58 protein-coding genes (1 of these 58 only partly in view) are annotated in these 55,197 nt (G+C 72.8%); 36 read left to right on the top strand and 22 right to left on the bottom strand.

Annotation, left to right across the window (positions count from 1 at the left end; translation table 11 throughout):
• The 3 genes from ABZS80_RS29875 to tkt all read right to left on the bottom strand — a co-directional run.
• A protein-coding gene (locus tag ABZS80_RS29875; RefSeq protein WP_355061048.1) for a glucose-6-phosphate isomerase crosses the window boundary here: on the bottom strand, nt 1–1,514 show its 5' portion. Its footprint begins 127 nt before the window's first position; only the first 1,514 of its 1,641 coding nucleotides appear in the window; its start codon is at nt 1,512–1,514; its stop codon lies off the left edge, out of view.
• A gap of 75 nt (nt 1,515–1,589) precedes the next feature.
• On the bottom strand, nt 1,590–2,768 hold the full coding sequence (tal, locus tag ABZS80_RS29870) for a transaldolase (protein ID WP_355061046.1): 1,179 nt from the start codon (nt 2,766–2,768) through the stop codon (nt 1,590–1,592).
• A gap of 16 nt (nt 2,769–2,784) precedes the next feature.
• Nucleotides 2,785–4,923 carry a transketolase gene (gene tkt / locus ABZS80_RS29865; protein ID WP_355061044.1) on the bottom strand — a complete coding sequence of 713 codons (2,139 nt, stop codon included), beginning with the start codon at nt 4,921–4,923 and terminating at the stop codon, nt 2,785–2,787.
• A 265-nt stretch (nt 4,924–5,188) separates the two neighbouring features.
• On the opposite strand from tkt, the gene ABZS80_RS29860 reads away from it, so the two are divergent.
• From ABZS80_RS29860 to ABZS80_RS29850, 3 genes are all read left to right on the top strand, one after another.
• Nucleotides 5,189–6,148 (top strand): heme o synthase, encoded by a 960-nt coding sequence (locus tag ABZS80_RS29860; protein WP_355061042.1) that lies wholly within the window; start codon nt 5,189–5,191, stop codon nt 6,146–6,148.
• Nucleotides 6,149–6,399: 251 nt separating this feature from the next.
• Nucleotides 6,400–6,732: a hypothetical protein gene (locus ABZS80_RS29855; RefSeq protein ID WP_355061040.1), complete on the top strand. Its 333-nt coding sequence runs from the start codon at nt 6,400–6,402 to the stop codon at nt 6,730–6,732.
• A 6-nt stretch (nt 6,733–6,738) separates the two neighbouring features.
• Nucleotides 6,739–7,659 (top strand): hypothetical protein, encoded by a 921-nt coding sequence (locus ABZS80_RS29850; RefSeq protein ID WP_355061038.1) that lies wholly within the window; start codon nt 6,739–6,741, stop codon nt 7,657–7,659.
• Nucleotides 7,660–7,699: 40 nt separating this feature from the next.
• Here the strand turns inward: ABZS80_RS29850 and ABZS80_RS29845 are convergent, their stop codons facing one another.
• Nucleotides 7,700–9,367, bottom strand: coding sequence for a right-handed parallel beta-helix repeat-containing protein (locus tag ABZS80_RS29845; protein ID WP_355061036.1), 1,668 nt, complete (start codon nt 9,365–9,367; stop codon nt 7,700–7,702).
• Nucleotides 9,368–9,461: 94 nt separating this feature from the next.
• Complete coding sequence (locus tag ABZS80_RS29840) at nt 9,462–10,427, bottom strand: COX15/CtaA family protein (RefSeq protein ID WP_355061034.1); 966 nt, start codon at nt 10,425–10,427, stop codon at nt 9,462–9,464.
• A 200-nt stretch (nt 10,428–10,627) separates the two neighbouring features.
• Here ABZS80_RS29840 and ABZS80_RS29835 point away from each other — a divergent pair, with 200 nt between their 5' ends.
• Genes ABZS80_RS29835 through ABZS80_RS29800 form a run of 8 tightly spaced genes read left to right on the top strand, consistent with a single transcriptional unit; the run spans nt 10,628 to nt 17,220 of the window.
• Nucleotides 10,628–11,278 (top strand): transcriptional regulator, encoded by a 651-nt coding sequence (locus tag ABZS80_RS29835; protein ID WP_355061074.1) that lies wholly within the window; start codon nt 10,628–10,630, stop codon nt 11,276–11,278.
• Nucleotides 11,275–12,705 carry a Fe-S cluster assembly protein SufB gene (gene sufB / locus ABZS80_RS29830; RefSeq protein ID WP_355061032.1) on the top strand — a complete coding sequence of 477 codons (1,431 nt, stop codon included), beginning with the start codon at nt 11,275–11,277 and terminating at the stop codon, nt 12,703–12,705. The genes ABZS80_RS29835 and sufB overlap by 4 nt, the downstream gene beginning before the upstream one ends.
• Nucleotides 12,706–12,760: 55 nt before the next feature.
• The gene (gene sufD / locus ABZS80_RS29825; protein WP_355061030.1) at nt 12,761–13,906 is read left to right on the top strand and encodes a Fe-S cluster assembly protein SufD; all 1,146 of its coding nucleotides are present in this window, start codon (nt 12,761–12,763) and stop codon (nt 13,904–13,906) included.
• Nucleotides 13,906–14,250, top strand: coding sequence for a non-heme iron oxygenase ferredoxin subunit (locus ABZS80_RS29820; protein ID WP_355061028.1), 345 nt, complete (start codon nt 13,906–13,908; stop codon nt 14,248–14,250). Before sufD ends, ABZS80_RS29820 begins: the two co-directional genes overlap by 1 nt.
• Nucleotides 14,250–15,023: a Fe-S cluster assembly ATPase SufC gene (gene sufC, locus ABZS80_RS29815; RefSeq protein WP_151461956.1), complete on the top strand. Its 774-nt coding sequence runs from the start codon at nt 14,250–14,252 to the stop codon at nt 15,021–15,023. The genes ABZS80_RS29820 and sufC overlap by 1 nt, the downstream gene beginning before the upstream one ends.
• 6 nt (nt 15,024–15,029) lie before the next feature.
• Nucleotides 15,030–16,334, top strand: coding sequence for a cysteine desulfurase (locus tag ABZS80_RS29810; protein ID WP_355061025.1), 1,305 nt, complete (start codon nt 15,030–15,032; stop codon nt 16,332–16,334).
• On the top strand, nt 16,334–16,807 hold the full coding sequence (gene sufU / locus ABZS80_RS29805) for a Fe-S cluster assembly sulfur transfer protein SufU (RefSeq protein ID WP_355061023.1): 474 nt from the start codon (nt 16,334–16,336) through the stop codon (nt 16,805–16,807). Before ABZS80_RS29810 ends, sufU begins: the two co-directional genes overlap by 1 nt.
• Complete coding sequence (locus tag ABZS80_RS29800; RefSeq protein ID WP_151461953.1) at nt 16,804–17,220, top strand: metal-sulfur cluster assembly factor; 417 nt, start codon at nt 16,804–16,806, stop codon at nt 17,218–17,220. Before sufU ends, ABZS80_RS29800 begins: the two co-directional genes overlap by 4 nt.
• A gap of 64 nt (nt 17,221–17,284) precedes the next feature.
• On the opposite strand, the gene ABZS80_RS29795 is transcribed toward ABZS80_RS29800, so the two are convergent.
• Complete coding sequence (locus tag ABZS80_RS29795) at nt 17,285–17,614, bottom strand: nucleoside triphosphate pyrophosphohydrolase family protein (protein WP_355061021.1); 330 nt, start codon at nt 17,612–17,614, stop codon at nt 17,285–17,287.
• A 178-nt stretch (nt 17,615–17,792) separates the two neighbouring features.
• Here ABZS80_RS29795 and ABZS80_RS29790 point away from each other — a divergent pair, with 178 nt between their 5' ends.
• Nucleotides 17,793–18,425, top strand: a complete 633-nt coding sequence (locus ABZS80_RS29790; protein ID WP_355061019.1) for a LysE family transporter — start codon at nt 17,793–17,795, stop codon at nt 18,423–18,425.
• Nucleotides 18,426–18,450: 25 nt separating this feature from the next.
• Complete coding sequence (locus ABZS80_RS29785; protein ID WP_355061017.1) at nt 18,451–19,113, top strand: acVLRF1 family peptidyl-tRNA hydrolase; 663 nt, start codon at nt 18,451–18,453, stop codon at nt 19,111–19,113.
• A gap of 88 nt (nt 19,114–19,201) precedes the next feature.
• Here the strand turns inward: ABZS80_RS29785 and ABZS80_RS29780 are convergent, their stop codons facing one another.
• Nucleotides 19,202–20,116 (bottom strand): neutral zinc metallopeptidase, encoded by a 915-nt coding sequence (locus ABZS80_RS29780; RefSeq protein ID WP_355061072.1) that lies wholly within the window; start codon nt 20,114–20,116, stop codon nt 19,202–19,204.
• Between the two features lie 249 nt (nt 20,117–20,365).
• Between ABZS80_RS29780 and ABZS80_RS29775 the strand changes: the two genes are divergently transcribed.
• Nucleotides 20,366–21,973: an ABC-F family ATP-binding cassette domain-containing protein gene (locus ABZS80_RS29775; RefSeq protein WP_355061015.1), complete on the top strand. Its 1,608-nt coding sequence runs from the start codon at nt 20,366–20,368 to the stop codon at nt 21,971–21,973.
• A gap of 6 nt (nt 21,974–21,979) precedes the next feature.
• Here the strand turns inward: ABZS80_RS29775 and ABZS80_RS29770 are convergent, their stop codons facing one another.
• A complete protein-coding gene (locus ABZS80_RS29770) occupies nt 21,980–22,573 on the bottom strand; it encodes a cadmium resistance transporter (protein WP_355061013.1) in 594 nt (197 codons plus the stop codon).
• 213 nt (nt 22,574–22,786) lie between these two features.
• On the opposite strand from ABZS80_RS29770, the gene ABZS80_RS29765 reads away from it, so the two are divergent.
• From ABZS80_RS29765 to ABZS80_RS29740, 6 genes are all read left to right on the top strand, one after another.
• Entirely contained in the window at nt 22,787–23,014 is a 228-nt protein-coding gene (locus ABZS80_RS29765; protein WP_007462679.1) for a helix-turn-helix domain-containing protein, read from the top strand.
• Nucleotides 23,015–23,060: 46 nt separating this feature from the next.
• Nucleotides 23,061–23,828, top strand: coding sequence for an enoyl-CoA hydratase/isomerase family protein (locus ABZS80_RS29760; protein WP_355061011.1), 768 nt, complete (start codon nt 23,061–23,063; stop codon nt 23,826–23,828).
• Between the two features lie 114 nt (nt 23,829–23,942).
• Nucleotides 23,943–25,925 (top strand): ABC transporter ATP-binding protein, encoded by a 1,983-nt coding sequence (locus ABZS80_RS29755; RefSeq protein ID WP_355061070.1) that lies wholly within the window; start codon nt 23,943–23,945, stop codon nt 25,923–25,925.
• An 80-nt stretch (nt 25,926–26,005) separates the two neighbouring features.
• Entirely contained in the window at nt 26,006–26,803 is a 798-nt protein-coding gene (locus tag ABZS80_RS29750) for an ATP-binding cassette domain-containing protein (RefSeq protein WP_355061009.1), read from the top strand.
• Nucleotides 26,800–27,561: an ABC transporter permease gene (locus ABZS80_RS29745; RefSeq protein ID WP_355061007.1), complete on the top strand. Its 762-nt coding sequence runs from the start codon at nt 26,800–26,802 to the stop codon at nt 27,559–27,561. Before ABZS80_RS29750 ends, ABZS80_RS29745 begins: the two co-directional genes overlap by 4 nt.
• Nucleotides 27,562–27,595: 34 nt before the next feature.
• A complete protein-coding gene (locus tag ABZS80_RS29740) occupies nt 27,596–28,378 on the top strand; it encodes a MerR family transcriptional regulator (protein ID WP_355061005.1) in 783 nt (260 codons plus the stop codon).
• A gap of 7 nt (nt 28,379–28,385) precedes the next feature.
• Here the strand turns inward: ABZS80_RS29740 and mug are convergent, their stop codons facing one another.
• From mug to ABZS80_RS29700, 8 genes are all read right to left on the bottom strand, one after another.
• Nucleotides 28,386–28,886, bottom strand: coding sequence for a G/U mismatch-specific DNA glycosylase (gene mug / locus ABZS80_RS29735; RefSeq protein ID WP_355061068.1), 501 nt, complete (start codon nt 28,884–28,886; stop codon nt 28,386–28,388).
• Between the two features lie 194 nt (nt 28,887–29,080).
• The gene (locus ABZS80_RS29730; protein WP_355061003.1) at nt 29,081–29,842 is read right to left on the bottom strand and encodes an SDR family oxidoreductase; all 762 of its coding nucleotides are present in this window, start codon (nt 29,840–29,842) and stop codon (nt 29,081–29,083) included.
• Between the two features lie 43 nt (nt 29,843–29,885).
• Nucleotides 29,886–30,335 carry a hypothetical protein gene (locus ABZS80_RS29725; protein WP_355061001.1) on the bottom strand — a complete coding sequence of 150 codons (450 nt, stop codon included), beginning with the start codon at nt 30,333–30,335 and terminating at the stop codon, nt 29,886–29,888.
• Nucleotides 30,332–31,153, bottom strand: a complete 822-nt coding sequence (locus ABZS80_RS29720; RefSeq protein ID WP_355060999.1) for a DUF692 domain-containing protein — start codon at nt 31,151–31,153, stop codon at nt 30,332–30,334. Before ABZS80_RS29720 ends, ABZS80_RS29725 begins: the two co-directional genes overlap by 4 nt.
• Nucleotides 31,150–32,052: a TIGR04222 domain-containing membrane protein gene (locus ABZS80_RS29715; RefSeq protein ID WP_355060997.1), complete on the bottom strand. Its 903-nt coding sequence runs from the start codon at nt 32,050–32,052 to the stop codon at nt 31,150–31,152. The genes ABZS80_RS29720 and ABZS80_RS29715 overlap by 4 nt, the downstream gene beginning before the upstream one ends.
• A gap of 13 nt (nt 32,053–32,065) precedes the next feature.
• The gene (locus ABZS80_RS29710; protein WP_355060995.1) at nt 32,066–33,484 is read right to left on the bottom strand and encodes a transposase; all 1,419 of its coding nucleotides are present in this window, start codon (nt 33,482–33,484) and stop codon (nt 32,066–32,068) included.
• Complete coding sequence (locus ABZS80_RS29705; protein ID WP_355060993.1) at nt 33,481–34,098, bottom strand: IS607 family transposase; 618 nt, start codon at nt 34,096–34,098, stop codon at nt 33,481–33,483. Before ABZS80_RS29705 ends, ABZS80_RS29710 begins: the two co-directional genes overlap by 4 nt.
• A gap of 145 nt (nt 34,099–34,243) precedes the next feature.
• On the bottom strand, nt 34,244–34,816 hold the full coding sequence (locus ABZS80_RS29700) for a TetR/AcrR family transcriptional regulator (protein ID WP_262286245.1): 573 nt from the start codon (nt 34,814–34,816) through the stop codon (nt 34,244–34,246).
• A 105-nt stretch (nt 34,817–34,921) separates the two neighbouring features.
• On the opposite strand from ABZS80_RS29700, the gene ABZS80_RS29695 reads away from it, so the two are divergent.
• The 3 genes from ABZS80_RS29695 to ABZS80_RS29685 all read left to right on the top strand — a co-directional run bounded on the left by ABZS80_RS29695 (nt 34,922) and on the right by ABZS80_RS29685 (nt 37,570).
• On the top strand, nt 34,922–35,776 hold the full coding sequence (locus tag ABZS80_RS29695) for a carbon-nitrogen hydrolase family protein (RefSeq protein ID WP_355060990.1): 855 nt from the start codon (nt 34,922–34,924) through the stop codon (nt 35,774–35,776).
• Between the two features lie 59 nt (nt 35,777–35,835).
• Nucleotides 35,836–36,480, top strand: a complete 645-nt coding sequence (locus tag ABZS80_RS29690) for an HAD-IA family hydrolase (protein ID WP_355060988.1) — start codon at nt 35,836–35,838, stop codon at nt 36,478–36,480.
• Between the two features lie 160 nt (nt 36,481–36,640).
• Nucleotides 36,641–37,570, top strand: coding sequence for an RIO1 family regulatory kinase/ATPase (locus ABZS80_RS29685; RefSeq protein ID WP_355060986.1), 930 nt, complete (start codon nt 36,641–36,643; stop codon nt 37,568–37,570).
• 70 nt (nt 37,571–37,640) lie between these two features.
• Here ABZS80_RS29685 and ABZS80_RS29680 read toward each other — a convergent pair whose 3' ends face one another.
• Nucleotides 37,641–37,889 (bottom strand): DUF2630 family protein, encoded by a 249-nt coding sequence (locus tag ABZS80_RS29680; protein ID WP_151463982.1) that lies wholly within the window; start codon nt 37,887–37,889, stop codon nt 37,641–37,643.
• A 434-nt stretch (nt 37,890–38,323) separates the two neighbouring features.
• Between ABZS80_RS29680 and ABZS80_RS29675 the strand changes: the two genes are divergently transcribed.
• The 8 genes from ABZS80_RS29675 to ABZS80_RS29640 all read left to right on the top strand — a co-directional run bounded on the left by ABZS80_RS29675 (nt 38,324) and on the right by ABZS80_RS29640 (nt 46,553).
• Nucleotides 38,324–39,637, top strand: a complete 1,314-nt coding sequence (locus tag ABZS80_RS29675) for a cytochrome P450 (protein WP_192579906.1) — start codon at nt 38,324–38,326, stop codon at nt 39,635–39,637.
• Nucleotides 39,634–40,509 carry a terpene synthase family protein gene (locus ABZS80_RS29670; RefSeq protein WP_355060984.1) on the top strand — a complete coding sequence of 292 codons (876 nt, stop codon included), beginning with the start codon at nt 39,634–39,636 and terminating at the stop codon, nt 40,507–40,509. Before ABZS80_RS29675 ends, ABZS80_RS29670 begins: the two co-directional genes overlap by 4 nt.
• Nucleotides 40,506–42,053 (top strand): prenyltransferase/squalene oxidase repeat-containing protein, encoded by a 1,548-nt coding sequence (locus ABZS80_RS29665; protein ID WP_355060982.1) that lies wholly within the window; start codon nt 40,506–40,508, stop codon nt 42,051–42,053. Before ABZS80_RS29670 ends, ABZS80_RS29665 begins: the two co-directional genes overlap by 4 nt.
• A 94-nt stretch (nt 42,054–42,147) precedes the next feature.
• On the top strand, nt 42,148–44,652 hold the full coding sequence (locus ABZS80_RS29660; protein ID WP_355060981.1) for a nitrate- and nitrite sensing domain-containing protein: 2,505 nt from the start codon (nt 42,148–42,150) through the stop codon (nt 44,650–44,652).
• Between the two features lie 64 nt (nt 44,653–44,716).
• Entirely contained in the window at nt 44,717–45,142 is a 426-nt protein-coding gene (locus ABZS80_RS29655; protein WP_091320827.1) for a roadblock/LC7 domain-containing protein, read from the top strand.
• Nucleotides 45,139–45,528 carry a DUF742 domain-containing protein gene (locus ABZS80_RS29650; RefSeq protein ID WP_355060979.1) on the top strand — a complete coding sequence of 130 codons (390 nt, stop codon included), beginning with the start codon at nt 45,139–45,141 and terminating at the stop codon, nt 45,526–45,528. Before ABZS80_RS29655 ends, ABZS80_RS29650 begins: the two co-directional genes overlap by 4 nt.
• On the top strand, nt 45,509–46,117 hold the full coding sequence (locus tag ABZS80_RS29645; RefSeq protein WP_355060977.1) for an ATP/GTP-binding protein: 609 nt from the start codon (nt 45,509–45,511) through the stop codon (nt 46,115–46,117). The genes ABZS80_RS29650 and ABZS80_RS29645 overlap by 20 nt, the downstream gene beginning before the upstream one ends.
• Before the next feature lie 31 nt (nt 46,118–46,148).
• A complete protein-coding gene (locus ABZS80_RS29640; protein ID WP_355060975.1) occupies nt 46,149–46,553 on the top strand; it encodes an SRPBCC family protein in 405 nt (134 codons plus the stop codon).
• 4 nt (nt 46,554–46,557) lie between these two features.
• Here the strand turns inward: ABZS80_RS29640 and ABZS80_RS29635 are convergent, their stop codons facing one another.
• Nucleotides 46,558–47,301 (bottom strand): class I SAM-dependent methyltransferase, encoded by a 744-nt coding sequence (locus tag ABZS80_RS29635; protein ID WP_355060973.1) that lies wholly within the window; start codon nt 47,299–47,301, stop codon nt 46,558–46,560.
• 80 nt (nt 47,302–47,381) lie between these two features.
• Here ABZS80_RS29635 and ABZS80_RS29630 point away from each other — a divergent pair, with 80 nt between their 5' ends.
• On the top strand, nt 47,382–48,074 hold the full coding sequence (locus tag ABZS80_RS29630) for a fructosamine kinase family protein (RefSeq protein WP_355060971.1): 693 nt from the start codon (nt 47,382–47,384) through the stop codon (nt 48,072–48,074).
• Nucleotides 48,075–48,084: 10 nt separating this feature from the next.
• On the opposite strand, the gene ABZS80_RS29625 is transcribed toward ABZS80_RS29630, so the two are convergent.
• The 3 genes from ABZS80_RS29625 to ABZS80_RS29615 form a co-directional block, all read right to left on the bottom strand.
• On the bottom strand, nt 48,085–49,176 hold the full coding sequence (locus ABZS80_RS29625) for a winged helix DNA-binding domain-containing protein (protein ID WP_355060969.1): 1,092 nt from the start codon (nt 49,174–49,176) through the stop codon (nt 48,085–48,087).
• A 75-nt stretch (nt 49,177–49,251) separates the two neighbouring features.
• On the bottom strand, nt 49,252–49,440 hold the full coding sequence (locus tag ABZS80_RS29620; protein ID WP_355060968.1) for a DUF397 domain-containing protein: 189 nt from the start codon (nt 49,438–49,440) through the stop codon (nt 49,252–49,254).
• Nucleotides 49,431–50,198, bottom strand: a complete 768-nt coding sequence (locus tag ABZS80_RS29615; protein ID WP_355060966.1) for a DUF5753 domain-containing protein — start codon at nt 50,196–50,198, stop codon at nt 49,431–49,433. Before ABZS80_RS29615 ends, ABZS80_RS29620 begins: the two co-directional genes overlap by 10 nt.
• A 217-nt stretch (nt 50,199–50,415) precedes the next feature.
• On the opposite strand from ABZS80_RS29615, the gene ABZS80_RS29610 reads away from it, so the two are divergent.
• Both ABZS80_RS29610 and ABZS80_RS29605 read left to right on the top strand, forming a co-directional pair.
• On the top strand, nt 50,416–50,730 hold the full coding sequence (locus ABZS80_RS29610) for a hypothetical protein (RefSeq protein WP_355060965.1): 315 nt from the start codon (nt 50,416–50,418) through the stop codon (nt 50,728–50,730).
• Nucleotides 50,731–50,735: 5 nt separating this feature from the next.
• Complete coding sequence (locus ABZS80_RS29605) at nt 50,736–51,083, top strand: hypothetical protein (protein WP_355060963.1); 348 nt, start codon at nt 50,736–50,738, stop codon at nt 51,081–51,083.
• On the opposite strand, the gene ABZS80_RS29600 is transcribed toward ABZS80_RS29605, so the two are convergent.
• A complete protein-coding gene (locus ABZS80_RS29600; RefSeq protein ID WP_355060961.1) occupies nt 51,029–53,884 on the bottom strand; it encodes an aconitate hydratase in 2,856 nt (951 codons plus the stop codon). The two genes, ABZS80_RS29605 and ABZS80_RS29600, sit on opposite strands and share 55 nt — an antisense overlap.
• Before the next feature lie 156 nt (nt 53,885–54,040).
• Here ABZS80_RS29600 and ABZS80_RS29595 point away from each other — a divergent pair, with 156 nt between their 5' ends.
• Together ABZS80_RS29595 and ABZS80_RS29590 are read left to right on the top strand one after the other, a co-directional pair.
• The gene (locus ABZS80_RS29595) at nt 54,041–54,397 is read left to right on the top strand and encodes a VOC family protein (RefSeq protein ID WP_151463993.1); all 357 of its coding nucleotides are present in this window, start codon (nt 54,041–54,043) and stop codon (nt 54,395–54,397) included.
• A 23-nt stretch (nt 54,398–54,420) separates the two neighbouring features.
• Nucleotides 54,421–55,077 carry a DedA family protein gene (locus ABZS80_RS29590; RefSeq protein WP_355060959.1) on the top strand — a complete coding sequence of 219 codons (657 nt, stop codon included), beginning with the start codon at nt 54,421–54,423 and terminating at the stop codon, nt 55,075–55,077.
• Nucleotides 55,078–55,197 lie beyond the last annotated feature (120 nt).

Below are 55,197 nucleotides of genomic sequence, written 5' to 3'. Positions count from 1 at the left end.
GCCTGAAGGTCTCCGAAGGTGTACGGGCGGCCGGGCACCGGCAGGTCGCCGGTGACCGCGCCGGTCAGCTGGAGGTGGCTGCCGGCCCGTGGGCCGCCCTTGTGGTACTGCCCCGTCGAGTGGAGACACCGCGGCCCCCACCCGAAGGTGACGGGGCGCGCCGTGGCCCGCGCCAGCAGCGGGCGCAGGCCCGTCACCGCCGCGTCGCCCCACCGGTCGAGGTAGGCGGTCACCGCCAGGTAGCCGTCGTCGCCCAGCCCGGCGAGCAGCCAGCGCAGCGCGCCGGCCAGGTCGGCGGGGGCGCCGGCCGGGGCGTACACCTCGATGGCGCCCTCGGTGGCCGACGGCGACTCCGCCGGCGGACCGTCGGCGAGCAGCCGCGCGGTGTGCTCCTTGCTCTCGGCGACGTCCGGCTGGCCGAACGGGTCGACGTCGAGCACGGCGGCGGCGAGCGCGGTGGCGTACTCCCAGGTGAGGAACTGGGCGCCCAGTGGACCGTTGACCGCCACGTCGGCCGGGCCGGGCGCGGCGCCCGGGCCGAGGGCGCCGCCGTAGCCCACGGTCAGCACGTCCGGGCCGGTGGCGCCGGGGGCGTCCGGGGCCTCCACCACGACCGGGAGGATGCCCCGGCCGGCCTTGCCGGTGGACCCGGCGAGCAGTTGCTCGGCCCAGTCGCCCAGCCCGTCGAGCCCCGTGCCGTCGGACACCAGCGCGACGGTGTCCCGGCCGGTGGTGGCCGCCGCGGCGAGCGCCGCCCCGAGGGCCAGGCCCGGGTTGTCCCGGTGTCGGTCGAGCGCGCCGGCGAGGGCCTCGGCGTCGTCCAGCAGGTCGGCGACCGGCGCCCCGGCCAGCGCCGCGGGGACCAGCCCGAACGCGGTGAGCGCGGAGTGCCGGGCGCCCACCTCCGGGTCGGACTGGATGACCACCACGCCCAGCTCGTCGGCGAGCCCTTCCAGCGGGGAACCGGGGTCGGTGACGACCACGAAGTGCCGGGCGGTCTCGGCCTCGGTCAGGCCGGCGTCGAGGAACGCCTGCCAGTACGCCCGCCGGATGCTGTCGGTCTCCACCGTGGCGCCGGACTCGCCGGCGACCACCACCACGGTGCGGTCCAGCCGGTCGGCCAGGGCCGCGCGGACCTCGCCGGGATCGGTGCCGTCGAGCACGGTCAGCGGCCGGCCGAGGGTCCGGGCGATCACCTCCGGGGCGAGCGAGGAGCCGCCCGTCCCGGCCAGCACCACGTGGTCCAGGTCGGCCAGCTCCTCGGTCAGCTCGGCGAGCTGGGGGAGCAGCTCCCGGGCGCGGGCGTGGGTGTCCAGCCAGCCCAGCCGCGTCCGGGCCGTCGCCTCGGCGGCCGGCCCCCAGAGGGTCGGGTCCTTGGCGGCGAGCCGGGCGGGGAGGTCCGCGGCGACCAGCGCGGCCCGCACGGACGCGGGCGCGGACCCGTCGACCGCGTCCGCGCCGTGCACGGCCAGCCCGGCGGCGATGTCCGCCCGGCCGGCCAGCAGGTCGCTCACCTCACCACCCCGTCCTCGTGGCGTCGCGCGTCCCGGGGCGCGTTACCGGTCCCGGGACGCGACCGGCGCCGTCCGTCACGCGTTGCCCCCGGCCTTCTGGGCCGCCTTCGCGTTGCCCTTGGCGGCCCGGTTCGGCTGGCCGATGCCCTTGGCCGCCTCGGCGAGGGACTTCTTGACCCCGTCGAGCAGCTCCAGCCAGCTCGTCTCGAACTTCTCCACGCCCTCCCGCTCCAGGGTGGCGATCACGTCGGCCATGTCCACGCCGACCGCCTCGAGGTCGGTGAAGACCTTGCGGGCCGCGTCGTACGAGCCGGTGATGGTGTCGGCGCGGGTCTCCCCGTGGTCGGCGTAGGCGTGGATGACCGCCTCCGGCATGGTGTTGACCGTGCCGGGGGCGATCAGCTCCTCGACGTAGATGACGTCCCGGTAGTCGGGGTTCTTGGTCGAGGTGGAGGCCCACAGCGGGCGCTGCGGGTGGGCGCCCGCGTCGGCGAGCTTCTTCCACCGGTCGGAGCCGAAGACCTCGGCGTAGCGCTCGTACGCCAGCTGGGCGTTGGCGATGGCGGCCTTGCCGCGCAGCGCCTTGGCCTCGTCGGAACCGATCTTCTCCAGCCGCTTGTCCACCTCGGTGTCGACCCGGGAGACGAAGAACGAGGCGACCGACCCGATCTTCGACAGGTCGTGGCCGTTCGCCTTCGCCTGCTCCAGACCGGCCAGGAACGCCTCCATGACCTGCGAGTACCGGTCCAGGCCGAAGATCAGCGTGACGTTCACGCTGATCCCCTCGGCCAGGGTCGCGGTGATCGCCGGCAGGCCCGCCTCGGTGGCCGGGATCTTGATGAAGAGGTTCGGCCGGTCGACCAGCCACCAGAGCGCCTTGGCCTCGGCGACGGTCCGGTCGGACTCGTGGGCCAGCCGCGGGTCGACCTCGATCGACACCCGGCCGTCCACCCCGGCGCTCTTGTCATAGGAGGGGCGCATCACGTCGCAGGCCCACCGCACGTCGTACGTGGTGAGCATGCGGACCGCCTCCTCGACCTCGATGCCGCGGATGGCGAGGTCGCGCAGCTGCCAGTTGTACTCGTCGGCGTCGCTGAGTGCCTTCGCGAAGATCGTCGGGTTGGTGGTCACCCCGGCCACGTGCTGCTCCCGGCGGAGCTTGTCCAGCCCACCGGAGCTCAGTCGTACCCGGGAAAGATCGTCGAGCCAGATCGCCACACCGGCGGCCTGGAGCTCGCTCAGCCTGTCCGTCATGCTGCCCACGCTCCCCTCAGTTGCCGGTCGTGAAACCGGTGATGTCGCCCACCCGGGTCAGCGCCGCGTGCGCGGCGGCCACGATCCGGTCGGGGGTGAACCCGAACTGCTCGAAGAGCACGGTGTGCGGCGCGCTCGCCCCGTAGTGCTCCAGGCTCACGCACTCGCCGCTGTCCCCGACGATCGCCCGCCAGGACATCGCGATGCCCGCCTCCACGCTCACCCGTGCCTTTACCCCGCGCGGGAGCACCGACTCCCGGTAGGCCTCGTCCTGCGCGAAGAACCACTCCTGGCAGGGCATCGAGACGACCCGGGTGGGGGTGCCGTCGGCCTCCAGCCGCTCCCGGGCGGTGAGGCAGAGCTGCACCTCGGAGCCGGTGCCCACGATGATCACCTGCGGCTGCCCGTTGGACGCCTCGGCCAGCACGTAGCCGCCCTTCGCGGTGCCCTCGGCGCCGGCCAGCTCGGTGCGGTCGACGGTCGGCAGCGCCTGCCGGCTGAGCGCCAGCGCGGTGGGCCGGTCGGTGTGCTCCAGGGCCTGCCGCCACGCCCAGGCGGTCTCGTTGGCGTCGGCCGGGCGGACCACGTCGAGGCCCGGGATGGCCCGCAGCGCGGTCAGGTGCTCCACCGGCTGGTGGGTCGGGCCGTCCTCACCGAGGCCGATCGAGTCGTGCGTCCAGACGTAGGTCACCGGCAGCTTCATGAGCGCGGCGAGCCGCACCGAGGGGCGCATGTAGTCGCTGAACACCAGGAACGTGCCGCCGTACGGGCGGGTGCCGCCGTGTAGGGCGATGCCGTTGAGGATCGCGCCCATGGCGTGCTCGCGGATGCCGAAGTGCAGGGTGCGGCCGTACTCGTCGCCGGGGAAGTCCTTGGTGGCGTGCTCGGCCGGGACGAAGGACGGCTCGCCCTTCATGGTGGTGTTGTTGCTCTCCGCCAGGTCGGCGGAGCCGCCCCACAGCTCGGGCAGCACCGGGGCGAGGGCCTCCAGGACCTTGCCGGAGGCGGCCCGGGTGGCCACGCCCTTGGCATCGGCCGGGAAGGTCGGCAGCGCGTCGGCCCAGCCCTGCGGGAGCGTACGGGTGGACATCCGCTCCCAGAGCGCCTTGCGCTCCGGGTTGGCCTGCGACCAGGCGTCGAACGCGGTGGTCCACGCCGCCTGCGCCTCGGCGCCCCGGTCCAGCACCTGGCGGGCGTGCTTGAGCACCTCCTCGTCGATCTCGAAGGTGCGCTCCGGGTCGAAGCCGAGGATCCGCTTGGTGGCCTTCACCTCGTCGGCGCCCAGCGCCGAGCCGTGGATCTTGCCGGTGTTCTGCTTGTTGGGCGCGGGCCAGCCGATGATGGTGCGCAGCGCGATGAAGGACGGCCGGCCGGTCTCCGCCTTCGCGGCCAGCAGCGCCTCGTGGAGCGCCTCGACGTCCTCGTGGTAGTCGCCCTGGTCGGCGTCGCCGCGGCGCCAGTCGACCGTCTGGACGTGCCAGCCGTACGCCTCGTAGCGGGCGGCCACGTCCTCGCTCTTGGCGATCCGGGTGTCGTCCTCGATCGAGATCTCGTTGTCGTCGTAGATCACGCAGAGGTTGCCGAGCTGCTGGTGGCCGGCGAGGGCGCTCGCCTCGTGGCTGATGCCCTCCTCGATGTCACCGTCCGAGGCGATGCACCAGATGTCGTGGCGGAACGGGGAGTCGGCCCGATCCGGGTCGGGGTCGAACAGGCCGCGCTCGCGGCGGGCCGCCATGGCCATGCCGACCGCGTTGCCGAGGCCCTGGCCGAGCGGGCCGGTGGTGGTCTCGACGCCCGGGGTGTGGCCGTGCTCCGGGTGGCCCGGGGTGAGCGACCCCCACTGCCGCAGCGCCTTCAGGTCGTCCAGGGCCAGCGGGTAGCCGGAGAGGAAGAGCTGGATGTAGAGGGTCAGGCTGGAGTGCCCGGCGGACAGCACGAACCGGTCCCGGCCGGGCCAGTTCGGGTCGGCCGGGTTGTGCCGCATGACCCGGTTGAAGAGCAGGTACGCCGCGGGGGCGAGGCTCATGGCCGTGCCCGGGTGGCCGTTGCCGGATTTCTCCACGGCGTCCATGGCCAGCACGCGGACCGTGTCGACGGCCCTGCGGTCGAGGTCGGACCAGTTGAGAGCGGGAAGCTCGGGTCGGTTGGCAGCCACGATGGTTGTGCTCCTCGGCAGATGGGCGGAACCCTCACTGATGACCCTATCGAGCGGCCCTAAACGTCCGCCCGGGGATCTCTGCATGCTGGTCTGTACGTCTCCGACCGGATCAGCCGTTCAACCCGGGATGTGACGGCCCGCACCGTTGCCGGGTCTGCGGGGCAGCCAAAACGACGCCGCGTAGTGTGTGGGGCGGTGTGTGGGCCCGGAGGGGTCCGAGCCGACCCCGACCTCCCCTGCCGAAGCCGGAAGGTGGCAATCCGTGAGCATGATCACCGAGCGCCCCGTCAGCGACTCTGCCGGGCAGCCGCCGGTGGGCACGGTGACGGAGGCGCCGGCGACCGGCCGGCGGGACGTGCGGGCCGTGGTGGCCGCGTACGTGGCGCTCACCAAGCCGCGGATCGTCGAGTTGCTGCTGGTCACCACCGTGCCGGCGATGATGCTGGCCGACGGCGGCATGCCGGCGCTCTGGCTGGTGGCCGTGGTGCTGGTCGGCGGCTCGCTCGCCGCGGGCGCGGCCAGCGTGCTCAACTGCTACATCGACCGCGACATCGACCAGTTGATGCGGCGCACCAAGCGCCGGCCGCTGCCCGCGCACACCGTGTCCCCGCGCAACGCGCTGATCTTCGGCCTGGTGCTCGCGGTGATCTCGGTCGCGCTGATGGCCGCCGCCACCAACTGGCTGGCCGCCGGGCTGACCCTCGCGGCGATCGCCTACTACGACCTGATCTACACGCTCTGGCTGAAGCGCACCACGGCCGCCAACACCTTCTGGGGCGGCGCCTGCGGGGCGGCGCCGGTGCTGATCGGCTGGGCCGCGGTCACCGGCTCCCTGGCGCCGGCCGCCTGGGGCCTGTTCGCGGTGGTCTTCTTCTGGCAGATGCCGCACTTCTACGCCCTGGCGATCAAGTACAAGGCGGACTACGCGCGGGCCGGCATCCCCATGCTGCCGGTGGTGGCCTCGGTCCGCCGGGTCAACGCGGAGATCATCCTCTTCTCCTGGCTGACCCTGCTCTCCTCGCTGGCCGTCTGGCCGCTCGGGATGAGCCCGATCTACGGCGTCACCGCGCTGGTGGTCGGCGGGATCTTCGTCGTCGAGGCACACAAGCTCTGCCGGCGCGCGGCGCGCGGCGAGGCGGTCAAGCCCATGCGGCTCTTCCACTGGTCCACCACCTACCTCACCATCCTGTTCGCGGCCGTCGCCCTCGACGCCCTGCTCTAGACCCGTTTCCGGTGCTCACCGGAGTGGATGGGTTCCCCGTGTCGCGGATTTCATCAGAAATTTTTTCGGCCTGAGCCGGACAGGCTCAACCCGGACAGAGTGGGGCGATCCCCGCCGCCCGTTTTGGGCGGGCATAGGCGACATGGCCGGTCGAATTACCTGTGGTCTTCCTTAAACCAGTAGGTAATTGGCATCACATTCAGTTCATCGTTCTCGCACATCCGAGTGGATGTCTGCTTAGGCTTCGCGTCATGGCAGATGGTTCCGATACGACGCTGACGGCTGACAAGACTGTCGAGCAGGCCCCCAACGGCCTGGTCGCGGGCATCAAGTCGTTCGCCGCCGGACACGGCGGAGCGAAGGCGGTCATCGAGTACGTCGGCAAGCGCGGCGCACGGATCGTCCTCGTGGGTTCCGACGGGGCGTGGGCCGACCAGTTCGCCGACGGCACCGACGTCGCGCGGCAGGCCTGCGCCAAGGCAGGAGTGACCGTCGAGAACGCCTGGGAGCGTGAGCTGATGGACCAGATGCGTCCGAGCAACGACCTCTGGCGGTCGATGGCCCGGCGCACGATGGCCCGTTGACATAAATTGACCAACCACCACCAGTCGACCCGGGGGAAACCCCGGGTCGCTCTCGTCACCTGCACCGCCCTTCCCGACCTCGACCCGGACGACCGGCTCGTGCTCGCCCCGCTCGCCGCCCGCGGCGTCGCCGCCGAGGCGGTCGTCTGGGACGACCCGTCCGTGGACTGGTCCCGCTACGACCTGGTCGTGCTCCGCTCGCCCTGGGACTACGCGCTGCGCCGCGACGAGTTCGTCGCCTGGGCGCGCGCGGTGCCCGCCCTGGTCAACCCGGCCGACGTGGTCGCCTGGAACACCGACAAGCGCTACCTGGCCGAGCTGTCCGCGGCCGGCGTGCCCACCGTGCCGACCTCCTGGGTCGAGCCCGGGGCGGACTGGGTCCCGCCGGCCGACGCCGGGGAGTACGTGATCAAGCCGGCGGTCAGCGCCGGCAGCCAGGACACCGGCCGGTACGACCTGGCCGACCCGGAGCACCGGGAGCTGGCCGTGGCCCACGTGCGGCGGCTCTCCGCCGCCGGGCGGGTCACCATGGTCCAGCCGTACCTGACGGCGGTGGACACCGCCGGGGAGACCGCGCTGCTCTTCCTGGCCGGGCCGGACGGCCTGGCGTTCAGCCACGCGATCCGCAAGGGGCCGATGCTGACCGGCCCCGACCGCGGCGTGGCCGAGCTGTACCGGGAGGAGCGGATCGACGCCCGGACGGCCACCCCGGAGCAGCTGGACACGGCCGAGAAGACCCTGGCCGTCGTGCCCGGTGGCACCGAGCGGCTGCTCTACGCCCGGGTGGACCTCATCCCCGGCCCGGACACCTCGCCCGTCCTGGTCGAGCTGGAGCTGACCGAGCCGAGCCTGTTCGTCGGCCACGCCGACGGCGCCCCGGACCGGCTCGCGGCGTCGATCGCCACCCACCTGGCCCGGCGGTCCTGACGTCGCGCTCCGGCCCGCACCGCGCGGGCCGGAGCCGGCGTCACTCCTGGTCGCAGTGGTTGCGTTCCCAGCGGCCGCCGATCGGCGGGGTGTCCAGCCGGATCGCCGCCTCGTTCCCGGTGACGTCGTTGTCCGCCACCCGGCAGGACACGCAACTGCCCGCCTCGGTGATCCACAGCCCGTAGGTCTGGGTGTGCTCGTCCCGGTGCCAGATCCGGTTGCCCCGCACGGTGGCCGAGTCGAACGGGGCGTTGATGGCGATCCCGGCGCGCTCCGGCGGGCCGGCGGGCAGCTCGTACGGCGTGCCGGGCGCCGGGGTGGCCTCGTTCCAGCCGGTGGCCCCGTCGGGCCGCACCTCGGCCAGGGACAGCTCGTTGCCGGTGTTGTCGGCAACGACGGCGGTCCGCGAGTCGACCCGCAGGACCTTGCCCCGGTGCCCGCCGGGCGGCCAGTTCACCGTCCCGTCGGTGACCCGGCGCGGCGCGTAGCGCACGGTCGCGCCGGAGCCGTGGCACGCGGGCGCGGACCGGCGCCCGTTGTCCCGGATCCGGTTGTCCACCACTGCGGCGTCGGTCATCGGCCGGTCGATCCGGATCCCGTCCAGCGCGTTCTCCCAGATGTGGTTCCCCTGGATCACCACGTCCTCCGCGGGGCCCCGGTAGCCGTGGCCCAGGTGGTGCTCGTGGTAGCCGTAGCCGCCGTTACGGCTGATCCGGTTGCCCCGGATCACGTACGGACCGGGGGTGTTGCCCATGCTGATCCCGTCGCCGACGTTGCGGTCGATCACGCAGTCGGTCAGCAGCCCGCCGCGGCCGGCGATCCCGGCCGTGCCGTTGGCGGAGACGTCGAAACCCGCCTCCAGGTTGTTCGTCAGGGTGCAGGCCGAGACGATCAGCCCGTCGGCCCCCCAGTCGGAGATGCCGAACCGGTTCGCCTGGCTGTGGCACCCGACGATGCGGAAACCGCGCGGGGGCGGCCAGTAGTCCTTCTGCAGCTCCAGGAAGATCCCGTTGGTCCCGTTGCCCACCGTGGTGCAGTTGGCGATGGTGAGCCGCTCCACGTCGCCCCAGCCGCCGATGCCGACGCCGATGCCCGCGCCACCCATCTGCTCGCCGTTGTCCAGCCGGCCGCAGCCCACCACGACCACCCCGTCGATGAGGCCGTCCTGCAGGAAGTCGCAGCCCAGCCCGGTCGCCCCGGTGTGGTGGATGTAGAGGTTCCGGAAGATACCGCGCACCACGTACTGGAGGCCGAGGCCCTTGGCCAGGTAGTTGTACTGGGTCATGCCGACGCCGGAGCCGTCGATCTCGAAGTCGGTGAAGGAGCAGTCGGCGATGTGCCGGTCCCGGTCCGCGCCGTGCTGCACCGTGGTCCAGAACGCCAGCGGGACGGGATCGTTCCGGTTGCCCTCGTTGCTGAGCAGGAACCGGGTGGCGGCCGGCCCCGCGCCGATCAGCGACACGCCGCTGCGCCAGACGGTGCCGGCGTCCCGGATCGAGTAGATGCCCGGCGGGCAGTGGATGACCCGCGCCCGGCCGTCGGCGGCGTACCCGTCACCGAGCCGGTCCACCAGCGCGGCCAGCGCCGGCTGGTCGTTGGTCACGCCGTCGCCGGTGAGCCCGAAGTCGAGGGCGTCGCACCACAGCGGCGCGCCGGCCACCGGCGTCAGCCGCTGCGGGACGGTCGTGGACAGGCCCTTGCGCGACACCGGCGGCTCCCCTCGGGCGGACGATCCGTGGCGGACCGCTTTCCCGCTGCCGGCCGGGGGTAACGCCGGGGGAGCGCGCCTCAGGCGGCGGGGCTCAGGCGGCGGTGGTGACCGGCTGACCGGCCGGCGCGGCGGCGACCGGAGCCGGCGGGGCCGGATGCCGCTCCCGGGTGGCCCAGAGCACGCCCAGGGTCGCCAGCAGCACCAGGCAGGAGCCGAGCATGTGCGCGGCGACCAGCGCGGCGGGCAGGTGGGTGAAGTACTGCACGAAGCCGATCAGGCCCTGGCCCAGCTCGACCGCGACCAGGATCCCGGCGGCCCGGGCCGCCCGGGCGGCGCCCACCGCGCGAAACGCGAAGAGCAGCGCCACCGAGAGGCCGACCAGCAGGAACACGGCGTCGGCGTGCACCTGGGAGATCGCCTCCGGGTCCAGGCGGTTGCGGGCCGCGCCCTGGTCGCCCGCGTGGGGCCCGCTGCCGGTCACCCAGGTGCCGACCACCAGCACGGCCGCGCTCACGACGGTGGTGAGCAGGGCGAGGGTACGCAGCGGCGCCGGCACGGTCGGGGTCACCGGCCCGTCCGGCTCGGTGGTGCGCTTCCAGAGCGCGTACGCGGCGGCGATCACCGCCATCGAGGCGAGGAAGTGCAGCCCGACCACCCACGGGTTGAGGTTGGTGAGCACGGTGATGCCACCGACCACGGCCTGGGCGGGAATGCCGAACAGCACGCCGATCGCCAGCGGCAGTAGCCCGCGCGGGCGGGTCCGCTGGGCCAGCACGGCGAGCACGACGGCCAGCGCGATGATCCCCACGGCGAAGGTGAGCAGCCGGTTGCCGAACTCGATCGCCCCGTTGACGCCCATCTCCGGGGTGGCGATGTACGACTCGTCGGTGCACCGGGGCCAGGTGGGGCAGCCGAGCCCCGAGCGGGTGAGCCGGACACCCCCGCCGGTGACCACGATCGCGACGTTCGCGATGATCGAGGTGTACGCGAGGCGGCGCAGCAGCGTGGGGGAGACCGGGAACCGGGCGAAAGCCTTCACGGAGCGAATCCTACGCACCGTAGTTGATCCCGATCGGGTGACTCCGCCACCCCGGTGGTCGGGATCACCGGACCCCGGGTTTGCGGGGCTCCTGCGAATTACGTAACGTTGGCGTTGTGAAAAACGCGGCGGCGCTCTCCGGGCACCACCAGGCGACCGCTCCGGTCGTCAGCACTGCCGCGTCCACCGATCTCTCCACCCGTGACCGGGTCACCCAGCTGCTGCTGGAGCAGGGCGCGACGACCGCGGCCCAGCTCGGCACGGCGCTCGGGCTCAGCCCGGCCGCGATCCGCCGGCACCTCGACGCCATGCTGGCCGACGGCGACGTGGAGGCCCGCGAGCAGGTCGTGCGGGGCAGCCGGGGCCGGGGCCGACCGGCCAAGGTCTTCGTGCTCACCGAGGCGGCCCGGGTGCGCTGCGGCACCCACCACTACGACAACATCGCCACGGCCGCGCTGCGCTGGATCGCCCGCACCGGCGGCTCGCACGCCGTCGAGGCGTTCGCCGCCGAGCAGGTGACCGCGCTGGAGGAGCGCTGCCGCGCCGCCATGGAGGACGCCGGCGACGAACCGCTCGCCCGGGCGGAGGCGCTCGCGGGGGCGCTGACCGCCGAGGGTTACGCTGCCAACGCGTCCACGATCGCCTCCGGCGGCCAGCTGTGCCAGCACCACTGCCCGGTGGCGCACGTGGCCGCCGAGTTCCCCCAGCTGTGCGAGGCCGAGACCGCGGTGATCTCCCGTCTGGTCGGCACCCACGTGCAGCGCCTGGCCACCATCGCGCACGGCGACGGGGTGTGCACCACGCACATCCCCACCCAGCCGCGTGCCCAGTCCGGTAACACCGTCACCACTGTGAGGACAGATAGATGACCGAGCAGATCGTCCAGCCCCTGACCCAGGAGGAGCAGCTCGCCGCCCTCGGTCGCTACGAGTACGGCTGGGCCGACCCCGACGTCGCGGGGGCGGCTGCCCAGCGCGGCCTCAACGAGGCGGTGGTGCGGGACATCTCGGCCAAGAAGAACGAGCCGGCCTGGATGCTCGACCTGCGCCTGAAGGGCCTGCGGCTGTTCGGCCGCAAGCCGATGCCGGCGTGGGGCGCGGACCTCACCGGGATCGACTTCGACAACATCAAGTACTTCGTGCGGTCCACCGAGAAGCAGGCCACCAGCTGGGAGGACCTGCCCGAGGACATCAAGAACACCTACGACCGGCTGGGCATCCCCGAGGCGGAGAAGCAGCGGCTGGTCGCCGGCGTCGCGGCGCAGTACGAGTCCGAGGTCGTCTACCACAAGATCCGTGAGGACCTCGAGGAGCAGGGTGTCATCTTCCTGGACACCGACACCGCGCTGCGCGAGCACGAGGACATCTTCAAGGAGTACTTCGGCACGGTGATCCCGGTCGGCGACAACAAGTTCGCCGCCTTGAACACCTCCGTCTGGTCCGGTGGCTCGTTCATCTACGTGCCGAAGGGCGTGCAGGTGGAGATCCCGCTGCAGGCCTACTTCCGGATCAACACGGAGAACATGGGCCAGTTCGAGCGGACGCTGATCATCGTCGACGAGGGTGCGTACGTGCACTACGTCGAGGGCTGCACCGCGCCGCTCTACTCCTCGGACTCGCTGCACAGCGCGGTCGTGGAGATCATCGTCAAGAAGAACGCCCGGTGCCGTTACACGACCATCCAGAACTGGTCGAACAACGTCTACAACCTGGTGACCAAGCGCGCCGTCTGCCACGAGGGCGCGACCATGGAGTGGGTCGACGGCAACATCGGCTCCAAGGTCACCATGAAGTACCCGGCGGTCTACATGACCGGCGAGCACGCCAAGGGCGAGGTGCTCTCGGTGGCCATGGCCGGCGAGGGCCAGCACCAGGACGCGGGCGCCAAGATGGTGCACGCCGCGCCGCACACCTCCTCGACCATCGTGTCGAAGTCGATCGCCCGGGGCGGCGGCCGCACCTCCTACCGCGGGCTGGTGCAGGTGCTGGAGGGCTCGCACAGCAGCCGGAGCACGGTCAAGTGCGACGCCCTGCTGGTCGACACCATCTCCCGCTCCGACACCTACCCCTACGTCGACATCCGCGAGGACGACGTGTCGATGGGGCACGAGGCGACCGTCTCCAAGATCAGCGACGACCAGCTCTTCTACCTGATGAGCCGGGGCCTGAGCGAGGACGAGGCGATGGCGATGATCGTGCGCGGCTTCATCGAGCCGATCGCCAAGGAGCTCCCGATGGAGTACGCCCTGGAGCTCAACCGCCTGATCGAGCTCCAGATGGAGGGTGCGGTCGGCTGACGCCGACCCGCCCGCCCCGCACCAGACCGTCGTCGCAGAACAGACCAAGGACGAGATGACTACCCAGGCTTCCGCGCCGCCCACGACCAAGTCGCAGGCGCTCCGCTCGTACGACGTCGCCGACTTCCCGGCCCTCACCGGCCTGGAGGAGGAGTGGCGCTTCACCCCGCTCAAGCGCCTGCGCGGCCTGGCTGCTGGCGAGGCGCAGGCCGCGACCGGCACGGTCCGCCACGAGCACGGCGACCTGCCCGAGGGCGTCACCGTCGGCCGGATCGGCAAGGACGACCCGCGGGTGGGCAGCGTGCTCACCCCGGTCGACCGGATCAGCGCGCTGGCGTACGGCGGGGTCGACGAGGCGCTGCTGGTGCAGGTCGCCCGGGACGCCGTGGTGGAGGCGCCGGTGAGCCTGCGGGTGGTCGGCGGGGGCGCCGACGCGCTCGCGCTGGGCCACACCTTCGTCGAGGTGGGCCGGTTCGCCGAGGTGACCCTGGTGCTGGAGCACGTCGGGTCGGCCACCCTGGCCGACAACGTCGAGGTGGCGGTGGGCGACGGCGCGAAGCTCACCCTGGTCACCGTCGCCGACTGGGCCGACGACGCCGTGCAGGCGCAGCACCTCAAGGTCAGGCTGGGCCGCGACGCCAAGGTGATCCATGTCCAGGTGAGCCTCGGCGGCGACCTGGTCCGGCAGTACACGTCGGTGGAGTACACGCAGCGCGGCGGCGAGGCCGAGCTGTACGGCGTCTACTTCGCCGACTCGGGCCAGCACCTGGAGCACCGGCAGTTGGTCGACCACACCGTGCCGGACTGCCGCAGCTACGTGGGCTACCGGGGCGCCCTGCAGGGCGAGAGCGCGCACACCGTCTGGGTCGGTGACGTGCTGATCCGGGCCGAGGCGACCGGCACCGACACGTACGAGATCAACCGGAACCTGCTGCTCACCGACGGCGCGCGGGCGGACTCGGTGCCCAACCTGGAGATCGAGACCGGCGAGATCGCCGGCGCCGGGCACGCCAGCGCGACCGGCCGCTTCGACGACGAGCAGCTCTTCTACCTGATGGCCCGGGGCATCCCGGAGGGCGAGGCCCGCCGCCTGGTGGTCCGCGGCTTCTTCGCCGAGCTGATCAACAAGATCCCGGTCGAGGAGCTGCGCGAGCGGCTCGGCGACGCCATCGAGGCCCGCCTCACCAAGGCCGGCGCCTGATGATCAGGATCTGCTCGACCGAGGACGTGCCCAAGGGCACCGCGATCAGCGCCGACGTCGACGGCACCCAGATCGCGATCGTGCACGGCGAGGACGACGCGTTCTACGCCGTGTACGACGAGTGCTCGCACGCCGCCGTGGCCCTCTCCGAGGGCGAGGTCGACGGGTGCACGCTGGAATGCTGGCTGCACGGATCCCGTTTCGACCTACGGACCGGCGAGCCCACCGGGCTGCCCGCCACCGAACCCGTTCCCGTCTATCCCGTCGAAGTCCACGACGGCGACATCTTCCTTCCTGTGGGCGACGACGGCCGCCCGATGCCGAGCAATGGAGTGACCCGCTGATGAGCACCCTGGAGATCCGCGACCTGAAGGTGTCGGTCAAGCTGCCCGAGGGTGAGCTCAAGCCGATCCTGGCCGGCGTCGACCTGACCGTGCGGTCGGGTGAGACCCACGCGATCATGGGCCCGAACGGCTCTGGCAAGTCGACCCTGGCGTACTCGATCGCCGGCCACCCCAAGTACGAGATCACCGGCGGTTCGGTGACCCTCGACGGCGAGGACGTGCTGGCCATGTCCGTCGACGAGCGGGCCCGCGCCGGCCTCTTCCTGGCCATGCAGTACCCGGTCGAGGTCCCCGGCGTCTCGGTGGCCAACTTCCTGCGCACCGCCAAGACCGCCATCGACGGCGAGGCGCCGAAGCTGCGCACCTGGGCCGGCGAGCTGCGCGGCGCCATGGAGAAGCTCCAGATGGACCCGGCGTTCGCCCAGCGCAACGTCAACGAGGGCTTCTCCGGCGGTGAGAAGAAGCGGCACGAGATCGTGCAGCTGGAGCTGCTCAAGCCGAAGATCGCCATCCTCGACGAGACCGACTCCGGTCTCGACGTGGACGCGCTGCGCGTGGTCAGCGAGGGCGTCAACCGGGTGCGCGACACCGGCGACACGGGCCTGCTGCTGATCACCCACTACACGCGGATCCTGCGCTACATCAAGCCCGACTTCGTGCACGTCTTCGTGGCCGGCCGGATTGTCGAGCAGGGCGGCCCGGAGCTGGCCGACAAGCTCGAGGAAGAGGGCTACGAGCGGTACGTCGCCGGGGCCGGCTCGGCGCGGGCCTGAGCACCGATGACCTCCATCGCGATCCCGTCGGGCATGCCGCAGTACGACGACGTGCCCCGCTACGACGTGGCACGGGTGCGGGCCGACTTCCCGATCCTGGACCGGGAGGTCAACGGGCACCGGCTGGTCTACCTCGACAGCGCCAACACCTCGCACAAGCCGCGGCAGGTGCTCGACGTGCTCGCCGAGCACTACGCGCGGCACAACGCCAACGTGTCGCGCTCGGTGCACACGCTGGGCACCGAGGCGACCGAGGCGTACGAGGGGGCCCGGGCGAAGATCGCCGCGTTCATCAACGCGCCCAGCGTCGACGAGGTGGTCTTCACCAAGAACTCCACCGAGGCGATCAACCTGGTGGCGTACGCGTTCTCCAACGCCTCGCTGCGTCCGGACGCCGACCCCCGGTTCCGGATCGGCCCCGGTGACGAGATCGTCATCTCCGAGATGGAGCACCACTCGAACATCGTCCCGTGGCAGCTCCTCGCCGAGCGGACCGGCGCGACCCTGCGCTGGTTCCCGGTCACCGACCACGGCCGGCTCGACGAGTCCGGGCTGGACGACCTGGTCACCGAGCGGACGAAGATCGTCTCGCTGGTGCACATGTCCAACATCCTCGGCACGGTCAACGCCACCTCGCGGATCACCCAGCGGGTCCGCGAGGTGGGCGCCCTGCTGCTGCTCGACTGCTCGCAGTCGGTGCCGCACCTGCCCATGGACGTGGTCGACTACGACGCGGACTTCATCGTCTTCACCGGCCACAAGATGTGCGGCCCGACCGGCATCGGTGTGCTGTGGGGCCGGGGCGAGCTGCTCGCCGCCATGCCCCCGGTGTTCGGCGGCGGCTCGATGATCGAGACCGTGACAATGGCGCGCTCGACGTTCGCCGCGCCGCCGGCCCGGTTCGAGGCGGGCACGCCGCCGATCGCCGAGGCGGTCGCGCTCGGTGCGGCGGTCGACTACCTCACGAGCATCGGGATGCCGGCCATCCAGTGGCACGAGAAGGAGCTGACGGCGTACGCGCTGGACGCCCTCGCCACCGTGCCCGGGCTGCGCGTCTTCGGCCCGAACGTGCCGGTCGGCCGGGGCGGGACGATCTCCTTCGCGCTCGGCGACGTGCATCCGCACGACGTCGGGCAGGTGCTCGACTCGCTCGGCGTGCAGGTCCGGGTCGGGCACCACTGCGCCAAGCCGGTGTGCACCCGGTTCGGCGTGCCGGCCACCACCCGGGCGTCGTTCTACCTGTACACCACGACCGAGGAGATCGACGCGCTGGTGGCCGGTCTGGAACAGGTGCGGAAGGTGTTCGACTGATGCAGCTCGACCAGCTCTACCAGGAGATCATCCTGGACCACTACAAGCACCCGCACGGCCGCGGCCTGCGGGACGCGACGGACCCGGTCGCCCGGGTCGGGGAGGCGCACCACGTCAACCCGACCTGCGGCGACGAGATCACCGTGCGGGTGACCACCGACGGCAAGGTGTTCACCGACATCTCGTACGACGGGATGGGCTGCTCGATCAGCCAGGCGTCGGCCAGCGTGCTGCACGAGCTGCTGCGCGGCCGGGCCGCCGACGACGCCAGCGTGGTGCACGAGGCGTTCGTCGAGTTGATGTCCGGACGTGGCCAGGTCACGCCGGACGAGGACGTGCTCGGAGACGGGGTGGCGTTCGCGGGTGTCGCGCGCTACCCGGCCCGGGTGAAGTGTGCGCTGCTGTCGTGGATGGCGTTCAAGGACGCCGCGGCACGCGCCGGGGTGGGCGTGAGCCCGGAGGTGAAGGCATGAGCAGCGAAGAGACCACCTCGACGCCGGAGACCGGCGCCGTGGCGACCGACGGCGCGACGGCCAACGGCGCGGCCCCGGCCGGCGGCGGCAGGGCCGCGATCGACGACATCGAAGAGGCGATGAAGGACGTCGTCGACCCCGAGCTGGGCATCAACGTGGTCGACCTCGGCCTGGTGTACGGCGTCCACGTCGACGACCAGAACGTCGCCACCCTGGACATGACGCTGACCTCGGCGGCGTGCCCGCTCACCGACGTGATCGAGGACCAGGCCCGCCAGGCGCTGACCACCGGCCCGGGCGGCGGCCTGGTCAACGACATCCGGATCAACTGGGTCTGGCTGCCGCCGTGGGGCCCGGACAAGATCACCGACGAGGGCCGGGACCAGCTCCGCTCCCTCGGCTTCAACGTCTGACCGTTTCCCGGTCCCCGTCGAGCGCGGCACCCCTGCGGGTGCCGCGCTCGACCCGTTCCACCGCTCAGCGGTTGTCGCCGCTGCCGCCCAGCACGCCACGGCCCTGGCGGCTGGCCAGCTTGGCGAGGTTGGCCGCCGCGATGTCGTCCAGCGACAGGTCGAGGTAGTCGGCGAGCACCGCCACGTACCAGAGCACGTCACCGAGTTCCCTGGCGATGTCGGCCCGGTCGATCCGCGACTCGTCGCTGTCGAGGTCCCGGACCCACTTCTTGAACTTCTCGGCGACCTCACCCGACTCGCCGACCAGCCCGAGCACCAGGTGGAGCAGCTCGTTCCTCTTGTCACGGGGAGCGGCCGTCCGGAGGGCGCCGCGCTGATACGCATCCAGGTCCATGGCGCACCAGTATGCGTCCAGGATCGCGGGCGGGAAATCCGGTGGCGGCCCCGGGGGAGGGGGTGCACGATGGGCGCGTGATCGAGGCGTACCCGAAGCAGGTCCCTGTCCGTGCGGCCACTGCCGCACGCCGACAGCGCACCCTGCCGCCGGCCGCCTCGACCCGCCGCCCACCGTCGTGACCGGGGCGTTCCTCGCCGGCCTGGTGGCCGGCTACGGCGTCGCCGTCCCGGTCGGCGCGATCGCGATCCTCATTCTCGGGCTCAGCGCGCGTACCGGTTTCCGGGTCGGCGCGGCCGCGGCGCTCGCCGTGGCCACCGCCGACGGGCTCTACGCGGCGGTCGCCGCGCTCGGCGGCGCCGGCCTGGCCGGGCTCATCGCGCCGGTCGCGGGCCCATTGCGGGTGGTGGCCGCGCTGGTCCTGCTCGGGCTCGCCGGCCACGGGCTGTGGCGGACCTGGTCCGCCCGCCGGACCCGGGAGGTCGCCGAGGCGCCGGTGGGGCGGGGTCTGAACAGCCCCGGGCGTGCGTACGCCGCGCTGCTCGGCCTCACGCTGCTGAACCCGGCCACGGTGCTCTACTTCGCCGCGCTCGTGCTCGGCCGCCAGGACACCGCCGACGCGGACGTGGCCACCGCCGCGCTCTTCGTGGCGGGGGCGTTCCTTGCCTCGGCGAGCTGGCAACTGGTCGTCGCCGGTGGCGGCACCATGGTCGGCCGGGCGCTCGCCGGGCCGCGCGGCCGCCTGGTCACCGGCCTGGTCTCCAGCGCCCTGATCGCCGCCCTGGCGGTCGCCACCCTGCTGCCCGACTGAGCCGCCGGTGCCGTACGGTCGGGCGGTGACCAGCCGACCCGCAGCCGGGGGCGGCCGGTGGGTCGAGGTCGACCCGGCCCGCGTCGCCCGCTGGGTCGAGGGCTTCGCCGACCGGCACGGCCCGCCCACCACGACCGTCGAGGGGTACGGCCTGCTGCTCACCGCCCCCGACGGCGCCACCGCCGAGCTGCACACCCCGCCGGGCGCCCCGGCCGCCGCCGACGTGCCCGGTTTCGTGGCCGCGGCCGGCGCGCCCCGCCGGCTCGGCCTGCTGCTGGCCCGCAAGGGCGCGGTGGCGGTCGGCGTCGCCGACGGCGCCGAGCTGGTCGTCTCCAAGGTGGACACCCGGTACGTGCAGGGCCGCACCGCCGCCGGCGGCTGGTCCCAGCAGCGCTTCGCCCGGCGGCGCGACAACCAGGCCAGGGCGGCGCTGGGCGACGCGGCTGAGCTGGCCGTACGCCTGCTGTTACCGGAGGCGGAGCGCCTCGCGGCCGTGGTCGGCGGCGGCGACCGGCGGGCCGTGGACACCGTGCTGGCCGACCGGCGGCTGGCCCCGCTCGCCGCCCTGCGCGCGGAGCGGCTGCTCGACGTGCCCGAGCCCCGGCACGCGGTGCTGGTCGGCGCGATCGCCGCCGCCCGCGCGGTGCGGATCCTGGTCCGCGACCCGGCCCCCGACAGCGCCGGCTGAGCGCACCCATCGCCGGTGGTGCCCCGCCGACACGACGGGACCCCGGCGCCGGGGTGGGCGCCGGGGTCCGCGTGCGGTCGGTCGGGCGTTACAGGCTGCCGCCGAAGGTGTCGCAGGCCTTCGGGTCGCCGGTGGAGAAGCCCTTGGTGAACCACTGCTTGCGCTGCTCGGAGGTGCCGTGGGTGAACTCGTCCGGGTTCACCGGCCGGCCGGAGCGCTGCTGGATCGCGTCGTCGCCGATCTTCTCGGCGGTGTCGATCGCCTGCTGGATGTCCTGGTCGGTGATGCTCTTGAAGATCTTCTGGCCCTGCTCGTCGGAGGTGCCCGTGGCGTTCTTCGCCCAGGCGCCGGCGTAGCAGTCGGCCTGGAGTTCCAGCTTCACCGACAGGGTGTTGGCGTTCTGCGGGTCGCGCTGCTGCTGGCGGCGCATCTGCGCCTCGGTGCCGAGCAGGTCCTGCACGTGGTGCCCGTACTCGTGGGCCAGCACGTACGGCTGGGCGAACTCGCCCTCGGCGCCGAGCTGGTCGGCGAGCAGGCGGTAGAAGGTGAGGTCGATGTAGACCAGGTCGTCGGCCGGGCAGTAGAACGGGCCGACCCCGGAGTCGGCCGCGCCGCAGCCGGTGTTCACGTTCTGGCTGAAGAACACGGTCTTGGACGGCTTGTACTGGTCGCCGAAGACCTCCGGCAGGGCGGTTCGCCAGTAGGCCTGGATCGAGTTGACGTAGAGGGTGTTGCGGCAGTCGAGCTGCTTCAGCGCGTCCTGCGCGGAGCACTTCTGCTCCAGCGAGGTGTTGTCGCCCTGCTCGGAGCCGCCGCCGTTGGTGGCCGCGTTCAGGCCGAAGCCGCCGCCCACCAGGGCGACCAGGACGGCGATGATGATGCCCACGATCCCGCCCCGGCCGCCGCCGATCGGGATCGGGATGCCCATCCCGCCGCCTCCGCCGGACCCTCGCCGGTCATCCACCTGGCTGGTGTCGACCCGCGCGTTCTCGTTCAGCTCCATGTTGACCCCGATCACCGATTAGTCCGTGTGTGGTGGTTGCGGTACCGGACCGGGTCCGGACGGGGTTTTCGGTACCCGATGATCTTGTGCGGTAATCCGGGAGGCCGGCCGGGGAGCGCCCGGTACAATTGGCGCGTGCTGCGCTGCGAAGGCTGAACGGCCCCGCGCCGACGGGAACTGATGACCCGCCGGCGCTTTCGCGTGCCCTGAGTCAGCCCTTCGCCGAACCCCGAGAGCGAGTACCCCGACATGATCAACGCCACCGGCCTGGAGCTGCGCGCCGGTTCCCGGATCCTGCTGTCCGACACCACGCTGCGGGTGCAGCCGGGTGACCGGATCGGCCTGGTCGGCCGCAACGGCGCCGGCAAGACCACCACGCTCAAGGTGCTGGCGGGGGAGGGGCAGCCCTACGGCGGGCAGATCGACCGGCGCAGCGCGATCGGCTACCTGCCGCAGGACCCGCGCACCGGTGACCTGGACGTCACCGGTCGGGACCGGGTGCTCTCCGCCCGCGGCCTTGACGTGCTCATGGCGCAGATGAAGGAGGTGGAGGAGAAGCTCGCCGAGGGCGCCGATGACGAGCGGCTGGTCCGCCGCTACGGCGCGCTGGAGGACCAGTTCGCCTCCCTGGGCGGCTACGCGGCCGAGGCCGAGGCGGCCCGTATCTGCGCGAACCTCGGGCTGCCCGACCGGGCCCTGGCGCAGACCATCGGCACCCTCTCCGGCGGCCAGCGCCGCCGCATCGAGCTGGCCCGGATCCTGTTCCGCGACGCCGGTGAGAACGGCGGCGGTATCCTGCTGCTCGACGAGCCGACCAACCACCTCGACGCCGACTCGATCACCTGGCTGCGCGGCTTCCTCGGCAACCACAAGGGCGGCCTCATCGTGATCTCCCACGACGCGTCCCTGCTGGAGGCCGTGGTCAACAAGGTCTGGTTCCTGGACGCCACCCGTTCCGTGGTCGACGTCTACAACCTGGGCTGGAAGGCGTACCTGGAGGCGCGGGAGACCGACGAGCGGCGCCGCCGCCGGGAGCGGGCCAACGCCGAGAAGAAGGCCGGCGCGCTCATGGCCCAGGCGGACAAGATGCGGGCCAAGGCCACCAAGACCGTCGCCGCGCAGAACATGGCCCGCCGGGCCGAGAAGCTGCTGTCCGGCCTGGAGGACGTCCGGGTCGCCGACAAGGTGGCGAAGGTGCGCTTCCCCACCCCGGCGCCGTGCGGCAAGACCCCGCTCACGGCCTCCGGCCTGTCGAAGTCGTACGGGTCGCTGGAGATCTTCACCGACGTGAACGTGGCGGTGGACCGCGGCTCCCGGGTGGCCATCCTGGGCCTCAACGGCGCCGGCAAGACCACCCTGCTGCGGATGCTCGGTGGCCTGCTCGAACCGGACACCGGCGAGGTGCGCCCCGGGCACGGGCTGCGGCTCGGCTACTACGCCCAGGAGCACGAGACGCTGGACGTCGAGCGGACCATCCTGGAGCACATGCGCAGCGCCGCGCCGGAGCAGACCGACACCGACCTGCGCCGGATCCTGGGCGCGTTCCTCTTCTCCGGCGAGGACGTCGACAAGCCCGCCGGGGTGCTCTCCGGCGGTGAGAAGACCCGGCTGGCCCTGGCCACCCTGGTCTGCTCCGGCGCCAACGTGCTGCTGCTGGACGAGCCGACGAACAACCTCGACCCGGTCAGCCGCGAGCAGGTGCTCGACGCGATCGCCCGCTACCCGGGCGCCATCGTGCTGGTCACCCACGACCCGGGCGCCGTCCTGGCCCTGAAGCCCGACCGCGCCATCCTCCTCCCCGACGGCGACGAGGACGCCTGGTCCGACGACCTCCTGGAACTGGTCGAACTGGCCTGACCCTGGTCAGGGGAGCAGGTGGGGGAGGACGCCGGAGGTGGTCAGGATGATCGCGCCGAGGGCGATGAAGACGGCCGGGACCAGCCAGTGGCCGGCCCGGCCGACCAGGGACACCACCCGCGGGTGGCTGCCGAGCAGGGCGGCGGCCGCGCACCAGACGGCCACCAGGGCGGCGAAGACCAGCAGCCAGACCAGGCCGGTGGCCGGGTCGAGCGCGCGGAACACCGGCACGTAGACGGCGATGTTGTCGGCGCCGTTGGCCACCGTCACCCCGGCCACGCCGAGCAGGCTGCCGACCACGGCCGGCGGCTCGTCGTCGCTCCGGCGGGCCAGCAGGGCGCGGACGCCCAGCGCGATCGGCAGCAGCCCGAGCAGGCCGGTCCACGGGTCGGGCACCACGAACAGCCCGGCGGCGACCACGACGGCGACCCCGACCAGCGCGCCGATGCCCGCGTACTGGCCGGCGACGATCTGCCAGGGGCGGGGCCGCCCGGTGGCCCGGGCCGCCACGAAGAATACGGTGAGCACGACGATGTCGTCGATGTTGGTGGCGGCGAAGACGCCCGCGGCGGCGGCCGCCGCGGGCAGCAGGTCGATCACCCGAGGAGCGTACGGGTGGGCCGGCCGGTCGGCCTCTCATGATCCGGCCGGCCGACGCCGGCTGGGCCGGTCAGAAGGATCACTCTATCGGGAAGCTGACATTGCATAGCGTGTCGGTTGGCGAATAGTTGATATCTGGCGCATGATCGTCCGAGGCGGTCTAATAGGTGGGACCGTATCCGAACCGCACAGTCTGGGACGTGAGGAATCAGCATGGCAGCCACCGGCACAGCCACCAGCACTGAGAAGGGTCGCCGGATCGTCGGGGCCGAGCGGCAGACGCTCGCCAAGGACCTGGTAAAGCGGTACACCTCGGGTGAGAGCATCCGTGCGCTCGCGGCCTCGACCGGCCGTTCCTACGGGTTCATCCACCGGGTGCTCACCGAGTCCGGGGTGCAGCTGCGGCAGCGTGGCGGCGCCCGGCGCCGCAAGAAGGCGTGACCCGCCCCCCAGCGTCGTCCATCAGCGCTGTGCTCCGGGCGGTCCGGTGACCCCCGAGACGACCGGAGTACGACTCGACTGCGACGGGCCGGTCGCGACGGTGACGTTGTGCCGGCCCGACGTGCTCAACGCGCAGACCCCGGCCATGTGGCGCGCGATGAGCGACTTCTCCCGGGAGCTGCCCGGCGACGTCCGCGTCGTCGTGGTGCGCGCTGAGGGGCGGGCCTTCTCCGCCGGCCTCGACCTCTCGGTCGCCGGCTCCTCCGGCCCGGGTTCCTTCGCCGAGCTGTCCACCCTGCCCGAGCAGGAGTGCGCCGACCGGATCGCCGAGTACCAGGGCGGTTTCACCTGGCTGCACCGGCCGGACGTCATCTCGATCGCCGCCGTGCAGGGCCACGCCATCGGCGCCGGCTTCCAGCTCGCCCTCGCCTGCGACCTGCGGGTGCTCGCCGAGGATGCCCGGCTCTCCATGGCCGAGGTGACCCTCGGCCTGGTCCCCGACCTGGCCGGCACGAAGCGCCTCGCCGAGCTGGTCGGCTATTCCCGCGCGCTGGAGATCTGCGCCACCGGCCGCCGGATGGACGCCGCCGAGGCGGACCGGATCGGCCTGGCCACCCTCGTGGTGCCGGCCGGTGAGCTCGACGGCGCGGTGCGCGACCTGACGGCGGGCCTGCTGGCCAACAACCGTGACGCGATCGTGGAGATCAAGGCGCTGCTCGCCGGCGCGGGCGGGCGCACCCACGCCGAGCAGCAGCGGGCCGAGCGGGAGGCGCAGACGCGGCGGATCCGCGACCTGGCCGGGCGGGGCGAATAGTAAGGACCGTTCGGGAAGATCCGGGTTACTCGCGAGGTTGTCGTAGTCGTCGGGAGAATTGATTCCGACGGTCCACGGCTGCCGACGACCCGGAGGTGACGAGTGTCCAACCCGATGGCCGGTGGCGGCATGGGCGGCTGGAGCATGCTCCGGTCGATGCGCAACCGCGACGAGATCTCCACCCACCAGCTCAAGCGCGGCACGGCGCGGCGGATCGTCGCGTTCGCCCAGCCCTACCGGCGCGACATCCTCGTCTTCCTGGTGACCGTGGTGATCGCCGCGGTGATCGGGGTGGCCACGCCGCTGCTCGCCGGTGAGGTCATCGACGCGATCGCCGGCGGCGGCTCCGACGCGGGCGCCACCGTGGTCCGGCTCGCCCTGATCATCGCCGTGCTGGCCGTGGCCGACGCGCTCTTCTCGCTGGCCCAGCGGTGGTATTCGGCGCGGATCGGCGAGGGCATCATCCTCGACCTGCGCACCCGGGTCTACGACCACGTGCAGCGGATGCCGCTGCAGTTCTTCACCCGCACCCAAACCGGCGCGCTGGTCAGCCGGCTCAACAACGACGTGCTGGGCGCCCAGCGGGCGTTCACCTCGACGCTGTCCGGCGTGGTCAGCAACGTCATCCAGCTCGTGCTCACCGCCGGGGCGATGCTCATCCTGTCCTGGCAGATCACGGTGCTGGCGCTGGTGCTGCTGCCCATCTTCATTATCCCGGCCCGCCGGGTCGGCCGGCGGCTGGCCGAGATCACGCGCGAGTCGTACAACCTCGACGCCAAGATGAACGCGACGATGACCGAGCGGTTCAACGTCTCGGGCGCCCTGCTGGTCAAGCTCTTCGGCTCGCCCGAGGTGGAGGCGACCCGGTTCGCCGGCCGGGCCGAGCGGGTCCGCGACATCGGCATCCAGTCGGCCATGTACTCGCGCACCTTCTTCGTGGCCATGCTGCTGGTCGCCTCCCTCGCCCAGGCCCTCACCTACGGGCTCGGCGGCTGGCTGGCCGTCACCGGCGCGGTCAGCGCCGGCACCGTGGTCAAACTGGCGCTGCTGCTCACCCGCCTCTACGGCCCGCTCACCGCGCTCTCCAACGTCCGGGTCGACGTCATGAGCGCGCTGGTCTCCTTCGACCGGGTCTTCGAGGTGCTCGACCTGCGCCCCGGCATCGAGGAGAAGCCCGGCGCCCAGCCGGTGCCCCGGGGCAATGGCCGGGTCGAGTTCCGCGACGTGCGGTTCCGCTACCCGAGCGCCGCCGAGGTCTCGCTGGCCTCCCTGGAGGAGGTCGCCGCGCTCGACCGCACGGTCAACGAGCCGGTGCTCAAGGGCGTCTCGTTCGCCGTCGAGCCCGGCCAGATGGTGGCCCTGGTCGGCCCCTCGGGCGCCGGCAAGTCGACGCTCTCCATGCTGATCTCGCGGATCTACGACGTGAGCGACGGCCAGGTGCTCGTCGGCGGGGTCGACGTGCGGGACGCCACGCTCGCCTCGCTCCGCGACGAGATCGGCGTGGTCACGCAGGATTCGCACCTGTTCCACGAGACCATCCGGGAGAATCTCCGCTACGCCAAGCCGGACGCCACCGACGACGAGATCTGGGCCGCGCTGGCCGGCGCGCAGGTCGCCGACCTGGTCCGCGCCCTGCCCGACGGGCTCGACACGACGGTCGGCGAGCGCGGCTACCGCTTCTCCGGCGGCGAGAAGCAGCGCATCGCCATCGCCCGGCTGCTGCTCAAGGCCCCGTCGATCGTGATCCTCGACGAGGCCACCGCGCACCTCGACTCGGAGAGCGAGGCCGCGGTGCAGCGGGCGCTGTCGGTGGCGCTGACCGGGCGCACCGCGCTGGTCATCGCGCACCGGCTCTCCACGGTCCGCGACGCCGACCAGATCCTCGTCCTCGACGAGGGGCGGATCGTCGAGCGCGGCCGGCACGACGAGCTGGTCGCCGTCGGCGGCCTCTACGCCGAGCTCTACCGCACCCAGTTCGCGGTGACCGACTCGCCGGCCCCCTACACGGAGCCGGAGCAGCCGGAGCCGGTGGTCACCACGGTGCCGGTCGGCACCTACGTGGCGCAGGAGAGGCTACCGCCGGCCGCCGCCAACTAGCCCGGTCCGACCAACTGTTGTCGGGCAATCCGCCCGGCGGGCTTGACCCTGACGCTGCGTCAACCCTCCATGCTGCCGTCATGAGCATTCCCCCAACGGACCATCAGGTCGAGCAGCCCGCGATACGCGTGCGCGGCCTGGAGAAGTCGTTCAAGCAGCTCACCGTGCTGCGCGGCGTGGACATCGACGTGGCACGGGGCAGCATCTTCGCCCTGCTCGGCTCGAACGGGGCGGGCAAGACCACCGTGGTGAGGATCCTGTCCACGCTGCTCAAGGCCGACGCCGGGACCGCCCGGGTCAACGGCTTCGACGTCGCGACACAGGCCGCCGACGTACGCGAGTCGATCAGCCTCACCGGGCAGTTCGCGGCGGTCGACCAGATCCTGAGCGGGCGGGAGAACCTCGTCCTGGTCGCCAGGTTGAGGCACCTCAAGAACCCGGGCGCCATCGCGGACGACCTGCTGCGGCGCTTCTCGCTGACCGACGCGGGCAACCGGAGGGTGGCGACGTACTCCGGTGGCATGCGCCGCCGGCTGGACATCGCGATGAGCCTCATCGGGAATCCGCCGGTGATCTTCCTCGACGAGCCGACGACCGGGCTGGACCCGGAGGCGCGCATCGAGGTGTGGCAGGCCGTCCGGGAACTCGCCCGGGGCGGCACGACCGTGCTGCTCACGACCCAGTACCTCGACGAGGCGGAGCAGCTCGCCGACCGGATCGCGATCCTCCACGAGGGTCGGATCATCGTGAACGGCACCCTCGACGAACTCAAGCGGCTCCTCCCACCCGCCGAGATCGAGTACATCGAGAAGCAGCCGACCCTCGAAGACGTCTTCCTCACCCTCGTCGGCGCCGGAACGGACAAGGAACAGCGATGAACAAGCACTTCCTCGGCGACACCGCCGTGCTCCTGGGACGTTCGCTGCGCCACATCGCCCGCAGCCCGGACACCATCATCACGACCGCGATCATGCCGATCGCCTTCCTGCTGTTGTTCGTCTACGTCTTCGGTGGCGCGATCGAGACCGGATCCGACTCGTACGTGAACTACCTGCTGCCCGGCATCCTGCTCATCACGATCGCCTCGGGCATCTCCTACACCGCCTACCGGCTCTTCCTGGACCTGCAGGGCGGCATCTTCGAACGGTTCCAGTCCATGCCGATCGCCCGGTCCGCCGTGCTGTGGGCGCACGTCCTCACCTCGCTGGTCGCCAACCTGATCTCGCTCGTGGTCGTGGTCGGCGTCGCCCTCCTCATCGGCTTCCGCACCGGGGCGGGCGTGCTGGGGTGGCTGGCGGTCGCCGGCATCCTGGTCCTGTTCACCCTGGCGCTGACCTGGATCGCGGTGATCCCCGGACTCACCGCGAAGTCGGTGGACGGCGCGAGCGCGTTCTCCTACCCGCTGGTCTTCCTGCCGTTCATCAGCTCGGCCTTCGTGCCCACCGGGTCCATGCCCGGCCCGGTGCGGGCGTTCGCCGAGCACCAGCCGGTGACCTCCATCGTCAACGCGATCCGGGACCTGTTCACCGAACAGAAGGTCGGCACCGACATCTGGATCGCCCTCGGCTGGTGCGTCGGCATCCTCGTGGTGGCCTACGTGTTCGCCGACATCACCTACCGTCGCAGGATCTCCTGAGCCGGCGTCGGGCGGCCGGGGGCAGGATCAGAGCATGCTGACGATCGGGCAACTGGCGGCGTACGCCGGCGTCACGGTGCGGGCGGTGCGGCACTACCACCAGATCGGGCTGCTGCCCGAGCCGGAGCGGGACGCGTCGGGTTACCGGCGGTATCGCGCCGCGGCGGTCGTGTCTCTCATCAAGATCCGCACTCTGGCCGACGCCGGCGTGCCGCTGTCCCGGATCGCTCAGATGCTCGACGCCGAGGCGGCGGCCTTCGCCGAGGCGGTGCAGCGGATCGACAGCCACCTGCGGGACGAGATCGAACGGCTGGAGACCAGCCGCAAGCAGATCGCGCAGCTCGCCGCCGGGGACGCCCTGGCGCTCCCGCCGGAGGTGATCGCCTATCTCGGTCGGCTCCGGGAGCTGGGGGTGTCGGAGCGGATGGTGGAGGGTGAGCGGGACGGGTGGATCCTGCTGGCTGCCCGCTGGCCCGATCGTGTCCGCGAGTTCATCCCGGGGAAGTTCGCGCAGCTCGACGACCCGCACGTCGTTCGGCTCTACCGGGTCCTGTCGGAGATCTTCGACGACGACGACGCGGGCGACGACCCGCGCCTGGAGGAAGCCGCCGACCTGATGGCCGGCCTGGCCGAGCAGGCGTACGCCTGCGGCGAGAACAGCCTCGGCGAGGAGGCGTACGACGATCTGCCGCACGACCTGCTGGACACGCTCGCCGTGGAGGCCGATCCGCGGGTGGAGCGGCTCGTGGCGCTGTTGCGCGAGCGCGGGTGGGGCGGTTGGAACCGCATGGAGCGGCTGGCGGAGCGGCCCGGCTGACCTCCGGTCAGGCGGTGACCGCGGCGCGCAGCTCACCGAAGGCGGCGCCGAGCGTCTCCGGGGTGAAGTGGGCGTTCAACCCGCTGGGGTTGGGCAGCACCCAGAGGCGGGCCGCCGCGAGGGGTTCCGGCTGCGGCCCGAAGCCCGCCTTGGGCCGGGCGAACCCGATCCGGTACGCGGTGACCCCGACCACCGCCACCCACCGCGGCCGGTAGCGCGCCACCTTGGTGGTCAGCTCCCGCGCGCCCTCGACCAGCTCCTCGGCGGTCAGCTCGTCGGCGCGGGCGCTGGCCCGGGCCACCATGTTGGTGATGCCCAGCCCGAGGCCGGGCAGCTCGTCCTGCTCGCTGGGGTGGAGCTGGCGCGGGGTGAAGCCGCCCCGGTGCAGCGCCGGCCAGAACCGGTTGCCCGGGCGGGCGAAGTGCCAGCCGGTGGCCGCCGACCACAGGCCCGGGTTGATCCCGACGAAGAGCACGTCCAGCCCGGGCGCGATCAGGTCCGGCAGCAGCTTGTCGGCCGCCTCCGAGAGCTGCTCCTTGGTCGGCCGGGGATACCGGCGCCTGGCCGCCGCCGGGTCCGGCCCGGCCGCCCCGGCCGGCGTGGGGTCCGGCTCGGCCGGTCCGGGCCGCGTGGCGCCGGGCGCGGCCGCCCCGGGCCGGGTGTCCCCGGGTCGGCGCCGTCGCTCGTTCACCGGCTCGCGTGTCACAGGCCGCGCAGCGCGCCGCCGTCGACCGGCACGGTCACCCCGGTGACGTAGCCGGCGGCGGGGGAGAGCAGGAAGGCGGCCACCCGGCCGAACTCGGCGGGGTCGCCGACCCGGCGCAGCGGGATCGACGCCTCGGCCTCGGCGCGGGCCCGCTCCGCGTCGCCGCTCGAGGCCAGGAGTTCCCGGTTGCGGTCGGTCATGATCCGCCCCGGCAGCAGGCTGACCACCCGTACGCCGCGGGGACCGTGCTCGTCGGCCAGGTCCTTGGCCACCCCGGCCAGGCCGGGGCGCAGGCCGTTGGAGATGCCCAGCCCGGGCAGCGGGCTGCGGACCGAGGTGGACAGCACGAGCCCGATGGCGCCCCCGTCGGTGAGCGCGGCGGCCACCGTGCGCGCGGTGCGGACGCTGCCCAGGAAGACCGTCTCGAAGGACTCGCGCCACTGCTCGTCGGTGATCTGGGCGGCGGTGCCGCGGGGCGGGCCGCCCACCGAGACGAGCGCCCCGTCGAGCCGGCCGAACTCCTCGCGCGCCGCCGCGATGAGCCGCTCCGGGGTGCCCGCGTCGGTGAGGTCGGCGGTCAGCCCGATGGCCCGCTGCGGCCCGCCGAGCGCGTCGACGGCGGCGGCCACCCGTTCCGGGGCGCGCGACGAGATCACCACGCGGGCGCCGTCGGCGACGAGCTGCTCGGCGGTGGCGAAGCCGAGGCCGCCCGAGGCGCCGGTCAGCACGTACACCCGGTCGGCGAGTCCGAGATCCATGCCGCCGATCCTGCCGTACCCTGCGGGCGCCTGCCACCCGCTCTCAGCGCGGCGCGGGCCGGAGCAGGCGTACCCGGCCGGCGAGCTGGGCCGCGACGGCGCCGCCGGCCCGGGCGACGGCCGGCAGCCGGCGGGGCCGGGGTGCGCTGCGGCCGTCGTAGCGGCTCGCCGCCTCGCGGGCGGCCAGTTCCTCCGCGCCCAGCGGTGGCAGGGCGCCCCGGTCGCGCAGCTCCCGGGCCAGGTCCCAGCCGTCGCGCAACGAGCCGTTGGTGGGGCGGCCGGCCGCCCAGCCGGCGAAGGTGGCCGGCCAGGCGTCGCCGAGGCCGGCCGCGAGCAGCGGCCAGTGCCGGGCCACGTCGCCGGCCCGCTTACGCAGCAGCGCCCGCCGGGCCGCCTCGACGGGCGCGGCGGCGAACCCGGGCGGCAGCGGCCCGCCGGCCACCAGCGCCGCGACCAGTTCCGCCTGGCGCGCGGCCAGGTCGCCGCCGGTCACGTGACCACCGGGTACGAGGAGGCGGCGGCCAGGGCGTCCAGCTCGCCGCGCAGCTCGGCGGCGGGCGGGTAGTGGCCGTCGCGTTCCAGCAGCAGCGCCGGAGGCCGGCGCCGGTCGCACAGCTCGCGGACGAGGTCGAGCACCTCGGCGGGGACCGGGTCGGTGTGCGTGTCGTGGTAGAAGCCGCCCCGCTCGGCGCCGCCGGCCACGTGCACGTAGGCGATCCGGTCCAGCGGCAGCCGGTCCAGCAGGTCGGCCGGGTCGCCGCCCCGGTTGCGCGCGTTGGCGTGCACGTTGGCGACGTCGAGCAGCAGCAGCGCCCCGGTGGCGTCGAGGATCTCGGTGAGGAAGTCGGCCTCGTCCAGCTCGTCGTCCGGCCAGTCGAAGAGCGCGGCGATCGGCTCCAGGGCCAGCGGCACGGGCAGCTCCGCCTGCGCCCGGCGCACGTTGGCCACCACCGCGGCCACCGCTTCGCGGCTGCGCGGCAGCGGCAGCAGGTGACCGGCCTCCAGACCACCGGCCCGGACGAACGCGATGTGCTCGCTGACCAGCGGCGCGTCCAGCGCCGCGGCCACACCGGCCAGGTGCGCCACCCGGGCCGGGTCGACCGGCTCCGCGCCGCCGAGGGAGAGCTTCACCCCGTGGGGTACGACGGTGACGCCCCGCCCGCGCAGCTCGGCCAGGCCGTCGGGGAGGGGCCCGGCCGGGGCGACCGTCTCGGCGACCACCTCGACGAAGCGCAGCCCGGGCAGGCCGGCCACGAAGCCGGCGATCTCCGGCCGCCACCCGATGCCCACACCCGACGGTCCGGCGGTCATCCGCCGCACCCGCCACCGCCCCCGCAGGAGCTGCCCCCGCCGCACGAGCTGCCGCCCCCGCAGGAGCTGCCGCCTCCGCAGGAACTGCCGGAGCTGCCGGCGGACCCCATCGCCTGGCGCTGGATCTCGGCCTGCTCGGAGAAGCCCGGGTCCATGCTCCAGAGGGTGGCGGTGCCGAACAGCGCGACGCCCATCGCGGCGTCGGACGGCCCGTAGGTGGCGTAGGCCGGCGCGGCGGAGGGACGCAGCCAGGTGTGCCGGCGGCGCAGCTCCCGCAGCGCCCGGTCGGCCGCGCGGGTGCGCCACGGCACCCGGTTGAGCAGAAAGAATGCGATGAACAGCGGCACGAGGGTGAGCATCAGCCAGCCGACGGGCCGGCTGTTGGACATGCCGACGAAGGCCCGGACGAAGCCGAGCGCCAGCAGGGCCCCGACGAGCAGCGCGCCGCGGCGCAGCGTCGCGCGCCGCTCCTTGTCCAGTGCCAGGCCGCGGCGCACGAGACCGTCGCGCAGCTCGTCGAGGGCGCGCCGGACCCACTCGTCCTGGCCCAGCTCCCGGGAGCGCAGGCCCCGGTTGGCCGCGTGGTGGATGGCCTGGTCCAGCGGCGTGACCCCGGCCGGCAGCGGGCCACCGGTGGTGAGCCGCCGGTCGGGGCGTACGCCGACCGCGCCGGCGCGGCGCAGCCCGCCGAGCGCGGTCCAGACGGCGAGCTGGTCGCCCCCGTTGAGGTACGCGACCTGCTGCGGCCCGAGGGGCCCACCGCCCTGCACCGGGGTGCCGGCCAGCGCGCGCCACCGGTACACCAGCGTGCCGAGGACCAGCACGACGGCCGTCACGAGGTACCAGCGGAGGAAGACGGGGCCGGGGATGCCCCAGGTGTCGCCCGCGAGGACTGTCATGCTCTGCTGCTTCCTACTTGTTGCTCATAGTTGAGCGGTTCGGATGGTTCGCTCTCCGCCCGGTGGTGGCTGGGTTGGAGTCCTGGACCGGCAGTCTGGTCCGGTGGCGATCGGTCCGGTCCTGCAGGATCTGCTTCACCTTCTGGTGTGGGGTGTGCAGGGCGATGTCGGGGTCGCCGGCTCGGTGCAGGATGTTGATCGCGGCGTTCACGTCGGCCTGCCACACCACCCCGCACGGAGTGCAGTGAAACCGGTCCCCGCTGCGTCGGCCGAAGGCGCCGCAGCGGTGACAGGTTTGTGAGGTGTAGGCGGCGTTGACATGTACGAGCGCAGAACCTCTGCGCTCCGACACGCTTTTCAGTGCCTCGGCGGTGACTCCTTTGGTCCACGCGGCGAGACGCCGGTTGATGTTCTTGCTCAGCGTTTTGCGGCCGGTGAAGCGTTTGGTGAGATCCTCGGCGATCACGGTGGCGGCCTTGTCCACGACCTCGTGCACGGCGGTGAAGATCTCCGTGCGCACCCGCGCTCGGTGTCGGGCGGCCTGCCGGTCCCGCTTGATCGTGCCGAGGTTGTTGGCCTTGATTCGGTGCGCTTTCGCGTGGTCACCACGCAGGGCGGCGGTGTTGGCGATTGAGCGTAGCTTCGCCCGACGGCGGTTTCGTTCCTTCAACCGGTCCGACTCGCGGGTGAGCAGCACGCCGAGCTGTTCACCGTGGGGCTGGCCGTCGGAGTCGGTCAGGGCTTCGGTGTAGCCCTTGTCCACGCCGAGCCTGCGGTCGCCGCACGGGCGCTGAGATGAGCGCATCGTCGCCGCGTCGATCTGGTAGTGCACCTCGACTCGGCCGCCGCGCAGGATCAGGCGCAGCGTCCCGGTCGGGGCGACGGTCGTGGACAGCGGGATCCTGACCATCTTGCGGGGCTCGAGACCGGGAATCGCCAGCCACAACCGTCCCCGCCCATCGACGGCGGTGTGGTACTTGTCGGCGCGTACCACGATCTGATCGTGCGTGCGGTTGTGGCCCCGCTTCCAGTGCTTGCGCATCTGCCGGGCCAGGAACGGATCGTCAGCCCATTGGTCGGCCTTCAGCGCGGTGAACATCCGCCTACGCTCGGCCGGGTCGTTGGTGCGTCGGCTGATCGCCCGCCGGACGTCGACCTTGGCCGCCCCGAGGTTCGCGGCGATGTCGGCCATGGCATCGCGGACGGTTTCCTTCCACGCATTCGCCAACACGGCGAACTGCACATGCGTGCCGTCAGCCAGCCACCGGTCGCGCACCTGACGGTCCCGCAGTCCGGCCCCGACACCGTTGATCGAGCCGTAGCGCTGCCACACCTCGCTGCGCACCCGGCCCAACCGGCGGGCCTGTTCCGCCAGGGCGGCGTATTTGCCCGGGTTCAGTCGGGCCGAGTAGGCGATCCGGGTGACCTTCACCGGTCACCCTCCATGGCCAAGTCCGCTCTTTTCAACTCCTTCTCGTAGCGGCGCAAACCGTCCAGCCGGTGCGAGAAGGTGTGCACGACGGCCAGGAGGTCCTCGACCAACTCCTGCTGCGGGGACAGGGACTCCTGGTTGGCGACGACGATCTCGCAGCCGCCGCGCGCCGCCAGATGCTCCAGCAAGTCGAACCCGAACCGGGCCAACCGGTCCTGGTGCGCCACCACCAGCGTGGCTACCTCACCCCGGTCGACCGCGTCCATCAACGCCAGGAACTTTTCGCGGCGAAGGTCCATCCCGCCGCCGACCTCGCTGATCCACTCGTCCACGGCCAGACCACGAGCGAGGCAGAACTGTTGCATCGCCGCCACCTGCGAGGCCAACTCAAGCTTCTGACCCGGCGACGAGACCCGGCAGTACACCACAACCTTCCGCCGGTCGACGTCGAAGCCCGGCTGAAGCACCCGGCGCACATCGGAATCGTCGAAGTACCGCTGTCCGGACGGCAGACGACGAGCCGCGATCCGGCCCTCCGCCTCCCACCGGCGCACCGTACTCACCGAACGGCCCACCCGCTTAGCAAACTCGCCGATCCGATAAACGCTACCCACGACAGCCCATTGTGGACAGCTTTAGCAAGGAAAGCAACCACTAGTCGCTGCTCCTGTCGCGAGGGATCGCGGCTCATTGTGGAGCAGGTCCGCCAGCGGTGATCTCCCCGAGCGGTCGAGTTACCGGACCGATATCCGGGGCCGGTCAGTGCCGGCGGACGGCCTCCTCGACCAGGTCGAGCACCCGGCCCAGGTCACCGGCGGGACGGCCCATCGCCAGGTGCAGCACCAGACCGTCGTACGCCAGCTCCAGGAACTGGGCCAGCACGTCGATCGGCACGTCGTCGCGGAGCACCCCGGCCTCCCGCTGGCGGAGCAGGCGTTCCCGGGTGGCCTCGGCGATCGCCGCCGAGCGTTCCGCCCAGCGGCGGGCGAACGCGGGGTCGGTGCGCAGGCGCCGGGAGACCTCGAGCTGGCTGCCGAGCCAGCCGGTGGTGTCCGGGGAGACCGCCCCGGCGAGCAGGTCCCGCATCACCTGGACCAGGCCGTTGCGGGCCACGGTCTCCACCATGATCGCGGCGTCGTCCTCGGCCACGGCGAGGAAGAGCGAGTCCTTGTCTCGGAAGTGGTGGAAGATCGCGCCCCGGGAGAGCCCGGTGGCCTCCTCCAGCCGGCGGACGGTGGCACCCTCGTAGCCGTGCCGGGCGAAACACGCCCGTGCGGCGCCGAGGATCTCCTGCCGGCGCGCGTCGAGCTGGTCCTGGCTTACTCTGGGCACGTCACGATCGTTCCAGGTGAGCCCGGTCGATGCAAACCGTACGTACGGCTTGAGATGCGGTTTCGCATGATCGGCTCCGCCGGCCGCGCCGGTTAGGATCCTCCGGTGACCCAGGCCGTGCCCCTCCCCACCCGCCCGCTGACCGTGGCCACCGTGCAGGCCGAACCCGTTCCGGGTGACGTCGCCGGCAACGCCGCCCTGGCCGCCCGCCTCGTGGGCCGGGCCACCGGCGCCCGGGTCGTGGTGTTCCCCGAGCTGTTCCTGCCCGCGTACCACCCGCCGACCCTGGGCGCCGACCCGACCGGCACCGACGTGGCCGCCGACCCCGAGGGCCGGGTCGACGACGCGCGGCTGGACCCGCTGCGCGCGGCCGCCCGCGACGGCGGGACGAGCGTGGTGATCGGCGCGGCGGTCCGCCACCCCGACCGGCGGCGCACCATCTCCTCCCTGCTGGTCGACCCGACCGGCGCGGTCACCGCCGCGTACGACAAGCAGCAGCTCTGGAGCGGCGAGCGCGAGCTGTTCGACGCCGGCCGGCGGGGCGCCTCGCTGCTGGTCGACGGCTGGCTGTTCGGCCTCGGCATCTGCTACGACGGCTGCTTCCCCGAGCACGGCCGGGCCGCCGCCGTCGCCGGCGCGCACGGCTACCTGTGCCCGAGCGGCTACCTGGCCGGCTCCGAGCACCGCCGCGACCTCTACTACGCCGCGCGCGCCCTGGACAACACCATGTACGTGGTCTTCGCCAACGCCGTGGGCGGCGCGGACCCGTGGCGGTTCAACGGCGGCGCCGCCGTCTACGAGCCGGAGGGCCGGCCGCTGGCCCGGGGCGCGGACACCGGCGAGGAGGTGCTGGTGGCGACCCTCGACCCGGCTGCCCTCGGCGCCACCCGCGCGGCACACACCATGCTCACCGACCGGCTGCCCGATCAGGGGCTCGCCCGAACGACGCTCGTCGGCTGACGGACGGCGTGATGCCCTCGGGCCTGTCGGTCGCGCAGCCCGTCCCGTAAGGTTCCCGAGTGCCGTTGCTCCTGCTCGATCTGGACAACACCCTGCTCGACCGCGAGGGGCCGTTCCGCGCCTGGGGTGAGCGGTTCCTGGACAGCATCGGCGCGCCGCCCACCGACATCGAGTGGTTGCTCTCCGTCGACGCCGACGGCCTGACCGACCGCTGGGACGTGGCGGACGCGATCCGCGACCGGTACGACGTGCGCATCCCCTCGATCGACCTGGTCGAGGAGTTGCACGACGGCGTGGTGGCGTTCACCCGGCTGGATCCTCTGGTGGCCTGCGCGCTGCGGATCGCCGACGACGCCGGCTGGGTGCCGGTGGTGGTCACCAACGGCACGTCCCGCCAGGAGGACGCCAAGATCCGCCGGACGGGGCTGGACCGCTACATCGCCGACTGGGTGATCTCCGAGGAGGCCGGGGTCAGCAAGCCCAACCCGCGGATCTTCGCGCTGGCCGCCCAGCGGGCCCGGATGCCGCTGCGCGGCGCCTGGGTGATCGGCGACAGCCCGGAGGCGGACATCGGCGGCGCGACGGCGGTCGGCCTGCCCAGCGTCTGGCTGCACCGGGGGCGCCGGTGGTCGGACACCCGGTTCGCGCCCACCCGCACGGTCGACGGGCTGATCGCCGCGGTGGCCGCCGTCCTGGCCGGCTGAGCGAAATTCGGTTGACCCGCCCGTGGCCGCCCGTGACCATGGTGCGGCGCGAGGGCGCAGCCGGGCGGTGCCCGGTCGAGGAGAGGAGGTCGGTCATGGCCGTCTTTGCAGGGTCCAACCACCTGCCTCCACCAGCCTCGATCGAAGGACCGATCCACCCGTGCGCGATCACGACTTCCCGGCGCCGCAGCGCCGTGGCCGCGGCAAGAGCCGCTTCGACGACGACGAATCCACCTTCCTGAAGCGGGGCCGGCACGCCGAGCCGGTCCTCACCGACCCCGACGCCGAGCCGGACGCGGAGGACAGCTGGTCCTCCTGGGACCAGGCCGTGCACGGGCCCGAACCCCACCCGGAGTGGCTGGTCACCGAGCTGGCCGCGAGGGACACCGAGCTGGGGGTGCTGAAGACCGGCAAGGAGGCGGACGTCCACCTGGTCCGCCGTGCCGTGCCGGACACCGGCCGGGGCTGCCTGCTGGCGGCCAAGCGGTACCGGGATCCCCAGCACCGCCTCTTCCACCGCGACGCCGGCTACCTGGAGGGGCGCCGGGTGCGCCGCTCCCGGGAGATGCGGGCCATGGCCGGCCGGACCTCGTTCGGCCGGCAGGTGATCGCCGGGCAGTGGGCGGCGGCCGAGTTCGCCGCGCTCGCCCGGCTCTGGGAGATCGGCGCCGCCTCCGGGCGGATCGCCGTGCCCTACCCGGTGCAGCTGCTCGGCACCGAGCTGATGCTGGAGTTCGTCGGCGACGCCGAGGCGGGCGAGGCCGCGCCCCGGCTGGCCCAGCTCCGGCCGGAGGGTGCCGACCTGCGCGACCTGTGGGAGCAACTGGTCGACGCCCTGGTGGTGCTGGCCCGCGCCGGGTACGCCCACGGCGACCTGTCCCCGTACAACCTGCTGGTGCATGCCGGGCGGCTGGTCATGATCGACCTGCCGCAGGTGGTCGACGTGGTGGCCAACCCGCAGGGGGCGGAGTTCCTGGGTCGGGACGTCCGGGTGGTGGGCACCTGGTTCACCGCCCGCGGCCTGCCCGCCTCCGAGATCGACCCGGAGGCGCTGACCGAGGTGTTGCTGCGGGAGGCGGGCCTGCGCTGAGCGCGGCGCGTCCCGGGCGGGCACCGGCCCGCCCGGGACGCCGGCACGGCGGTCGGCCGCCGGCCCCGGGTCACTGGAGGTAGCGCTCGACCTCGGTCACGGGACGCTGGCCCTGGGCGTCCGGGTCGCCGTGCGTCCGGCGCGCCGCCCGGCGGCGGCGGAGCAGGTCCCAGCACTGGTCGAGGGACTCCTCCAGGGCCCGCAGCCGCTCCTTGGCCTCGTCGTCGGTGCCGGCCTCGTGCTCCTGCGCGGCCGCGCGCAGCCGGTGCTCCTCGTCGACGAGTTCGGAGATCCGGCTCAGGATGGTCTTGTCGTCCATGCCCGAAGCTTGGCACAGGGGGCGGGCACGCGCCCGGGTTCTCCCCAGTCGGCCGGGAGGAGTTGACCGCGCCGGCCCGCCCGGACGGCTCAGGCCGGTCCGAGCGGCGGGTGGACGGCGGCGCCGGGCGGACCTGCGCCGGAAGCCGCCTACAAACTCCACTGTGGATGCATCTGCCCGCCGAAAGGCTTCCGGCGTGACGCAAATCCCACCGGCTCCATTGTCGACATCGGGATTGTTGTGGAGTGAGATATTTTCCTGTCCGCCTTTTTATCCGTCGTTCAGGATGACATGCTCGCGGGCAACGTCACGGTTCATGACGGTGTCGCGACACTGGGTACAACAAGGGAGCCATTCACGTGGACGAGTCGCCGACCGCGCCCCGGCCCAGCGGGCGGCCCCACACCGTTCCCCTGCGGCAGATCCTGCCCGGCATGCTCCGGGACCCGGCCCGCGCGCTGATCGACGTCGGCAACCGCACCGGGGGCGCGCTCGCCCGGCTGAACCTGGGCTCGTTCCGCCCGTACCTGGTCACCCACCCCCGGCACGTCCAGCACGTGCTGCGCGACCGCGCGGACAACTACGAACGGGCCGGCGACGGGCTGTTCTGGCGCCCGGTCAAGCGGTTGTTCGGCGAGGGCATCCTGGGCGAGGGGCAGATCTGGTCAGCCAGCCGCCGGATGCTCCAGCCGATGTTCACCGCCAAGCGGGTCGAGGCGCTCATCGACGGCATGGCCGACGCCATCCGGGACGCCGTCGACGATCTGGACGAGCCGTTCCGGGCCGGGCGCCCCGTCGACATCGGCACCGAGCAGGCCCGGATCGTCAGCCGGGCGATCATGCGGGTGCTCTTCGCCGACAAGATCTCCGTGCCGGACGCGCTGCGGGTGATCGACGCGCAGGACGTCATCGCCAGCGCGGTGATCCCCCGGATCGTCGTGCCGTTCGCCCCGCTCTCCCTGCCCATGCCGGGGGACCGCCCGTTCCGGCGTGCCGTCCGCATCGTCGACGAGGTGCTCGTGCCGATCGTCCGGGAGACCCGGGCCGTGGCCGACCAGGGCGACGACATCATCTCCACGCTCTGGCAGGCCCGCACCGACGACGGGCGGCAGCTCGACGAGCGCCAGGTCCGCAACGACACCGTGGCCATGTTCGCGGCCACCACCGAGACCACCATCAACGTGCTCACCTGGGCCTGGCCCCACCTGGAGCAGCGGCCCGACGTGGCCGAGCGGCTCTACGCCGAGATCGACCGGGTGGTGGGCGACGAACCGGTGCGCCGCGAGCACCTCGCCGAGCTCACCTACACCCGGATGGTCCTGGACGAGCTGCTCCGGCTCTACCCGATCGGCTGGATCATCCCGCGCCGCGCGGTGGCCGACGACGTCATCGACGGCGTGCCGATCGAGGCCGGGGCGACCATGGTGGCCAGCCCGCTGATCACCCAGCGGATGCGGCAGTTCTGGGACCGGCCGGACGAGTTCGACCCGGAACGGTTCCGGCCCGAGCGGGTGCGCGCCCGGCACCGGTACGCCCACTTCCCGTTCGGCGGCGGCCCCCACCAGTGCCTCGGCATGTACCTGTTCTACCTGGAGGCGCAGCTCATCCTCGCCACGATGCTGAGCCGCTACCGGTTCCGGCTGCGCCGTCCCGGCGTACCCGGGTTGCGGCTGGCCGCGGCGCTGCGGCCACGCGAGCGGGTCGAGCTGACCCTGCTGGCCGCCGACCGACGGGCGGAGCCGGCATGACCGGCGGGGAGGTGCCGGATCCGGTCGCCGCCGCCGCGGAGCAGGGCCGGATCTGCGCGCTCGCCGCGAAGGGCCAGCGCGACCTGCAGCGGTGCGCGGCCGGGCACGCCGAGCTGTTTCCCGGCCGGCCGTTCGACGCGGCCCTGTTCAGCAGCATCGCCCTCGCCATGTCGTTCAGCGCGCCGTGGTGTACCGCCGAGGAGCTGGCGCTTACCAACCGCGCCGTGCTCTGGGGGTTCGCGGTCGACTGGCAGGTCGACCACCTGGCGGCCTCCCGGTCGGAGGTCGACCGGATCGTCAAGTCCTGCCTCGCCGTGGTCGACGGCGCGGCGCCCGACGACCCGCTGGGCCGGTTCCTCGCCGAGCTGCGCGATGACCTGGCCGCCACCCCCGCCTACGCCGAGCTGGGCGAGCCGTGGCGGGACGCCATGGCCCGCACCCTCGACGCGATGGCCCGCGAGTGGGAGTGGAAGCAGGGCGCGCACCCCACGCTCGCCGACTACCTGGCGAACGCCGACAACCTCGCCGCCACGGTGGTCAACGTGGCGCACTGGATCCACACCGGGGACGCCGGCACGCACCGGGAGCTGCCCCGGCTCATCGCGGTGAGCGACGAGGTCCAGCGGGCCCTGCGGCTGGTCAACGACCTCGGCACCCACCGGCGGGACCGGGAGTGGGGCGACCTCAACGCGCTCATGCTGGTGGACGACCCGGCGGAGATCGAGCGGCGCCTGGCGGAGCAGGTCGAGCACTGCCGGCGGCTGCTGGCCGGCCTGGCGCCCGACTGCCCCCGGCAGGCCGACTTCCTGGCCCGGCAGCTCGGCTTCACCAGCGGTTTCTACCGGCTCACCGACTTCTGGGGCGCCCAGTGAGCCTCACCGCCGGTCCGGCGCCGGTCACCCGTGCCGGCGACGCCCGCGCCGGGCAGGCCCGGGAACTCGTCGAGGCCATGGTGGACAACCCGGCCGGGCAGACCTCCGCGTCGGTCTACGAGACCGGCCGGCTGGTCGCCCTGGCGCCGTGGCTGCCCGGCCACGACGTCCGCGTCTCCTGGCTGCTCGACCGGCAGCGCGCCGACGGCGGGTGGGGCGGCCCCGGCGGGTACGCCCTGGTACCCACCCTGAGCGCCACCGAGGCCCTGCTGACCGTGCTGCGGCGGCACGGTCCCGCCGCGCCGCTGGCCGGTGCCGCGCACCGCGGCCTGACCTTCCTGGCCGGCGCCCTCGACGCGGGCGCCCCGCCCGACCTGCCCGCCACCGACCTGATCGTGCCGGCGCTGCGCGAGGCCGTCGACCGGCACCTCGCGCAACCCCCGGCCGGCCTGGCCGACTGGGCCGGGGTCCGCCTGCCACTGCCGGCCGGTCTCGACCCGGGCCGGCTGACCCGGGTACGCGGCCTGCTGGCCAGCGGGCGGCCCGTCCCGGAGAAGCTGGCGCACGCCCTGGAGGTGGCCGGCGACGGCGCCTGCCGGGCGGCCGGCGTGCGGCCCACCGAGGCGGGCGCCGTCGGCGCCTCGCCCGCCGCGACGGCCGCCTGGCTCGGTCGCCCCGAGCCCGGCCCCGCCCTGGACTACCTCCGGACGGTCGGCGGGCGCGGTCCGGTGCCCTGCGCCAGCCCGATCACCGTCTTCGAGCGCGCCTGGGTGCTCGGCATCCTGGCCCGCGCCGGCGTGCCGCTGACCGTCCCCGGGTCGCTCGTGGCCGAGCTGCGGGCGGCCGTCGGGGCTTCCGGGGCGGCCACCGGACCCGGGCTGCCCGCCGACGCCGACACCACCTCGGTGACCCTCTACGCGCTGGCCCGGCTGGGCCGGCCGCTCGACGTGTCCCGGCTCGACGCGTACGACACCGGGCGGCACTTCTGCACCTGGCCGGGGGAGGACGGGGCGTCGGTGACCACCAACGCGCACGTCCTCGACGCCCTCGGCCAGCACCCCGGCCACCCCGGCGTGGCGGCCACCATGGACCGGGTCGCCGGCTGGCTGGTCGAGCGGCAGGAGCCGGACGGCCGGTGGGGCGACCGGTGGCACGCGTCGGCGTGCTACGCGACCTACTGCGTGCTGCTCGCGCTCGCCGAGAACGCCACCGGCACCGGGGTGCGGGCCGCCGTCGAGCGGGGCGTCGGCTGGCTGCTGGACAGCCAGCGGGCGGACGGCTCGTGGGGGCGCTGGGGCGGCACCGCCGAGGAGACCGCGTACGCGGTGCTCGCGCTGTCCGGCGCCGCCCGGCCGGAAGATACGAGGGTCGATGCGGCGCTCGCGCGGGGGCGGCGACGACTGTCCGAGTGGGACGGACGCGCTGATGGGCCGCTTCTGTGGCACGACAAGGATCTCTACCGCCCGACCCTGATCGTGCGCGCAGCGGTGCTGGCCGCGTCGTGGTCGGCCGACCCAACTTCCACCGGGCCGGCAACACCATGATCAGGATCGCTTGAATGGAGTTCACGACGACTGCTAGCGTGCGCCGGAGTCGATCGGATTTCCGACTGATCGGATACCGGGCCAGGACGGTGTGATGCGTTCCCGCAGTACGAATCTCCGTACGAAGATCATCGCCCTTCTGGCGTCCCTGATCGCGCTCTGGGCCTTCGCCGCGTGGGTGACGGTGCGCGACGGGTTCAACCTGCTCGGTGTGCAGGCGCTCAACGCGCGGGTCTTCGAGCCGGCCGATCCGCTGCTGCTCCAGCTCCAGAACGAGCGGCGGCTGTCGCTGTTGTACCTCGGACAGTCCGACCCGGACCAGCTCTCCGAACTCGTCGCCCAGCGGCAGCGCACCGACGACAGCGCCGCCACGCTGTGGCGCTCCGCGCAGGACTGGCGCACCGAGATCCCCGCCAGCGACGAGCTGGAGCAGCGCATCACCGACCTGAAGACCCAGGTCGAGCAGCTCGGCGCGGTCCGCGCCGAGGTGGGCCGCAAGACCATCGACCGCACCGCGACGCTGGCCGCGTACAACGAGGCCGTCGACGCCATCTTCGGTGTCTTCGACGCGCTCGGCGGCCTGGACGACGACGAGATCGCCCGGGACACCGCCGCGCTCATCGACCTGAACCGGGCCCGGGAGCTGCTGTCCCAGCAGGACGCCCTGCTCACCGGCGCGGTGGCGGCCAACCGGATGACCGTGGCCGAGCAGACCGCCTTCGCCCGGCTGGTCGGCGCCCAGATGTTCCTCTCCGACCGCACCGCCCGCGACCTCGCCCCCACCGACCGGGCCCGCTACCAGCAGATGACCGAGGGGGAGTCGTTCCGGCAGCTCCGTGCCCTCCAGGACCGGGTGCTCGCCGCCAAGGGCAGCGACGTGCGCCCGCCCGTCACCGCCACGGCCTGGCAGGCCGCCTCCAGCCGCTCGATGGAGGACCTGCGCGGCGTGATCCTCGCCGGCGGCGACGACATCGTGGCCCGGGCCACCCCGGTCGCCGTCGGCGTCATCGTCCGGCTGGTGCTCGCCGCCGGCCTCGGCCTCATCGCGGTCGTCGCGTCCATCGTCGTCTCCATCACCACGGCCCGGGCGCTGGTCCGGCAGCTCGAACGGCTGCGCGAGGCGGCGTTCCGGCTGGCCAACGAGCGGCTGCCCAGCGTGGTCGAGCGGCTGGGCCACGGCGAGGAGGTCGACGTCGCCCGCGAGGCGCCGCCGCTGCAGACCGGTGACGACGAGATCGGGCAGGTCGGCAAGGCGTTCAACGCCGTGCAGGAGACCGCCATCCGCACCGCCGTCGAGCAGGCCGAGCTGCGCCGCAACGTCCGCGAGGTCTTCCTCAGCCTGGCCCGGCGCACCCAGGCGCTGGTGCACCGCCAGCTCACCCTGCTCGACGCCATGGAACGCCGGGAACACGACGCCGAGGAACTGGAGGACCTGTTCCGCGTCGACCACCTGGCCACTCGGATGCGGCGCAACGCGGAGAACCTGATCGTCCTCTCCGGCTCCACGCCCGGCCGGGCGTGGCGGCGCAACGTGCCGATGGTCGACGTGGTGCGCGGCGCGGTCGCCGAGGTCGAGGACTACACCCGCGTGACCGTGCGGCCGCTCGGCCCCGTGTCGCTGACCGGCCGGGCCGTCGGCGACGTCATCCACCTGCTGGCCGAGCTGATCGAGAACGGCCTCTCCTTCTCGCCGCCGCACACCACCGTCGAGGTGCGCGGCATGATGGTGTCCAACGGCTTCGCCATCGAGATCGAGGACCGCGGCCTCGGCATGGGCGCGGAGGAACTGGCCGCCGCGAACCGGCGCATCGTGGACCGGTCCGAGCTGAACCTGGCCAACGCCGCCCGCCTCGGCCTGTTCGTGGTCAGCCGGCTCACCGAGCGGCACGGGGTGAAGGTGCAGCTCAAGGAATCGGCGTACGGCGGGACGACCGCCGTGGTGCTGATCCCGCTCGAACTGGTCACGCACGACGGGCCGGACCCGAGCATCTCCGGCGGCTTCCCGGTCGGCGCCGGGCAGCCCGCCCCGGCGGCGCCCGCCTCCCCGGCGACGGAGAGCGCGGCGGCCGAACCCGCGGGCGATCGGCCGGCCGCCACGGTGGCCCTCGCCGAGAGCGCCGATCTGGCCGAGCCGGTCGCGGACGGCACGGAACCACCCGCCCCGGCCCGCGAGGACGACTCGGACGAGCCGCGGCTCACCCCGTCCGGGCTGCCGGCGCGTACCCGGAAACGGCAGCCCGCACTCGGCGAGCCCACCGTGGCGCTGACCCCGGTGGAGGCCCGGCCCGCGGAGGCCCCACGGCCCGAGGCGCGCGCGGACGGCGGCGCGGCGGACGGCGTGGTGCCGGCCCGCACCGACGGCGGGCTGCCCGTCCGGGTCCGGCAGGCCAACCTGGCGCCGGAACTGCGGCACGACCAGACCGCCGCGGACGACGACGGCGGGGACGACGACGACACGGTGCGCCCACCGGAGCAGGTGCGCCGAATGATGAGCTCCTACCAGAGCGGCACCCGACGCGGCCGGACCGACGCGGCCCGGCTGCTCGGCGGGGCGCACGAAGCCGGCGCGCCGGACACCGGCGACGGTCAGGCGACCTAGGGACCGCCGATCCGGCGATCCCGGACGAGCACGGCACACCAGCCGGGGGAGAAGAGGACGACGAGTGGCGCAGAAGACGGCTTCGAGCGCAGACCTGACGTGGTTGCTGGATGACCTGGTCGGCCGGGTCAAGCAGGCGGAACACGCCGTGGCGCTCTCCACCGACGGACTGCTGATGGCCTCGTCCCGCGGGTTGAGCCGGGACGACGGCGAGCACCTGGCGGCGATGGCGGCGGGCATCCAGAGCCTGGCCCGGGGCGCGGGGAAGCGGTTCGGCGGTGGTCAGGTGCAGCAGACCATCATCGAGATGCAGTCGTCGTTCCTGTTCGTCACCGCGGCCGGCCGCAACGCCTGCCTGGCCGTGCTGGCGTCCGAGGACGCCGACGTCGGCCTGATCGCGTACGAGATGGCCATGCTGGTCACCCGGGTCGGCCGGTTCGTCGCCTCACCGACACGGGAACAGCCCCTCGGCGAGAACCCGGCGCGATGACCGGCCAGGGGGAGACCGCGGAGCACGAGTGGGTGGACGACCACGCGGGCCCGGTGGTGCGCCCGTACGCGGTGACCGGTGGCCGGGCCCGCCCGGTGACCGGCACGTTCGATCTGATCTCCCTGGTCACGGCGACCCGGGCGGAGGTGGCGTCGGAGTCCGGGCTCGGCCCGGAGCACGTGGCGATCGTCGGTCTCTGCCAGCGGATCCAGTCCGTGGCCGAGATCGCCGCCCACCTCGACCTGCCGGTGGGCACCGTCCGGGTCCTCCTGGGTGACCTGGCGGCCCGCAGTCTGGTGCAGGTGCGTGAGCCGCGGGCGACCCCCGCCGGCGTTCCCGACGACAGTGTTTTCGAGGCGGTAATCAATGGACTACGGGCGCTCTGAGCGGCCGGCGGGTGCGGCGCCGCTGCCCACCGCGATCAAGATCCTGATCGCCGGCGGTTTCGGCGTGGGCAAGACCACCCTGGTCGGCGCGGTCAGCGAGACCCGGCCGCTGCGGACGGAAGAGGTGCTGACCGAGACCGGGATCGGCATCGACGACCTGTCCGGTGTGGAGGAGAAGACCACCACCACCGTGGCGATGGACTTCGGCCGGATCACCCTCAGCGACGACCTGGTGCTCTACCTGTTCGGCACCCCCGGGCAGGACCGGTTCTGGTTCGTCTGGGACGAGCTGGCGCTGGGGGCCATCGGGGCGGTGGTGCTCGCCGACACCCGCCGGCTGGCCGACTGCTTCCCGTCGATCGACTACTTCGAGGGGCGCGGCACGCCGTTCGTGGTGGCGGTGAACTGCTTCGAGGGCGCCAAGCAGTTCCGGCTGGACGAGGTGCAGGGGGCGCTCGACCTGGACCCCGACGTTCCGGTGGTGCTCTGCGACGCGCGGAATCGGGAGTCGGTCAAGGAGGTACTGATCACGCTGCTGGAGTACGCCATGAAGCTGCGCGAGGAGCGCCGCCGGGCCGCCGGCGACTGACTCCGGCGGCGGGCGCTGCCATGATGGGGCGATGTCGACGGAATCCCGGCACCTGAGCGTGCACATCGACCGGCCCGTCGCCGACGTCTACGCCTTCGTCGCCGAGCCGGCCAACCTGCCCCGCTGGGCGCCCGGCCTGGGCAGCTCGGTGGTGCGGGAGCAGGGGGCCTGGTTCGTCGAGACACCGGAGGGCCGTGCGCGGGTCACCTTCGCCCCACGCAACGAGTACGGCGTGCTCGACCACGAGGTCGTGACGCCCTCCGGCGAGACGGTGTACGTGCCGCTGCGGGCCGTCGCGGACGGCGACGGCTGCGAGGTGGTCTTCACGCTGCGCCGCTCGCCCGGCATGACCGACGCCGAGTTCGAACGGGACGCCGGGCTCGTCAGCGGTGACCTCGCCCGGCTCAAGGAGGTGCTGCAAACCGGGACGCCGTGACGGGTCAGCTGCGGCGGAGCACCAGCGTCACGAAGCCCAGCACGTTGCGGTACCCGCGCAGCCACTGGTCGCGGTGCTCCCGGGCGGCGGTGAGCGCCTCGGCGGCGTCGGGATGGCCGGGATTGTCCAACGCCCACTCGGTGAGCGAGCCGATCCACGACCATTCGTAGTCGTCCCACTCGGCGTCGTCGCTGACATGGGCGTACACCGGCGTCCAGCCGGCCCGCTCGGCGGCGTCGACCAGGCCGGCGAGGTCGGTGAACTCCTCCGGCTTCGCGTCGAGCGCCGCGAGTGCCTCCGGCGTCGGCGGGACCTGCCAGAACCCCTCACCGACCATGAGGATGCCGTCGGCGTTCACCTGCCGGCCGGCCAGCTCCAGCGTCTCGCCGAACCCGCCGAACGCGTGTGCCGACCCGACACACAGCACCAGGTCGTAGTCGCCGTCCGGCACGTACGTCCGGGCGTCGCGCTCGTGCAGGGTGAGCCGGTCGGCGAGGCCACGCGCCTCGGCGGCGCCGGCGGCGCGTTCGAGGGCGTACCGGCTGACGTCCACGCCGTCGGCGTGCCCGTCCGGGTAGTGAGCGAGGGCCTGCAGCGCCCAGGACCCCTCTCCGCAGCCGAGGTCGAGGATACGAGCCGCGGGTTGGCGGCCCGCCCGGCGCAGGAGCCGGTTGACGTTGACACCGAAGATCGGAGCCGCGATCGGATGGTGCGAGTGCGCGATGCTGCTGAGCCGTTGACGATCCACCGCCAGAGTCAACACGAGTCCGCTTGACGCCGCACCCGGGTTGTCCTGCCGCCAAGGTCGCCGGCTGTTCACCTAGGATCTTGCTGGCCGCCCTGCGGGAGCTCGGCGGTGTGGCGACACCCGAGGTGATCCTGGCCGACCGGGAACTGCTGGTGTTGTCGGTGCTGCGGCCCCGGCCGCGCAGCGAGACGTTCTGGGAGCGGTTCGCGCACGCGCTCGCCCGCCTGCACACGAGCACGACCCATCCGCGCTTCGGCTGGCACCGTGACAACTGGCTGGGCCGCCGCCGGCAGATCAACACCTGGGAGGACGACGGCTTCGCCTTCTTCGCGCAGCACCGGCTGCTGCGGTGGCTCGGGCAGCCCCGCGTCGACGCGGCCCTCGACGCCGGCGACCGGGCGGCACTGGAGCGGTTGTGTCACCGGCTGCCCGACCTGCTGCCCGACCGGCCGGCATGCCTGACGCACGGCGACCTGTGGGCACAGAACGTCCTGGCCACGCCGGACGGGCAGCCCGCGCTGATCGACCCGGCCGTCTCCTACCTGTGGGCCGAGGTCGACCTCGCGCACCTGTGGTCCACCTCGCCCCCGCCCGAGGCGCAACGGTTCTTCGAGGTCTACGCGGAGCTGACCGCCCTCGACCGCGACTGGCAGGCCCGCATGCCGATCGTGCAGCTGCGGCAACACCTCGCCGTGCTGGCCCAGTTCGACGACGACTGGGGCGCGGGCGACCAGATCCGCGCCACCCTCGCCCCGTTCCGGACGCGAGCCTGACAGTCGCCCGTCAGGCGGCGAAGTCGACGCCGGCGAGGGAGACGGCGCGGTAGGCGGCGAGGCGTTCGGCTTGCCCGACGATGCTCTCGCGCGTGGTGGCGGACAGTGCCTGCCACGGCTGGACGGCGACCTTCAGCGTCCTGCCGGCCTTGCGGGGACGCCAGGTGCCGACCAGTTGACCGTCGACCAGGACGGCGCCCGGGCGGCCCAGCACCGGCCACAACTCCTTGGCACGTGCCGGGTCCGGCACCAGGGTCGCGCGGTCCTTGGCCTGGAGGAAGAGGTCGAACGGGCCCAGCAGGCGGGTGGCCGTGGTGTCGGCCGATTCCAGCGCCTGCTCGTCGGCGGCCAGCAGCGAGCGGGCCTCCCCGTCGACCAGCACCTCGACGACATCCTCGGGCCAGCGTGCCTTGACCTCCTTGACCGGGGCGTCGAGGTAGTCGGCCACCTGCTTGGGGGTGGCCGGGCCGAGCAGACGAAGGTACGCGCGGATGAGGTCGAACCGGTCGCCCGCGGTGGCGGCCTTCGTGAACCGCGCGATGCGGTGCAGGACCGGCGGCGAGGTGTCGAGTTGCAACTCCAGCCCGGCCCGTACGGCGGCCAGCCGGAACGGCATCTCGTAGAGGTGGGTGGCGTCGCACGGCCGGCAGAACCGCAGATAGGGCTCGGGCACCACCTCGGCCAGGCGGCGGGAGACGTCCCCCTTCACCATCGGCTTGGTGACGATGGCGCGCAGCTGAGCGGCCAGCTCGTCGAGGGCCGCCAGGTTGGCGATGCCGGCCGCCTTCAACGGCCTGGCGGCGTCATAGATGCGCTTGCCCGCGTCGGCGTCGGAGAACGGCTCGACCGCGGCCGCCACCGTGCCCGCGTCGGCACGGCGGTAGAGGTGGGGAGCACCGCGCACGGTCCACAGCAGGATCAGATCCTCCGCGGACAACGCCGGCACATCGACCCCGCGGATGGCCAGCGCCCACCGGCCGCCGTCCGTGCCGGTGTCCTGCACCCCGAGATCGAGCACGGCGGTGTCGTCGAGCGTGCCCTCGGCCCGGTCGAGCTGCTGGGCCCGCACGCGGAAGTTCATCACCTGGCGTTGATCGACCACCCCGGTACGGTACCCAGCGGCCCTGACAAACGTCCCTGAGCAGGGCGGGACGCTCCGGGGGACTGGAGGTGGCGCTCAGCCGCGCTTGGCCATCGCCACGAAGCGGGTCCAGGCGGCCGGGTCGAAGGTGAGCACCGGTCCGGTCGGGTCCTTGGAGTCCCGCACGCCGACGACGCCCGTGAGATTGTCCGCGACCTCGACGCAGTCGCCGCCGTTGCCGCCGCTCTTGGTGCTCTTGCGCCACCGGGCGCCGATCAGGTCCATGCTGTCGCCGCTTCTCTCAGGAGGTCCAGGGACCGACTGCGGGGGAGAGCTTCGCCCCGGATGCGTTCCCACCGGCGCTCCAGCGTAGCAATCTCGGATGCCTGGTCGATGATCTGCGCGCGCGCTTGGCTGTCGACGTGCGCCACCCGCGTGCCGTCCCGCAGCTCCGCGAGGGTGAAGGGCCCGTCGAGCCCGGGATACGTCGGCGTGTCCCGCGGCACGACGTGGAGTTGGACGCTGGGCAGTTCGGCGCAGGCGACGAGATGGGCCAGCTGCGCGGCCATGAGCCGGCGGTCGCCGGCCGCGGGGCGGCGCAGAACCTGCTCGTCCACCACCGCGACGAAGAACGGCCCGCGTTCCCGGGTGAGGATCGCCTGCCGGTCGAGCCGCGCCGCGACCAGATCGGCGACCTCGGCCGTCGTGAGCGGCTGGCCGAGGAACGTGGCGCGGGCATAGGCCCCGGTCTGGAGCAGTCCCGGCACCCAGGCGAGCTGGAACGCGCGCAGCGCGACTGCCTCGCGCTCGATGTCGACCCAGGGCCGGAACCACACGGGCTCGCGGCGCTGGACCGCGTCCGGCCAGAGCGCATCGACAGGCCGGCCGAGGAGGCTTGCGACGGTGGCGCGGTGCCGGCCCTGAGGGATGTGCCCGGGGTTTGCCCACCGGGCGACCGTCTTCGGATGCACACCGAGCTGACCAGCCAGGCTCTCGGCCGTGTGGCCCGCCTCTGCCAGTGCGGCGACAAACGCGTGGTTCATGCCTGTCCCCTCCGGAACAAAACAACCGTCCACAGGAGATTACATAACGCTGTGTGATTGTCCGGCAACCCCCGGAAGGCTGCTGTGCAGACGACGCCGAGGAGGGACGACGATGCCCGAGAACAAGCCGCAGCCGACAAGCGGTCCGCCGCCGCCCCGTCCGATCGTGCCGGGCCCGATCGGGCCGCTCGTCCCTCCGTACCCTGGCCCGGGCCGAATGACCAACGGCGTGCCCGAAACGCGCTGGCGGACCCGCGGCGGCCCGGCCGTCGCGCACACCGCGAGCGGCCCGTCCTGGCGGTGTGACGCCTGCGGCCGGGACTGGCCCTGCCCGGCGCTGCGGGCGATCCCGACGGACGCCGCCCGGCGCGCGACCCTGATCCCGGAGTTCTCCCGGATCACCCGCCGCGCGATCCGCGACCTGCGCGGCCGGCCGGGTGGCCCCGACCCGGTCGCGATCGTGCGCCGCTTCCTCTGGTTCCTGCCGCTCACCGACGAGGAGGCACGGGCGGTCGCGCTGAGGCTCCGGTGAGCGGCGTGCCACGTCGGTGGCTCGGCGCCGGCGACGTCGTCCTCCTGTCCCGGGCCGCCTCCCCGCAGTTCGTGGTGCCGATCAGCGTCCGCCTGATCCGCGAGGTCCCCGACCGGCACCCGCCCTGGGGGTGGACCTGGATCGAGGGCTACCAGCTCGACTCCCGGGGCCTGGCGACCGCCAAGCGGGAGCTGTTCGTGCTGGTCGAGGGGGTCCAACTCACCGTCGTCCGGGCGGGAAACGCCGAAGGGCCGCTTCCCGCGAGCGCGGGAAGCGGCCCTTCTCAGCCGTGCCGACCTCAGTTGGCGATCATGCGGCGCAGCACGTACTGCAGGATGCCGCCGTGCCGGTAGTAGTCGGCCTCACCGGGGGTGTCGATGCGGACCACGGCGTCGAACTCCACGCCGGTGTCGGTGGTGACCTTCACGGTGCGCGGGGTGTCGCCCTCGTTGAGGGCGGTGACGCCGCTGATCGAGAAGGTCTCCGTGCCGGTCAGGCCCAGCGACTCGGCCGTGGTGTCGACGGGGAACTGCAGCGGCAGGACGCCCATGCCGATGAGGTTCGAGCGGTGGATCCGCTCGTACGACTCGGCGATGACGGCCTTGACCCCGAGCAGCATGGTGCCCTTGGCCGCCCAGTCGCGGGACGAGCCGGAGCCATACTCCTTGCCGGCCAGGATGACCAGCGGGACCCCCGCCTCCTGGTACGCCATCGAGGCGTCGTAGATCGAGGTCTGCTCGCCGGTCAGGTGGTTGACCGTGAAGCCGCCCTCGACGCCCGGCACGAGCTGGTTGCGCAGCCGGATGTTGGCGAAGGTGCCCCGGATCATCACCTCGTGGTTGCCGCGGCGGGAGCCGTACGAGTTGAACTCGTGCCGCGCCACGCCGTGCTCGGCGAGGTACCTGCCGGCCGGGGAGTCCGCCTTGATCGAGCCGGCGGGGGAGATGTGGTCGGTGGTCACCGAGTCGCCCAGCTTGGCCAGCACCCGAGCCGCACTGATGTCCTGCACCGGCTGCGGGTCGCGCTCCATGCCCTCGAAGTACGGGGGCTTGCGCACGTAGGTCGACTCGCCGGCCCAGGCGAAGGTGTCGCCCGTCGGGGTCGGCAGCGACTGCCAGCGCTCGTCACCGGCGAACACGTCCGCGTACGCGGAGCTGAAGCCGGTGGCGCCGATCGCCGAGGCGATGACGTCCTGGATCTCGGCGGTGTTCGGCCAGATCTCCCGCAGGAACACCGGGTTGCCCTGCGCGTCCTCGCCGATCGGCTCGTTCGCCAGGTCGATGTCCATGGTGCCGGCGAGCGCGTACGCGACCACCAGCGGCGGGGAGGCCAGGTAGTTCATCTTGACGTCCGGGTTGATCCGGCCCTCGAAGTTCCGGTTGCCGGAGAGCACCGAGACGACTGCGAGGTCGCCGTCGTTGACCGCGGCCGAAACCTCCTCCGGCAGCGGGCCGGAGTTGCCGATGCAGGTGGTGCAGCCGTAGCCGACCAGGTTGAAGCCGAGCTTCTCCAGGTAGGGCGTGAGGCCGGCACGGTTGTAGTAGTCCATGACGACCTTGGAGCCCGGGGCCAGGGTGGTCTTCACCCACGGCTTGCGGGCCAGGCCCTTCTCCACCGCGTTCCGGGCCAGCAGCGCCGCCCCGATCATGACCTGCGGGTTCGAGGTGTTGGTGCAGGAGGTGATCGCGGCGATCACCACTGCGCCGTGGTCCAGCTCGTACTCGGCGCCGTCGGCGCCGGTCACCCGGACCGGGTTGGTGGCGCGGCCACCGGCCCCCGCCGCGGCGGTCTCCAGGTCCCGCGGCTCGTCGGCCGGGTCGCTGTAGTCGTTGGCCGGCGGGTCGCTGGCCGGGAAGGACTCGGCGCTGGCCTCGTCGGCCGGGCCGGCCGCCCCGCTGGGCAGCTTCTCCCGCGGCACGCTCGGCTTGAGATCGCGCTCGCCGTCCACCTGGCCCTCGGCCACGTAGTCGGTCAACGCCGAGCGGAACAGCGTCTTGGCGCTGCCCAGCGGCACCCGGTCCTGCGGCCGGCGCGGGCCGGCCAGGGACGGCTCGATGGTGCCGAGGTCCAGCTCCAGGCGCTCCGAGTACTCCGGCTCGCGCTCCGGGTCGTGCCAGAGGCCCTGCTCCTTGGCGTACGCCTCGACGAGCGCGACCTGCTGCGGGTCGCGGCCGGTCAGCTCCAGGTAGCGGACGGTCTCGCCGTCGATCGGGAAGATCGCGACGGTGGAGCCGTACTCCGGGGACATGTTGCCGATGGTGGCCCGGTTGGCCAGCGGCACCGCGCTCACGCCGGGGCCGTAGAACTCGACGAACTTGCCGACCACACCGTGCTTGCGCAGCATCTCGGTGATGGTGAGCACCAGGTCGGTGGCGGTGGTGCCGGCCGGCATCTCGCCGGAGAGCTTGAAGCCGACGACCCGCGGGATCAGCATGCTGACCGGCTGGCCGAGCATCGCGGCCTCGGCCTCGATGCCGCCGACGCCCCAGCCCAGCACGCCCAGGCCGTTGACCATCGTGGTGTGCGAGTCGGTGCCGACCACGGTGTCCGGGTACGCCTGGCCGTTGCGCTCCATGACCGTGCGGGCCAGGTACTCGATGTTGACCTGGTGCACGATGCCGGTGCCCGGCGGGACGACCTTGAACTCGTTGAACGCGGTCTGGCCCCAGCGCAGGAACTGGTAGCGCTCCTTGTTGCGCTCGTACTCCAGCTCCACGTTGCGCTCGAAGGCGTCCTCGCGACCGAACAGGTCGGCGATGACCGAGTGGTCGATGACCAGCTCGGCCGGGGCGAGCGGGTTCACCTTGGTGGCGTCGCCGCCCAGGTCGCGGACGGCCTCGCGCATGGTGGCCAGGTCGACGACGCAGGGCACGCCGGTGAAGTCCTGCATCAGCACCCGGGCCGGGGTGAACTGGATCTCCACGCTCGGGTCGGCGGTGGGCTCCCACGCGCCGAGCTGCCGGATGTGGTCGGCGGTGATGTTCGCGCCGTCCTCGGTCCGCAGCAGGTTCTCCAGCAGGATCTTCAAGCTGTAGGGCAGCCGGTCGTGGCCCTCCACCTTGTCGATCCTGAAAATCTCGTAGCTCGCGTCTCCGACGCGTAGCTGGGTCTTCGCACCGAAGGTGTCGAGGCTCGCCACGTCGTACTCCTTCACACCAGCGACCGTGAGTAGTCCTGAGCAGTTTGTCGCACCGGCCGGGGTGCCGCCGTGGTTAGGCGACACTTACCTGCGTCGGTCTCAACAAAACCGTACGTCCGTCTTGCTATTCGCGCAACCTCGTGCCAGGGTTCGGGACGAGGAGGTGCCACCATGATCCATCACGTCCTGCTGGCCTGCCCGCGCGGCTCCGAGGAAACGTCCCGGTCGTTCTACGCCGGCCTGCTCGGGCTGGTCGAGAAGGCCAAACCGCCGGCCCTCGCCGCCCGCGGTGGTTGCTGGTTCACCGGGTACGGCGTCGAGCTGCACCTCGGCGTCGAGGACGACTTCCGCCCGGCCCGCAAGGCGCATCCGGCGCTGCTCCGCACCGACCTGGACCGGCTCGCCGCCCGGCTCGACGCCGCCGGCCACCCCGTGACCTGGGGCGACGAGGAGATTCCCGGCATGCGGCGGTTCCACACGTACGACCCGCACGGCAACCGGCTGGAGTTCCTCGCCCCCGCCGGCTGAGCCCGCGCGGGTAGGGTTCGGGGGTGGTCGACGTCCAGCACTGGCTCTCCGCGCTGCCCCCGGGCGTGATCTATCTGATCGTCGCCGGGGTCATCGGCGTGGAGAGCATGGGCATCCCGCTACCCGGCGAGATCGTGCTGGTCAGCTCCGCGCTGCTCGCCGCCGCCGGGGTGGTCGAGCCCGAGTGGGTGGCCACCGCCGCCGCGGCCGGCGCCATCGTGGGGGACTCCATCGGGTACGCCGTGGGCCGCCGCGGCGGGCGGCCGCTGCTCGAACGGCTCGGCCGGCGCTTCCCGAAACACCTCGGCCCGGCGCAGCTCGCCCGCGCCGAGCAGAGCTTCGCCCGGCACGGCGTCTGGGCGGTCTTCTTCGGGCGGTTCGTCGCCCTGCTCCGCATCCTCGCCGGCCCGCTCGCCGGGGCGCTGCACGTGCCGTACCGCCGGTTCCTGGTGGCCAACGCGGCCGGCGGCCTGGTCTGGGCGTTCGGCACCACGTACCTGCTCTTCTCCGTGGGCCGCGCCGCCGAGCACTGGCTCAAGGACATCTCCTGGGCCGGCCTGGTCCTCGCGGTGCTCGCCGGCCTGGCCAGCACCTGGTGGTTGCGCCGCCGCGCCCGGCACCTGGAACAGGTCGAGGTGCCCGACGAGGCCGACGAGCCGGTGCACGCGGGCGACCGCTGACAACGACGAAAGGGCCCGACCCCTCGTGGGGTCGGGCCCTTGTCGTGTGGCTTCCGGTGGATCAGGACGCCGAGTAGCCGCGGGTGGCGATCCAGTCGGCGAGGTTGTCCACGCTGATGC

Source organism: Micromonospora sp. NPDC005305, assembly GCF_040607315.1.
GTDB lineage: Bacteria > Actinomycetota > Actinomycetes > Mycobacteriales > Micromonosporaceae > Micromonospora.
Note: the sequence above shows the minus strand (reverse complement) of the source record. Positions and strands in the feature narration are given on the sequence as shown.

What these genes read in the sequence shown, in the direction of transcription:
- ABZS80_RS29810 (WP_355061025.1), top strand. Translation starts at nt 15,030, where the DNA reads ATGACCTCCATCGCGATCCCGTCGGGCATGCCGCAGTACGACGACGTG.
- ABZS80_RS29750 (WP_355061009.1), top strand. Translation starts at nt 26,006, where the DNA reads ATGAGCATTCCCCCAACGGACCATCAGGTCGAGCAGCCCGCGATACGC.
- ABZS80_RS29745 (WP_355061007.1), top strand. Translation starts at nt 26,800, where the DNA reads ATGAACAAGCACTTCCTCGGCGACACCGCCGTGCTCCTGGGACGTTCG.
- ABZS80_RS29610 (WP_355060965.1), top strand. Translation starts at nt 50,416, where the DNA reads ATGACCAACGGCGTGCCCGAAACGCGCTGGCGGACCCGCGGCGGCCCG.
- ABZS80_RS29795 (WP_355061021.1), bottom strand. Translation starts at nt 17,614, where the DNA reads ATGGACCTGGATGCGTATCAGCGCGGCGCCCTCCGGACGGCCGCTCCC.
- ABZS80_RS29755 (WP_355061070.1), top strand. Translation starts at nt 23,943, where the DNA reads ATGGCCGGTGGCGGCATGGGCGGCTGGAGCATGCTCCGGTCGATGCGC.
- ABZS80_RS29650 (WP_355060979.1), top strand. Translation starts at nt 45,139, where the DNA reads ATGACCGGCCAGGGGGAGACCGCGGAGCACGAGTGGGTGGACGACCAC.
- tal (WP_355061046.1), bottom strand. Translation starts at nt 2,768, where the DNA reads ATGACGGACAGGCTGAGCGAGCTCCAGGCCGCCGGTGTGGCGATCTGG.
- ABZS80_RS29740 (WP_355061005.1), top strand. Translation starts at nt 27,596, where the DNA reads ATGCTGACGATCGGGCAACTGGCGGCGTACGCCGGCGTCACGGTGCGG.
- ABZS80_RS29800 (WP_151461953.1), top strand. Translation starts at nt 16,804, where the DNA reads ATGAGCAGCGAAGAGACCACCTCGACGCCGGAGACCGGCGCCGTGGCG.
- ABZS80_RS29855 (WP_355061040.1), top strand. Translation starts at nt 6,400, where the DNA reads ATGGCAGATGGTTCCGATACGACGCTGACGGCTGACAAGACTGTCGAG.
- ABZS80_RS29615 (WP_355060966.1), bottom strand. Translation starts at nt 50,198, where the DNA reads ATGAACCACGCGTTTGTCGCCGCACTGGCAGAGGCGGGCCACACGGCC.
- sufU (WP_355061023.1), top strand. Translation starts at nt 16,334, where the DNA reads ATGCAGCTCGACCAGCTCTACCAGGAGATCATCCTGGACCACTACAAG.
- sufD (WP_355061030.1), top strand. Translation starts at nt 12,761, where the DNA reads ATGACTACCCAGGCTTCCGCGCCGCCCACGACCAAGTCGCAGGCGCTC.
- ABZS80_RS29730 (WP_355061003.1), bottom strand. Translation starts at nt 29,842, where the DNA reads ATGGATCTCGGACTCGCCGACCGGGTGTACGTGCTGACCGGCGCCTCG.
- ABZS80_RS29775 (WP_355061015.1), top strand. Translation starts at nt 20,366, where the DNA reads ATGATCAACGCCACCGGCCTGGAGCTGCGCGCCGGTTCCCGGATCCTG.
- sufB (WP_355061032.1), top strand. Translation starts at nt 11,275, where the DNA reads ATGACCGAGCAGATCGTCCAGCCCCTGACCCAGGAGGAGCAGCTCGCC.
- ABZS80_RS29765 (WP_007462679.1), top strand. Translation starts at nt 22,787, where the DNA reads ATGGCAGCCACCGGCACAGCCACCAGCACTGAGAAGGGTCGCCGGATC.
- ABZS80_RS29715 (WP_355060997.1), bottom strand. Translation starts at nt 32,052, where the DNA reads ATGACAGTCCTCGCGGGCGACACCTGGGGCATCCCCGGCCCCGTCTTC.
- ABZS80_RS29720 (WP_355060999.1), bottom strand. Translation starts at nt 31,153, where the DNA reads ATGACCGCCGGACCGTCGGGTGTGGGCATCGGGTGGCGGCCGGAGATC.
- ABZS80_RS29670 (WP_355060984.1), top strand. Translation starts at nt 39,634, where the DNA reads ATGACCGGCGGGGAGGTGCCGGATCCGGTCGCCGCCGCCGCGGAGCAG.
- ABZS80_RS29620 (WP_355060968.1), bottom strand. Translation starts at nt 49,440, where the DNA reads ATGGACCTGATCGGCGCCCGGTGGCGCAAGAGCACCAAGAGCGGCGGC.
- ABZS80_RS29675 (WP_192579906.1), top strand. Translation starts at nt 38,324, where the DNA reads ATGCTCCGGGACCCGGCCCGCGCGCTGATCGACGTCGGCAACCGCACC.
- ABZS80_RS29640 (WP_355060975.1), top strand. Translation starts at nt 46,149, where the DNA reads ATGTCGACGGAATCCCGGCACCTGAGCGTGCACATCGACCGGCCCGTC.
- ABZS80_RS29645 (WP_355060977.1), top strand. Translation starts at nt 45,509, where the DNA reads ATGGACTACGGGCGCTCTGAGCGGCCGGCGGGTGCGGCGCCGCTGCCC.
- ABZS80_RS29595 (WP_151463993.1), top strand. Translation starts at nt 54,041, where the DNA reads ATGATCCATCACGTCCTGCTGGCCTGCCCGCGCGGCTCCGAGGAAACG.
- ABZS80_RS29660 (WP_355060981.1), top strand. Translation starts at nt 42,148, where the DNA reads ATGCGTTCCCGCAGTACGAATCTCCGTACGAAGATCATCGCCCTTCTG.
- sufC (WP_151461956.1), top strand. Translation starts at nt 14,250, where the DNA reads ATGAGCACCCTGGAGATCCGCGACCTGAAGGTGTCGGTCAAGCTGCCC.
- ABZS80_RS29680 (WP_151463982.1), bottom strand. Translation starts at nt 37,889, where the DNA reads ATGGACGACAAGACCATCCTGAGCCGGATCTCCGAACTCGTCGACGAG.
- ABZS80_RS29820 (WP_355061028.1), top strand. Translation starts at nt 13,906, where the DNA reads ATGATCAGGATCTGCTCGACCGAGGACGTGCCCAAGGGCACCGCGATC.
- ABZS80_RS29780 (WP_355061072.1), bottom strand. Translation starts at nt 20,116, where the DNA reads ATGGAGCTGAACGAGAACGCGCGGGTCGACACCAGCCAGGTGGATGAC.